General features: G+C 49.6%; 50 protein-coding genes (1 of these 50 cut by a window edge). 28 read left to right on the forward strand and 22 right to left on the reverse strand.

From position 1 onward, the window contains the following. Positions 1 to 63 precede the first annotated feature (63 nt). Entirely contained in the window at positions 64 to 1,017 is a 954-nt protein-coding gene (locus tag ACYVH9_RS01660) for an RraA family protein (RefSeq protein WP_460634547.1), read from the reverse strand. Between the two features lie 302 nt (positions 1,018 to 1,319). Here ACYVH9_RS01660 and ACYVH9_RS01665 point away from each other — a divergent pair, with 302 nt between their 5' ends. The 23 genes from ACYVH9_RS01665 to ACYVH9_RS01775 all read left to right on the forward strand — a co-directional run bounded on the left by ACYVH9_RS01665 (position 1,320) and on the right by ACYVH9_RS01775 (position 26,096). After that, positions 1,320 to 1,694, forward strand: a complete 375-nt coding sequence (locus ACYVH9_RS01665) for a hypothetical protein (RefSeq protein ID WP_460634548.1) — start codon at positions 1,320 to 1,322, stop codon at positions 1,692 to 1,694. A gap of 159 nt (positions 1,695 to 1,853) precedes the next feature. After that, positions 1,854 to 3,029, forward strand: a complete 1,176-nt coding sequence (locus ACYVH9_RS01670) for an MFS transporter (RefSeq protein ID WP_460634549.1) — start codon at positions 1,854 to 1,856, stop codon at positions 3,027 to 3,029. Positions 3,030 to 3,574: 545 nt separating this feature from the next. Then, the gene (locus ACYVH9_RS01675; RefSeq protein ID WP_460634550.1) at positions 3,575 to 4,408 is read left to right on the forward strand and encodes a MotA/TolQ/ExbB proton channel family protein; all 834 of its coding nucleotides are present in this window, start codon (positions 3,575 to 3,577) and stop codon (positions 4,406 to 4,408) included. Between the two features lie 43 nt (positions 4,409 to 4,451). Further along, positions 4,452 to 5,078: an ExbD/TolR family protein gene (locus tag ACYVH9_RS01680; RefSeq protein ID WP_460634551.1), complete on the forward strand. Its 627-nt coding sequence runs from the start codon at positions 4,452 to 4,454 to the stop codon at positions 5,076 to 5,078. A 52-nt stretch (positions 5,079 to 5,130) separates the two neighbouring features. After that, entirely contained in the window at positions 5,131 to 5,658 is a 528-nt protein-coding gene (locus ACYVH9_RS01685; RefSeq protein WP_460634552.1) for an ExbD/TolR family protein, read from the forward strand. A gap of 36 nt (positions 5,659 to 5,694) precedes the next feature. Beyond that, the gene (locus ACYVH9_RS01690) at positions 5,695 to 6,522 is read left to right on the forward strand and encodes an energy transducer TonB (RefSeq protein WP_460634553.1); all 828 of its coding nucleotides are present in this window, start codon (positions 5,695 to 5,697) and stop codon (positions 6,520 to 6,522) included. Positions 6,523 to 6,742: 220 nt separating this feature from the next. Then, positions 6,743 to 7,675, forward strand: coding sequence for a PstS family phosphate ABC transporter substrate-binding protein (locus ACYVH9_RS01695; RefSeq protein WP_460634554.1), 933 nt, complete (start codon positions 6,743 to 6,745; stop codon positions 7,673 to 7,675). Positions 7,676 to 7,774: 99 nt separating this feature from the next. Next, complete coding sequence (locus ACYVH9_RS01700) at positions 7,775 to 9,535, forward strand: tetratricopeptide repeat protein (RefSeq protein ID WP_460634555.1); 1,761 nt, start codon at positions 7,775 to 7,777, stop codon at positions 9,533 to 9,535. A 159-nt stretch (positions 9,536 to 9,694) separates the two neighbouring features. Further along, the gene (locus tag ACYVH9_RS01705) at positions 9,695 to 10,270 is read left to right on the forward strand and encodes an adenylate kinase (RefSeq protein WP_460634556.1); all 576 of its coding nucleotides are present in this window, start codon (positions 9,695 to 9,697) and stop codon (positions 10,268 to 10,270) included. Between the two features lie 45 nt (positions 10,271 to 10,315). Beyond that, positions 10,316 to 11,323: a GTPase ObgE gene (obgE, locus tag ACYVH9_RS01710; RefSeq protein WP_460634557.1), complete on the forward strand. Its 1,008-nt coding sequence runs from the start codon at positions 10,316 to 10,318 to the stop codon at positions 11,321 to 11,323. Positions 11,324 to 11,370: 47 nt separating this feature from the next. Beyond that, positions 11,371 to 14,094 (forward strand): T9SS type A sorting domain-containing protein, encoded by a 2,724-nt coding sequence (locus ACYVH9_RS01715; RefSeq protein ID WP_460634558.1) that lies wholly within the window; start codon positions 11,371 to 11,373, stop codon positions 14,092 to 14,094. A 199-nt stretch (positions 14,095 to 14,293) separates the two neighbouring features. Then, positions 14,294 to 16,432, forward strand: a complete 2,139-nt coding sequence (locus ACYVH9_RS01720; protein ID WP_460634559.1) for a T9SS type A sorting domain-containing protein — start codon at positions 14,294 to 14,296, stop codon at positions 16,430 to 16,432. A gap of 140 nt (positions 16,433 to 16,572) precedes the next feature. Then, positions 16,573 to 16,944 (forward strand): NADH-quinone oxidoreductase subunit A, encoded by a 372-nt coding sequence (locus ACYVH9_RS01725; protein ID WP_460634560.1) that lies wholly within the window; start codon positions 16,573 to 16,575, stop codon positions 16,942 to 16,944. A gap of 54 nt (positions 16,945 to 16,998) precedes the next feature. Next, on the forward strand, positions 16,999 to 17,544 hold the full coding sequence (locus ACYVH9_RS01730; protein ID WP_460634561.1) for an NADH-quinone oxidoreductase subunit B: 546 nt from the start codon (positions 16,999 to 17,001) through the stop codon (positions 17,542 to 17,544). A 64-nt stretch (positions 17,545 to 17,608) separates the two neighbouring features. Next, a complete protein-coding gene (locus ACYVH9_RS01735; protein WP_460634562.1) occupies positions 17,609 to 18,112 on the forward strand; it encodes an NADH-quinone oxidoreductase subunit C in 504 nt (167 codons plus the stop codon). Between the two features lie 47 nt (positions 18,113 to 18,159). Continuing rightward, positions 18,160 to 19,407, forward strand: a complete 1,248-nt coding sequence (gene nuoD / locus ACYVH9_RS01740) for an NADH dehydrogenase (quinone) subunit D (protein ID WP_460634563.1) — start codon at positions 18,160 to 18,162, stop codon at positions 19,405 to 19,407. Positions 19,408 to 19,553: 146 nt separating this feature from the next. Continuing rightward, positions 19,554 to 20,051: an NADH-quinone oxidoreductase subunit NuoE gene (gene nuoE / locus ACYVH9_RS01745; protein WP_460634564.1), complete on the forward strand. Its 498-nt coding sequence runs from the start codon at positions 19,554 to 19,556 to the stop codon at positions 20,049 to 20,051. 45 nt (positions 20,052 to 20,096) lie between these two features. Further along, positions 20,097 to 21,128, forward strand: a complete 1,032-nt coding sequence (locus ACYVH9_RS01750) for a phytanoyl-CoA dioxygenase family protein (RefSeq protein WP_460634565.1) — start codon at positions 20,097 to 20,099, stop codon at positions 21,126 to 21,128. A 48-nt stretch (positions 21,129 to 21,176) separates the two neighbouring features. After that, the gene (nuoF, locus tag ACYVH9_RS01755; RefSeq protein WP_460634566.1) at positions 21,177 to 22,517 is read left to right on the forward strand and encodes an NADH-quinone oxidoreductase subunit NuoF; all 1,341 of its coding nucleotides are present in this window, start codon (positions 21,177 to 21,179) and stop codon (positions 22,515 to 22,517) included. Positions 22,518 to 22,581: 64 nt separating this feature from the next. Then, entirely contained in the window at positions 22,582 to 23,667 is a 1,086-nt protein-coding gene (locus ACYVH9_RS01760) for an NADH-quinone oxidoreductase subunit G (RefSeq protein ID WP_460634567.1), read from the forward strand. An 86-nt stretch (positions 23,668 to 23,753) separates the two neighbouring features. After that, positions 23,754 to 24,905, forward strand: a complete 1,152-nt coding sequence (nuoH, locus tag ACYVH9_RS01765; RefSeq protein WP_460634568.1) for an NADH-quinone oxidoreductase subunit NuoH — start codon at positions 23,754 to 23,756, stop codon at positions 24,903 to 24,905. A gap of 18 nt (positions 24,906 to 24,923) precedes the next feature. Beyond that, positions 24,924 to 25,487, forward strand: coding sequence for a NuoI/complex I 23 kDa subunit family protein (locus ACYVH9_RS01770; RefSeq protein WP_460634569.1), 564 nt, complete (start codon positions 24,924 to 24,926; stop codon positions 25,485 to 25,487). Between the two features lie 90 nt (positions 25,488 to 25,577). Then, a complete protein-coding gene (locus ACYVH9_RS01775) occupies positions 25,578 to 26,096 on the forward strand; it encodes an NADH-quinone oxidoreductase subunit J family protein (protein ID WP_460634570.1) in 519 nt (172 codons plus the stop codon). Positions 26,097 to 26,305: 209 nt separating this feature from the next. On the opposite strand, the gene ACYVH9_RS01780 is transcribed toward ACYVH9_RS01775, so the two are convergent. The 15 genes from ACYVH9_RS01780 to ACYVH9_RS01850 form a co-directional block, all read right to left on the reverse strand. Next, positions 26,306 to 27,793, reverse strand: a complete 1,488-nt coding sequence (locus tag ACYVH9_RS01780) for a capsule assembly Wzi family protein (RefSeq protein ID WP_460634571.1) — start codon at positions 27,791 to 27,793, stop codon at positions 26,306 to 26,308. Between the two features lie 29 nt (positions 27,794 to 27,822). Continuing rightward, entirely contained in the window at positions 27,823 to 29,205 is a 1,383-nt protein-coding gene (locus ACYVH9_RS01785; protein ID WP_460634572.1) for an exopolysaccharide biosynthesis polyprenyl glycosylphosphotransferase, read from the reverse strand. A gap of 241 nt (positions 29,206 to 29,446) precedes the next feature. Next, positions 29,447 to 30,574 (reverse strand): glycosyltransferase family 4 protein, encoded by a 1,128-nt coding sequence (locus ACYVH9_RS01790; RefSeq protein ID WP_460634573.1) that lies wholly within the window; start codon positions 30,572 to 30,574, stop codon positions 29,447 to 29,449. 74 nt (positions 30,575 to 30,648) lie between these two features. Next, positions 30,649 to 31,731 carry a glycosyltransferase family 4 protein gene (locus ACYVH9_RS01795; RefSeq protein ID WP_460634574.1) on the reverse strand — a complete coding sequence of 361 codons (1,083 nt, stop codon included), beginning with the start codon at positions 31,729 to 31,731 and terminating at the stop codon, positions 30,649 to 30,651. A gap of 27 nt (positions 31,732 to 31,758) precedes the next feature. After that, positions 31,759 to 33,042, reverse strand: coding sequence for an O-antigen ligase family protein (locus ACYVH9_RS01800; protein WP_460634575.1), 1,284 nt, complete (start codon positions 33,040 to 33,042; stop codon positions 31,759 to 31,761). Positions 33,043 to 33,053: 11 nt separating this feature from the next. Continuing rightward, entirely contained in the window at positions 33,054 to 33,791 is a 738-nt protein-coding gene (locus ACYVH9_RS01805; protein WP_460634576.1) for a glycosyltransferase family 2 protein, read from the reverse strand. 121 nt (positions 33,792 to 33,912) lie between these two features. Continuing rightward, entirely contained in the window at positions 33,913 to 35,013 is a 1,101-nt protein-coding gene (locus ACYVH9_RS01810; RefSeq protein ID WP_460634577.1) for a glycosyltransferase family 4 protein, read from the reverse strand. A gap of 11 nt (positions 35,014 to 35,024) precedes the next feature. Further along, the gene (locus ACYVH9_RS01815; RefSeq protein ID WP_460634578.1) at positions 35,025 to 36,011 is read right to left on the reverse strand and encodes a nucleotide-diphospho-sugar transferase; all 987 of its coding nucleotides are present in this window, start codon (positions 36,009 to 36,011) and stop codon (positions 35,025 to 35,027) included. Positions 36,012 to 36,157: 146 nt separating this feature from the next. Beyond that, positions 36,158 to 36,976 (reverse strand): class I SAM-dependent methyltransferase, encoded by an 819-nt coding sequence (locus ACYVH9_RS01820; protein ID WP_460634579.1) that lies wholly within the window; start codon positions 36,974 to 36,976, stop codon positions 36,158 to 36,160. Between the two features lie 36 nt (positions 36,977 to 37,012). Then, positions 37,013 to 37,942 (reverse strand): nucleotide-diphospho-sugar transferase, encoded by a 930-nt coding sequence (locus tag ACYVH9_RS01825; RefSeq protein WP_460634580.1) that lies wholly within the window; start codon positions 37,940 to 37,942, stop codon positions 37,013 to 37,015. 221 nt (positions 37,943 to 38,163) lie between these two features. Continuing rightward, positions 38,164 to 38,853 (reverse strand): O-methyltransferase, encoded by a 690-nt coding sequence (locus ACYVH9_RS01830; RefSeq protein WP_460634581.1) that lies wholly within the window; start codon positions 38,851 to 38,853, stop codon positions 38,164 to 38,166. 113 nt (positions 38,854 to 38,966) lie between these two features. Next, positions 38,967 to 40,313, reverse strand: a complete 1,347-nt coding sequence (locus tag ACYVH9_RS01835; RefSeq protein WP_460634582.1) for a flippase — start codon at positions 40,311 to 40,313, stop codon at positions 38,967 to 38,969. 10 nt (positions 40,314 to 40,323) lie between these two features. After that, positions 40,324 to 41,301, reverse strand: coding sequence for a GDP-mannose 4,6-dehydratase (locus tag ACYVH9_RS01840; protein WP_460634583.1), 978 nt, complete (start codon positions 41,299 to 41,301; stop codon positions 40,324 to 40,326). A gap of 16 nt (positions 41,302 to 41,317) precedes the next feature. Next, complete coding sequence (locus tag ACYVH9_RS01845) at positions 41,318 to 42,418, reverse strand: GNVR domain-containing protein (protein ID WP_460634584.1); 1,101 nt, start codon at positions 42,416 to 42,418, stop codon at positions 41,318 to 41,320. 31 nt (positions 42,419 to 42,449) lie between these two features. Beyond that, complete coding sequence (locus ACYVH9_RS01850; RefSeq protein WP_460634585.1) at positions 42,450 to 44,816, reverse strand: SLBB domain-containing protein; 2,367 nt, start codon at positions 44,814 to 44,816, stop codon at positions 42,450 to 42,452. 212 nt (positions 44,817 to 45,028) lie between these two features. Here ACYVH9_RS01850 and ACYVH9_RS01855 point away from each other — a divergent pair, with 212 nt between their 5' ends. Both ACYVH9_RS01855 and ACYVH9_RS01860 read left to right on the forward strand, forming a co-directional pair. Next, on the forward strand, positions 45,029 to 45,538 hold the full coding sequence (locus ACYVH9_RS01855) for a gamma carbonic anhydrase family protein (RefSeq protein WP_460634586.1): 510 nt from the start codon (positions 45,029 to 45,031) through the stop codon (positions 45,536 to 45,538). Positions 45,539 to 45,684: 146 nt separating this feature from the next. Next, a complete protein-coding gene (locus ACYVH9_RS01860) occupies positions 45,685 to 46,230 on the forward strand; it encodes a Fur family transcriptional regulator (protein WP_460634587.1) in 546 nt (181 codons plus the stop codon). A gap of 36 nt (positions 46,231 to 46,266) precedes the next feature. Here the strand turns inward: ACYVH9_RS01860 and ACYVH9_RS01865 are convergent, their stop codons facing one another. Together ACYVH9_RS01865 and ACYVH9_RS01870 are read right to left on the reverse strand one after the other, a co-directional pair. Next, positions 46,267 to 46,920 (reverse strand): DedA family protein, encoded by a 654-nt coding sequence (locus tag ACYVH9_RS01865; RefSeq protein WP_460634588.1) that lies wholly within the window; start codon positions 46,918 to 46,920, stop codon positions 46,267 to 46,269. 122 nt (positions 46,921 to 47,042) lie between these two features. Continuing rightward, complete coding sequence (locus tag ACYVH9_RS01870; RefSeq protein WP_460634589.1) at positions 47,043 to 48,923, reverse strand: ABC-F family ATP-binding cassette domain-containing protein; 1,881 nt, start codon at positions 48,921 to 48,923, stop codon at positions 47,043 to 47,045. A gap of 171 nt (positions 48,924 to 49,094) precedes the next feature. Between ACYVH9_RS01870 and ACYVH9_RS01875 the strand changes: the two genes are divergently transcribed. The 3 genes from ACYVH9_RS01875 to ACYVH9_RS01885 all read left to right on the forward strand — a co-directional run bounded on the left by ACYVH9_RS01875 (position 49,095) and on the right by ACYVH9_RS01885 (position 52,536). Continuing rightward, positions 49,095 to 50,090 carry a formylglycine-generating enzyme family protein gene (locus ACYVH9_RS01875; RefSeq protein ID WP_460634590.1) on the forward strand — a complete coding sequence of 332 codons (996 nt, stop codon included), beginning with the start codon at positions 49,095 to 49,097 and terminating at the stop codon, positions 50,088 to 50,090. 66 nt (positions 50,091 to 50,156) lie between these two features. Next, positions 50,157 to 51,482 carry a Gfo/Idh/MocA family protein gene (locus ACYVH9_RS01880; RefSeq protein WP_460634591.1) on the forward strand — a complete coding sequence of 442 codons (1,326 nt, stop codon included), beginning with the start codon at positions 50,157 to 50,159 and terminating at the stop codon, positions 51,480 to 51,482. A 64-nt stretch (positions 51,483 to 51,546) separates the two neighbouring features. Then, the gene (locus ACYVH9_RS01885) at positions 51,547 to 52,536 is read left to right on the forward strand and encodes an FAD:protein FMN transferase (RefSeq protein ID WP_460634592.1); all 990 of its coding nucleotides are present in this window, start codon (positions 51,547 to 51,549) and stop codon (positions 52,534 to 52,536) included. Here ACYVH9_RS01885 and ACYVH9_RS01890 read toward each other — a convergent pair. The 4 genes from ACYVH9_RS01890 to ACYVH9_RS01905 form a co-directional block, all read right to left on the reverse strand. Then, a complete protein-coding gene (locus ACYVH9_RS01890) occupies positions 52,533 to 54,725 on the reverse strand; it encodes a PepSY domain-containing protein (protein ID WP_460634593.1) in 2,193 nt (730 codons plus the stop codon). The two genes, ACYVH9_RS01885 and ACYVH9_RS01890, sit on opposite strands and share 4 nt — an antisense overlap. Positions 54,726 to 54,737: 12 nt before the next feature. Then, complete coding sequence (locus ACYVH9_RS01895; RefSeq protein ID WP_460634594.1) at positions 54,738 to 55,232, reverse strand: DUF2271 domain-containing protein; 495 nt, start codon at positions 55,230 to 55,232, stop codon at positions 54,738 to 54,740. A 3-nt stretch (positions 55,233 to 55,235) separates the two neighbouring features. After that, positions 55,236 to 56,735, reverse strand: a complete 1,500-nt coding sequence (locus tag ACYVH9_RS01900) for an ankyrin repeat domain-containing protein (protein WP_460634595.1) — start codon at positions 56,733 to 56,735, stop codon at positions 55,236 to 55,238. Between the two features lie 169 nt (positions 56,736 to 56,904). Beyond that, positions 56,905 to 57,671, reverse strand: partial view of a SusD/RagB family nutrient-binding outer membrane lipoprotein gene (locus ACYVH9_RS01905; RefSeq protein WP_460634596.1) — the 3' portion only. 745 nt of this gene lie beyond the right edge of the window; the window shows 767 of its 1,512 coding nt (coding positions 746–1,512); the start codon falls outside the window, past its right edge — the gene reads right to left on this strand; it ends in the stop codon at positions 56,905 to 56,907.

Below are 57,671 nucleotides of genomic sequence, written 5' to 3' on the forward strand. Positions count from 1 at the left end.
GGAGTTAATGATTCATTCTGCTAAACTCTTTTCACTTTAATTGACCCGGCGAACACCTTCGTATTACCAGGTACGGTTTTTTAAGTAATCTTGGATTTGCTCTTTGGGAACTGGAAGCTCATTCACGTGTGCGTTGAGCCACTGGGAAAAATCCTTCTCGATCTCGGCCGACCAGCGGTTGTCGATCTGGCCGGGGGTGTATTTCTGTTCACGCAGGCGTTGATGGCCAAACATATCCCGGAGCCGCACGATTTCCGACGTTTTTACCACCTTTTCTACCAGATGCGGAGGAACGAAAGTAACCGCTCCGTCACGGCCCAGCACGATATCACCGGGCATTACCATTACTTTGCCAATTCGGGTGGGCCGGTTGATACCGACCAGCGTGGTGTTCAGTTCGCCATCAGGATTGTTGAGGTGGTGGGAGGGGTGATAGCTGCGGAAGTAGGACGTAAAACCGCCAATTTCTTTCAGGCCTGCAATGTCACGAATAGCACCTTCGTACACAATACCGTTCCCGGTTTTGGCGTAAATGGAGTTGCCGAGGTTGTCGCCGATGGTGGGACCGTCTTCGTGCATTCCAAACTGATCGACGACGTACACATCTCCTCTGACGAGCATGTCGATGGGCCAAGCATTTTGTGATTTTACACGCCCATCTTTTTCGTGGCCTTTCTTGTCTGTCACCCGGTGAACATCAGGACGGCCAGGCATAAACGTCGCCGTGAGCGCCCGGCCCACCAAGACGCTGTCGGGGTTGATGGTTTGCCAACCTTCGGCATACTGGTACTTGTAGTTGGAGCCTTTCATGGTGGCCCAGGCTTCTTCGTGGGTCACCAGTTTCATGCGTTTCAGAAGGGCATCCGGCACCTTGGGTCGCCCGTCAGGAAAGCGTTCGCCTTTCCACTCCGGGGTCAAAAAGATTAGTTCTTCGCGGGAAATTTGCTGCCCACGCGACACCGTCGCCAGGCCGAACAGGAAAACCGCAACGGCTGGTAAAATGACCGATTTCATCATAGTTTTCAGGAACCAAGAATAGGTTTTGAATATGAACAAAAGAAGGAAAAAGTTAGAAATTTCTACCCGTTTTCATACGTGCTAAATAGATGATATGAGTAGCAGCTTCAAGATCTCCGAAAATGGTGTCCAGGTTGTTCGCATACGGACAAGATTTGTCCGACTTCGTACACTTCTCGTCGTCAATAAAAAAGCCGTTGCTGATTATCAGTGTGTTATCGTATTGGCACAGCAATTGGCATATAGTAAGCAGAACAGTAACAACAACAATCATAATCAACTAACAACAAATACGAACAACCATGAAAGCATTATTTGGTACTCTGATCATCGCTGCGCTGTTGAGCGCGAACACGGTAACGGCCACTCCGAACAACCCTAAAACGCGCTCGTTTGAAACCAGCACGTTTGTGACAAACCAAAACAAAATCTGGGTGGCCGTTGAAAAGTCAGCGGCAACGCCGGTAACGGTAATATTGCGTAAAAACAACGAAGTGTTCTTTAAGCGATTTATCGGCAAAAATGAAAGCAAATTTGCTGCGAAGCTGGATGTGAGCGAGTTGGCGGATGGAGAATATGAACTGGAATTTGTATCATCAGGCGGTAGCGTTAAAAAAACGGTCAACATCGGCAAACCCGTGGTGCAGGAACCGACCCGTATGATTTCCATGAATTAATAGATTCTGTAGGATTAGTTTAGGTTAAGAAAGCGCAGGAAAGCTACTTCCGAATCGGAGGTAGCTTTTTTTTGTTTACAGTTTGTAAGTTTCAGTTTAACCGTTGGCTATCGCCAGCGCCTGCGCTAACTGAAAACCGAAAACTGTTTACTTTTGCAGATGGAACAACCCCGCACGATTTACACAACGGCCTTTTTTCTTCTTTGCCTGAGTTCGTTTCTTTTCTTCGCCAGCTTCAATATGTTAATTCCTGAACTGCCCGGTTACCTGACCAGCATGGGTGGCGCAGAATATAAAGGATACATTATCAGCCTGTTTACGCTAACGGCCGGGTTGTCCAGGCCGTTCAGCGGGCGATTGACAGACACGGTTGGCCGGGTGCCGGTCATGGCTTTTGGTTCATTGGTCTGCTTTGTTTGCGGTTTTTTGTATCCGGTTGTGGCCTCTGCCTGGTTCAACGGAATCGCTGGGTTGCTGCTGTTACGCCTGATTCACGGTTTTTCAACTGGCTTCAAGCCAACCGGCACGTCGGCCTATGTGGCCGATATTGTTCCCGACGAACGCCGGGGCGAAGCTATGGGCGTTTTGGGATTAAGCGGTAGTATTGGTATGGCGTTCGGGCCCGCCATCGGCAGCTGGATAACCGCTTCATTTGGCCTGAATCTGTTGTTTTACACATCCTCAACGCTGGCGCTGTTGTCCATCATCATTCTACTGAATATGAAAGAAACCCTGAAAGAGCGCGTGCCCTTTCGCTGGAGTTTATTACGAATTTCTCGTCGGGATGTGTTCGAACCCGCCGTATTCGCTCCCTCGCTGGTTACATTTCTCAATTCGTTTAGCTTCGGAGCCATCATTACATTAGCTCCGGATTTCAGCGAAGCCTTGCACGTGGGTAATAAAGGGCTGTTTTTTACGGTTTTTACCATTTCGTCGCTGGCTATCCGGTTTCTGGCCGGCAAAGTTTCGGATCAGTATGGTCGGCGGCCGATTTTGCGCATTGCCTCGCTGATCATCACAGTTGCTATGCTTTTGCTGGCATTCAGTACATCCATTCTGTCTTTTTTACTAGCCGGGGTTGTATTCGGAATCGCGTCGGGGATGTATTCTCCGACGGCTCAGGCCTGGACGGTCGATTTGAGCAGTTCTGCAAACCGTGGCCGGGCGCTGGCTACGATGTATATTGCGCTGGAAGCCGGTATCGGTTTGGGAGCCTTTTTATCAGCCTGGTTATACGATAACAAAACCGACCAATTTTCGCTGGCTTTCATGCTGATTGCGGTGTTTTCACTGGTTTCGTTTGTGTACCTCTACCCCTATCCGAAAAAGGCCTAGTAGAGGTAATGTAGGGTGAAAATGAATGAATATCTTTACGAAAAACGAACGTAGCTACTAATCTCCTGTCAGCTCATTAGAACAACCCAAAACGGCTAGCTTAACGGTTTTTGTAGTTAAACGGTCAGCTGCGGCTTTTCAGTACGTAGCAGAAATAATTACCTATATCCCTAAATAGGGATAGCACCGGCAAACACAAAGTAATTATTTATATAAAAGTTTATTAAATATCTGTGCAAATTTACTAATGTTGAAAAGCAAAGGTTCTTCGGTATAATAGAGTGTTTAAGAAATAGTTATCAAAATTTTTGAAAATATAATATAAGCCTTCAAACTTGGAAAAATATAAAAAACGTAGCATAATTTCTCGAATTAACAAAAAAATGACCTAACCGCTTGTATAATTTCAGATAGAAAATTGATACTTTTGTAATAGGCTTCTGTAAAAGCCTTTCGAAATTTTATTCTACCAAAACGTTTCAATTTGAAATTTTCGTTTTCTTTACACAAAAAACCAGTTTCAATTTAACCCTACAGTTAGTCTAATGAAAACACAATCTCCAACTCCAGCACCAGCTAAAGCAGCAGCTCCCAAGAAAAAGTCGGGCGGTCTGAATCCGGTGTTTGTCATTCCCATTTTGTTTGTTATCGCCATCTGTACGTACATGTTTGTATTTGGCGATCCGAGTCACTTTCAAGGTGGAAATAACGAAAACCTTCCGATCGACGGTGATTATTTCGGGATCGTTTACAAAGGTGGTCCAATTGTACCGCTTCTGTTTACCTGTTTCTTGATTGTGCTGGTTTTCTCAATTGAGCGTTTTATTACGATCGGCCGTGCCAATGGCTCAGGTTCGATTGACGAGTTTGTTCGCAAAGTAAAAGGAATGCTCGACCGTAACGAAGTAGAAGCTGCTATCAAAGAGTGTGACCGTCAGAAAGGGTCAGTAGGTAACGTTGTAAAAACGGCCCTGGTGAAGTATCAGCAATTGAGAAATGACACAGAACTGACCAAAGAGCAGAAACTGGTAGCGCTGCAGAAAGAAGTAGAAGAAGCAACAACGCTCGAATTGCCGATGTTGGAGAAAAACCTGACCATCATTGCTACGCTGGCCTCTGTATCAACGCTGGTTGCTCTGTTGGGTACGGTATTGGGTATGATCCGCGCATTTAGCGAATTGGGATCGACGGGTCAGCCGGATACCGCTGCGCTTTCAACGGGTATCTCTGAGGCCCTTGTAAACACAGCATTAGGTATCGGTACGGCCGCTATTGCGACGATCATGTACAGCTATTTCACCAGCCGCATCGATGAGTTGACTTACAACATTGATGAAATCGGTTTGAGCATTCAGCAAAACTTTGCCGCACACAATTAATTTCTGTGTGGTAGCGTTTTTACATCACAAAAATCATTAAACTATGCCTATCGTTAAGCCTAAGCGGTCGAGGCCTCACATGGATATGACGGCGATGTGTGATGTGGCATTCCTTCTTCTGACCTTCTTTATTTTGACGGCTCAGATTCGCGTACAGGAGGCTGCTGAAATCAACCCGCCAACGTCTATATCTGGTATAAAAGTGCCTGATACCGATATTATGACCATCAGTTTGGATAAGGACGGAAAAGTGTTCTTTGGTATCGATGGCCAGCCTAACCGGATTGCTATGCTCGAGAATATCGGCGAAACTTACGGTATTTCGTTTTCCGATCGGGAAAAGAAAGCCTTCTCGCTGCTGCCAAACTTCGGTCTGCCAATCGGTCAGCTGAAATCGTTTCTCTCGCTGAAATCCGATCAGCAGGCACAAATTAAGCAACCAGGTGTTCCCGTTGACTCAACGGCCAACCTGCAAACGAATCAGTTGTCGCAATGGGTATTTAACGCCCGGAAAGCGAATAACAAGCTGCGGATTGCGGTGAAAGGAGATAACCTGGCGAAGTTTCCGAACTTTAAGAACGTGTTGAGTTCCTTGCAATCGCAGAACATCAACAAGTTCAACCTGATCACAGGTACTGAAGCTCCACCCGCCGGTTGGACAAATGATTAATTAAGTTTAAACCACAAACTCACGCGATTCATCGCCTTAGATTCGTAAAAAGATGGCAGATATCGACACCGGTGGGGGTGGTGGTAAGCATAAAGGTGGGAAAGTCCGGAGTAAAAAATCTTCTACCCGCGTCGATATGACGCCGATGGTGGACTTGGGCTTTCTTCTGATCACATTTTTTATTCTTGCCTCCACCTTAAGCAAACCGTCTTCGATGACACTGAACGTGCCTGACAAGACTGAAAAAGTAGAAACGGAACCTATCAAGGCTTCCAAAGTAATGACGATTTTCCTGGGCAAAGAAAACCAGATTCACTACATCTTTGGAAAAGCTGCCAACGAAAATCCGGAGTTAAAAACGGTTCAGTTTGGTCAGGATATCCGGACTGCGCTACAGGAAAATAAAGCCAAGATCGGAGAGAAAGATTTTGTGGTGGTCATCAAGCCAACTCAAGAATCTACCTACAAAAACCTGGTAGATATGCTGGACGAAATGGCTATTACAAAAACAAAACGCTACGCGTTGGTGGATCAGTTGACTCCTGATGAGGAGAAGCTTATTGCTGACAAAATGAAGTAATGAACGGCTAACGCCAATTCAATTGTATTAATCGCCATGGCAGAAGTAACGACTAACACGGGGACACTGGACGATATTGTGTTCGCCGATCGTAACAAGGCGTATGGTGCGTATGCATTACGGAAAGACTATTCCAAGACGATCTACCGTTCGCTGATTATCGGCTCGGTATTGTTCCTCCTGGCAATGGCCACCCCAACAATCATTTCGGTGCTGAAACCTGAAGAACAGGAGCAGGCAATGGTTGAAGTGGACCTAATGAAATTACCGCCACCGCCAATTGACCCCAATGAGCCACCGCCACCGCCACCACCGCCGGTTGAATTGCCGAAAGTGAACACGGTGAAATTCCTTCCACCGGAAGTAAAGCCGGATGAAGAAGTGCCTGAGGAAACTCCTCCGCCAACCGTTGAAGAATTGAAAGAAGCGGTTGCTGCTGAAAAAACGCAGGAGGGTGACCCAAACGCTGAGGAGGTAATTGTAGCACCCGAAGAAACCGCTGGCCCAACCAAAGTGGAAGCTGCGGTAGAAGCTGCTCCGAAAGAAGAGCAGGTTTTCACGGTGGTTGAACAAAATCCGGAATTTCCGGGCGGAATGGCAGCGCTTGGCCAATTCCTTAACAAGAACATGCGTTACCCACCCGCGGCCTCACGGGCTAACATTTCAGGCCGGGTATTCGTAAGTTTCGTTGTTAATACCGATGGTAGTATTCAGGACGTTACCGTTCTGAAAGGATTAGGTTTCGGTACGGATGAAGAAGCCATGCGTGTAGTAAAAGCCATGCCAAAATGGCGGCCTGGCAAACAATCGGGTCGTCCGGTACGGGTTAAATACAACCTGCCGATCAACTTCCAATTGGAGTAAGCTTGCGAATGAAGCAAAGACCATCCGGAGATCTTCTTGGCATGTATCTTAATGTGCTAATGGGATTATTATACTTGGGAGGGGGCATCTACCTGATTGCCTCCTCTCAGTCTTTTGGCCTGTTACCCACCGGTACTTTCCGGTATCTGTTAGCCGGTTTGCTACTCGTTTACGGAGTGTTCAGAGCTTATCGGGGTATACAACGTTTGTTTTAGTAAGTATGAATGCGTTGATTAAAATTGGGGTCGGGCTTGGAATGCTAAGTATGCTTGCCTGCTCAACGCCCCCGGCGGATAACCCAAGCCATGGCACCATCAGTATGACCGCCGATGAGTCGCTGGAGCCTATGGTGGAGTCTATCTACAAAGCTTACGAAGGGGTGTATCCGAATGCAAAATTTAGCGTGACTTATAAGCCGGAGCAGGAAGCTATTGCGACGATGTTGCGGGACAGTGCTCGGCTTGTTTTTTCAACGCGTGAATTAAGTGAGCAGGAGAAATCAGTTTTTGTTAAAGAAAAAATCAAGTACAAATCTGAATTTATTGCCATTGACGGTATTGCATTGATTGTTGGCCGGGAGAATCGGGATAGTCTGATTACGATGGCCGAATTGAATGACATATTTCATGGTCGGATTACCCGTTGGGAACAGCTGAAGAAAGGTACCCAGACAGGCCCCATCGTTCTGGTATTTGACAACAATAATTCCAGTAATCTTACCTTTGCGCTGAAACAATTTAAAGTCAATGACTTGAGCCGGATCAAAATTTTTACGGTAAATTCAAACAAACAGGTGATTGAATATGTTCGTAAGAATCCGACAGCATTGGGTTTCATAGGAGTTAATTGGATTAGCGATGGAGATTCTCCCTTGACGGCAGAACTGTCGGAGAACTTAAAGGTCATGGGAGTGTCTGAAAAAGCTAATCCTACGTCAATCGACGATTTTTTTCAACCCTTTCAGAAAAATTTGGGTTTAAAAACCTATCCTTTGCGCCGTAACGTTTATATCATTAGCCGGGAAGCGCACTCGGGATTAGGAAGCGGATTGATCAATTATATTATGCGGGATGTTGGCAGCCTTTTAATCGAAAAAAGCGGTCTTTGGCCTGCGAAACCGTATATTCGGGAAGTGTTTTTGGAAAAGAAATGAAAAAATTTCTGTTTCCAAGGCAACTTTGTAATTTTGCATTTTGTTTTTTTAATAATAGATAGTAAAAACTTTTCATCCATTCTCAACCTGAAACTTGGCATGAATTTTCAAAAGAAAGCTCTGTTGACAGTGGTGGCCGCCGGTATGTTCGGTTCATTACAAGCGGTTGCCCAAGATGCACAATCGGGAGTTAAGGATCTGGAAGCAGGCCGTTACAACAAGGCTATCCAAACCTTTCAAGGTTTGGCAACCAGTGCCCCTTCAGCCGAAAACTTTTTTTATCTGGGTTATGCCCAGCTGAAAGCCGGTAATCCGGATGCTGCCAAGCAAGCCTTCGAAAAAGGCGCGGCTGCGGATGCTAAAAACCAGCTTAACAATGTTGGATTGGGAGCTGTTGCATTGGCTAAAAAAGACCGTGCTACGGCAAAAACCCTGATCGACGAGGCATTAAAAGCAACCAAAAATAAGAATATCGATGTGTTACTGCGCGCAGGCGAAGCCTACACGATGTTCAGGAAGCCTGAAGAAGGTGTAAACGATCCGGCAGAGGCAATTCGGATTTTGACAATTGCCGATGAGCGTGATAAGAAAAACGAGAACGCTGAAATCGAAATGGCACTGGGTGACGCGTACACCCTGAAAAACGACGGTGGAAATGCCGTAACAAAGTACGAAAACGCGCTGGCAATTCGTCCTAATAACGCCGAGGCTAAATACAAAATCGGTAACACGTTCCTGCGGGCCAAAAACTATCCGCAGGCGCAAAAGTTCTACGAAGAAGCTATTGCTGCTGACCCGGAATTTGCACCAACGTACGAGGATTTGGCGGAAGCATTCTTTGGTTCAAGAGCCTATAAGAATGCGGCCAAGAACATGGATTTGTACATCCAGAAAAGCCAAACTACCAACGTTGACAAATTGTTACGTTCTGCTCAGTTCGACTTCCTGGCTGGTGACAATGCCCGGGCTATTCAGAAGTTAGATCAACTGAAAGGAAAAGTTAACAACCCGGTTATCCAACGGATTTACGGATGGGCTTATTCGGGTTCTGGTAAGTACAACGAATCTATCGAAGCATTGAATACGTTTATCCAAACGGCACCGGATAAAGTGATCTATGACGATTACAAATACCTGGGTCGTGCGTATGCTCAATTGGGAACGCCCGAAGGTGATTCATTGGCCTTGGTTAACCTGGAGAAAGCAGCTCCGCTGGATTCAACGGAAAACCTGTACCGTGAAATCGGTAAAACGTTGTATAGCGCGAAAAAATACGATCAAGCTATTGGTGCCTGGAAAAAGGCTATTGCGTTGGATACTGGAAAAGCAACAACGAATGATTACTTCCAATTGGGTATGTCAAACTACCTGCAAGGAAGCCGGGTTGGCCGGGATAGCTCCTTGATGATGGGTGGCGACACCAGTGCTATCCGTCTGGCAAAAGAAAAATACTATGCCGGTGCCGATTCTGCTTTCCTGAAAGTTAACCAGATCACACCTGATTGGTCGCCAGGTTACTATTTCCGGGCTTCAGCCAACTACTTCAGCGATCCGAAAGGCGCGATGGCGTCGGGCGAAGCCGTTCCGATGTACGAGAAATACCTTGAAGTAGCTGATAAAGAAATCGCGGCTGATGCAGCCAAGAAAGAGGCCAATAAGCGGTATATGATGACGGCTTATAAGTTCTTGTCTTCTTATTATGCAAATAAGAATGATGCCGTCAAATCACGCGAATACCTGACAAAAGCTGCGGAATTGGATCCGAACGACAAGGATGTGCAAAATGCATTGAACCCGCCGGCACAGCAACCTGCTGCTAAACCCGCTGCTAAAAAACCAGCTGGTAAGGCAACGAAATAACCTTATTTGGGGTCATTATTCAGAAAGAGGAACCATCAACATGGTTCCTCTTTCTGCGTTATAAAACACCTATTGATAAATAGTTAGTGATCAAATGGGGTTTTCCTCTTAACAATTGTATTTTTGTGCGCTAACGTGCGTGAATCTTGTAAATATTCTATGCTCAATATTGTACTATTTGGCCCGCCGGGTGCCGGGAAAGGCACACAAAGTGAAAAACTAATTGCCCAATATCAGTTGGTGCATTTGTCAACCGGAGACCTGCTCCGTTCCGAAATTCGGGAAGGAACTGAACTTGGCTTGCGGGCCAAGATGCTGATGGACCAGGGAATTCTGGTTCCGGATGAGGTCGTCATCGGGATGATTGAAAACAAGTTGAAAGAGAATCAGTCTGCTGCTGGCTTTATTTTTGACGGTTTTCCAAGAACGGTTCCTCAGGCCGAAGCCCTGGATCGATTATTGACGCAATACCATACGCAGATTACGGTCATGGTAGCATTGGTAGTTGATGACGAAGAGCTGACGAAGCGGCTTTTGATACGGGGACAATCATCGGGGCGTCCTGATGATCAGAATGAAGAATTGATCCGGCGCCGGATTAAAGAATACAACGACAAAACGATGCCCGTCGCGAGTTACTACGAATCACAGGGAAAATACAAGGCCATTAATGGCATTGGACAGATTGAAGAAATATTTCAGTCCATTTGTGAGAAGATTGACAAGCCTCAGTAAGGTTTGAAGTAACAGAGAAGCGATTGTTGGGGCTCAAACAGTAGCATGGCTTCATCCAATTTCATTGATTACGTTAAAATAAATATTCGGTCAGGCGCTGGCGGAGCTGGGTCCATGCATTTTCGGCGGGAGAAACACGTCGATAAAGGAGGACCTGACGGGGGCGATGGTGGCCGGGGAGGGCACATCATTTTAAAAGGCAGTTCGCAGTTGTGGACCTTGCTGCATTTGAAATATCAAAAGCACATCAAGGCCAAACCTGGTAAAGCAGGTGAGGGAGGACGTCGAACGGGTGCTGAAGGTGAGGATGTCATAATCGAAGTTCCGCTGGGAACCGTTGCCCGCCATGCGGAGAGTGGCGAAATAATGGCCGAAGTTACGGAAGACGGTCAGAAGATAATTTTGTTACACGGCGGTCGGGGTGGTTTAGGAAATGATCATTATAAATCATCGACCCGACAGACTCCGGATTATGCCCAGCCCGGCGAACCGGGCCTGGAAGAATGGGTAATTCTGGAACTGAAATTGCTGGCGGATGTAGGACTGGTCGGCTTCCCGAATGCCGGTAAATCGACGCTGCTATCGGTGCTATCGGCCGCTAAACCCGAAATTGCAGATTACCCTTTTACAACTCTTGTTCCCCAACTCGGAGTTGTTGCCTATCGGGATTACAAATCGTTCGTGATGGCCGATATTCCCGGAATTATTGAAGGAGCATCGCAGGGGAAAGGCCTGGGTCTTCGCTTTTTACGGCATATCGAGCGGAATTCCATTTTATTATTTCTCGTGCCTGCCACCAGCGAAGACTGCGAAGCGGAGTATGAAACGCTTTTGAACGAATTACGGCAGTATAATCCCGAACTACTCGATAAGCAACGCCTACTAGCCATTTCTAAGGTAGATTTAATGGAGGAGGAAGACTATGAGAAGGTTCGGAAACGTTTACCGGCTACTATACCCACGGTATTTATTTCAGCAGTTCGTCAGCAAGGTATCACGGAGTTGAAAGATCTGATCTGGCAAGCGTTGATCCAACCCGAAAACGAAGTATAACCAATCCACCAGCGACCATCGCGATTGTCCCAATGGGACGCTCAGCTATGAATAAATTACGATTTTCCACAACGTTATGGAGCTTATGTTTACTGTTTCTACCTGTGCTGTCACTGGCGCAGATTCAGATTACGTTTCCTAAATCCCGGATGGTTTTTCAGCGAAATAACGCCAACGAAGCACGGCTTTGGATTGGCGGTTATTACTCGCAGCCTTTCACTCGGGTTCAGGTACGGGCAGAACCCATGGACGGCGGAACATTACTCGACTGGACAACCATTCAGGAAAATCCGAAAGGAGGAGCTTTTTCTGGTTCAGTAACTTTGAAAGGAGGGTGGTATCGCTTGAAAATCCGCGGTTTACAGGGCGAGCAGTATATAGAAGGCGGAGGAATAGAACGAATTGGCGTTGGTGAAGTATTTGTCATTGCCGGGCAGTCGAATGCCCAAGGATTTAATAATTACGGAGGCCCGGGCGCCAGCAGCGACCGGGTTAGTTGTGTTAACTTCGGGTCAGGAACCGAAGACTCGCCGTTTGATCCGAACTTTCCCGAATTTTCGCACCTGGACGCTACCACCCGGGTTTTTCCGCGCGGTTATTCATCCTGGTGTTGGGGGCGGCTGGGCGATCAGCTCGTAGCCCGACTGGGGGTTCCGGTTTTATTCTTCAACGCAGGTTGGCAGGGGTCTTCTTCTAAAAACTGGCGTGAAAGTGCCGACGGTATTCAAACCACCGAAGAATACACGGGCACTCAAAAATACCCGGTTGGCCAACCGTACGGAAACCTTCGTACGGCCTTGAACTATTATGCGCAGGCGCTGGGGATTAGAGCTGTTCTCTGGCATCAGGGGGAAGCCGATAATATATTCAATCGGTCAGCCGACGATTACGCCAATAACCTTCGTCAGGTTATTGCCAGAAGCCGGGAGCACAGTGGCAAAGATATATCGTGGGTAGTCAGCCGGGCTTCTCACTCCGATAATTCTGGGAGCAGTGGCAACATCTTAGCGGGGCAGGATAGAGCCGTTCAACTAGCGGGAAATGCTTTTCCGGGACCTAACACAGATGGAATTCAGGTTCCACGTCGTGGTGCTGGGCAGCGCGACAATGAGGGCGTTCACTTTTATGATCAAGGCTTAATTCAATTGGCCGATGCCTGGAACGCAAGCCTGAATGATAATTTTTTCCAGAACTCCCGTCCGCAGGGACCTGCAACCGGGGCCACCATCACCGTAACCTGCGGAAGCACCAATACGCTGGCCCTGCGAGTTGATGGAAACTACAGCTCAATCAACTGGAGTTCCGGAGCGGGAAATGGGCAGACTGTCACTGTAGGTAGTGGGCAGTATATGGCTACGGTAAAAGACGCACTGGGCAATACGGTTTTTACGGCTCCTTTCCAGGTGCCAAATCGCCCCGCTATCACAACCAACGGCCCAACTACGTTCTGTGAAGGCGGGAATGTGACACTAACCTCAACGTACGATAACACTTTCTGGAGCAACAACGGAACCGGACGAAACATCACGGTTTCGGCAGCGGGTAACTACCGGGCCGTTTACCGGGATGTGGGAAACTGCGAATTCACCTCCGATGAAGTTGGGATTAAAGTCAATCCGTTACCAACCCCGCCCACGGTCAGAAATCTGGGACAGGCGCGTTTCTGTGATCGGCTGGCCACCACACTTGAGTCGACGGACGCCTTGACTTATAATTGGAACACCGGCGAAAAGTCGAAGCAGATCGAAGTTCGTAAAGGCGGAAATTACTCCCTGACGGTGACAGATCAGAACGGCTGTACCTCGAAGGAGTCGAATCAGATCAATATCATTGTCGATCCGCTGCCCACCCGTCCGGTGGTTACGGCAGGTGGACCAACCACATTTTGCGCTGATCAAAACGTTACGCTGACCTCAACGGCTGAAGCCGCCTATACCTGGGAAAGCGGGCAGACCTCTCGCAGTGTAACCATCAATCGGGCCGGGAATTATTTGGTCAGAACACGGAATATTTACGGCTGTTTATCGGACCCATCGAATACGGTTACGATCAACGTCAATCCGCTCCCTGCTCCCCCGACGCTGACTGCCAGCGGCTCTACCACATTCTGCGATGGAGAACGGGTAACGCTGACTGCCAGCGGTTCGCTAAAAGCGTTCTGGAGTGTAGGCGATTCCACCCAAAGTATCGTAGCTACCCGATCCAATACGTATACAGCCCGTGTTCGCGATGCCAACGGTTGTTTTTCACCATCTTCAGCGGGTATTATTGTGGATGTAAAACCGGTGCCGACGGTGCCCATTGTACAACAAATTGGTACGTATACGCTCGAAGCAACCGGAACCCGACAGGGCGATTATTACCGATGGGAGCGGGACAATGCGCTTGTTGACCTTCGAACGGCAATTATCAAAGCGAATCAGACCGGATCGTACCGCGCCCGGGCATTTCTGGCTTACGACAATGGATTGGTTTGTAGCTCCGACTTTTCTGCGGCCATTGCCTTTACCTTAATCATTGATAATGATGGGTTAAGCGTTTACCCTAATCCCAGCCCGAACAAGATTGTGATTCTCGAGACGCTGGAAGATATAACCAATGCAACACTGACCTTAACTACGCTGAGTGGGCAGGTACTATGGCGGTCTACGGTAACCTCCTTTAATGAACGGAAGCAGTGGGATTTCTCGACGGTTCCGCCTGGCCATTATGTGCTGAATGTCAAGTCCGCCACCTTCAACGTATCCAAGCGCATATTAATTGGATTATAAGACATTAAAAAATGCGTTACGCCCCGCGAAATCCCATTCGCGGGGCGTTTTGTTTTCCCGGAAAAAAGCGGAATCTTTGTTAGTTAAACTGTCGAAAATCCGATTGAATGGCCCGGCGTTTGACTATCCAATAGCGGCACAAGAATCAGATAACCGAAAAAGTAGAGAGATTGTATTGAGAACGATTACTTGTTAAGGAATGAAGTTTACCGTAATTACCCGAATGTTAGGCATTGCGGGATTGCTTTTTTTAGGACATTCAGCGACCGCCCAGTTAAAAATAACGTACCCTGTTAATCGGGCGGTTTTTCAGCGCGATCAGCGCGACAATGGTACGATTTACATTGCGGGGACCTATACCCAGCCAATCACGAAAGTTGAAGCCCGTTTGGTCAAAATGGCTGATGGACAGGGTATTGATACCGACTGGCAAACCGTTCAGACGGAACCTAAGGGGGGCGTGTTTCAGGGGCCCATCACGGGAAGAGGAGGCTGGTACCGATTGGAAACCCGGGCCTGGCAGAACGATTCGCTGGTAGGACAGGACAATGTAACCCGGATCGGAATCGGAGAAGTATTCATCATTACAGGTCAGTCCAACGCGCAGGGGTTTCAGCAACAGGGCGCTGAAGGTGCCACCGACGACCGGGTCAATTGCATTACGTACGACAATACCGCGACCAATTCACTCGAAAATCCACCTTCCCTTAGTTTCCGCCAGCTTGGAGCCGATGCACTTGTGGGGCCCCGGGGGCAAAGCGCCTGGTGCTGGGGATTGCTGGGCGACATGATTGCTCGCCGGTATAACGTGCCGGTATTGTTTATCAACACCGCCTGGGCCGGAACGGCCATTCACAACTGGATCGAAAGCTTCGACGGCAAGACAACGAAAAATGTATTTATTGAGCAGAACCTGCCCGCCGGGATGCCTTACGGAAATCTGTTGGTTTCTCTACGGTATTTCAGTTCGCTCCAGGGGCTACGGGCGGTTTTGTGGCAGCAAGGAGAAACCGATAACCATTTGCGGTTACAACAGGAGCAGTACCGGTTGTCGATGCAACTGCTAATTAATAAGACCCGGGCCGACACAAAACGGTACCCCTCCTGGATGCTGGCCCGCTCCTCTTACAACCTGGGGCGGTTTGATAACGGTATTATTGCGGCCCAAAATCAGGTGATCAACACCTTTAATAACAACGTTTTTGCCGGTCCGGAAACTGACCGGATTCAGATTCCGCGCTACGACCAGGTGAACGGCGATGGAGGAACGCATTTCGGGGGCACCGGCTTGCGCCAATATGCCGAAGCGTGGTTTGCCAGTATGGACGAACGCTTTTTTACCGGTTCTAAACCGTTGATGCCGCTGCCAACACCAGTATTGACCGTTGCCTGTGCCGCCACCAACCAGAGCATCAATCTGAGTTTACAAACGGAAATACGCGATCAGGACAATACCTTGTTCGATCTTAGTAACATCACCTGGAGCAACGGGCAGAAAGGCAAGACATTGAACGTATCCGCCCCCGGGACTTATTACGCAATTGCCAAGGACGAAACCGGGACAACGTTTATATCGCCATCCGTAACGGTTACGGCCCCGCTTGTACCAGCAACGCCAACTATTGTGCAGGCCGGTCAGCAGCAGGCTTGTGCTGATTCAATGTTTACCTTTACAACCGATAGCCCGGCTACCAACAGCATTGTGTGGAACACCAACGCCACGACCCGGCGTCTGTCCGTCGGAACGGCAGGAAGTTATACCGCCCGGGCTGTCAATCCCTACGGTTGTACATCGGGCGTATCGGCCCCGGCCAGCCTGATCATCCGGCCTCGGCAAGTGTCACCTGCTATTGAGCAGCGCGGACCCTTCTCCCTCCAGGCCATTCCGCCCGCTGGGGCTCCGGTGGCCCAGCAGCAGTATGATTGGCGCACGGGCACTACATTAATCGCGGGTAATAAAAACGTTATAAAAGTAACCCAGACTGGGCAATATGCTGTTCGGTCAAAGACCACGTTTACGTTGGGTAGTAGTTCCATTGTTTGCTACTCACCCTATTCCGCTGAGGTTGGTTACATCAGTAACCCCAATGCTGATAACGGTATCATTGCTTTTCCTAACCCCTCCGCTGACGGAATTGTCCGGCTTGAGATCAAGGAAAATCTGAAAAATGCTAACATAACTGTCTCAACCTTAAGTGGTCAGGTAGTGTACACCACCCTGGTGCCGGTGTTTGATAATCAGGTGGCTGTCAATTTGTCGAATCTTTCAACGGGGAATTATATCATCCGGGTCAAGGCCGATGGCTACAAGGCCACCCGGCGGGTTTGGATAAAATAACGGTCGAATAAGACACAAAGCGGGCCTTTCAATCAGTTGGAAGGCCCGCTTTGTGTTGATAAATCCGTGGTTATGTGGTAAATTTGAGATAATTTCGTGTTTGAAATATCATTAACTTGCCGTGCTTTCGGCAACCTTGTATGAACTCAATCTATTTGCCTTCTGATTATTTGCCAATCCTGATTCAATTAGGGTTAGCACTGGGATTTATCGTTGTTACGATGATCGTTACCCACAACATCGGCCCGAAACGAAATAGCCAGAAAAAAGATGCTGCATTTGAGTGCGGTATTCCTTCCGAAGGCGATGCCCGGACGCCGATTTCCATCAAGTATTTTCTCATCGCCATTCTTTTTGTGCTGTTCGACGTAGAGGTTATTTTTATGTACCCCTGGGCCGTTAATTTCAAAAAATTGGGCATGGAAGGCTTTATTGAAATGATTCTGTTTATGGGATTACTGCTGTCCGGATTCTATTATATCCTGAAAAAGGGTGTATTGAAGTGGGAGTAAACCTAAGTTCAGGAATAAATGTTTATTTGTTGGTATCAATAAATAACAAACACTATGGCAAGCGATATTAAGATAGTCGAAGCCCCCGACAATTATAGTGGAGCGGGGTTTCAGGCGACTTCATTTGATAAAATAATTGGACTGGCCCGGGCTAATTCGCTCTGGCCATTGCCGTTTGCAACGTCTTGCTGCGGTATCGAATTTATGGCAACGATGGCCTCGCGGTATGACATTGCCCGTTTTGGTGCCGAACGACCCAGCTTCTCGCCCCGTCAGGCCGACGTATTGCTGGTGGCCGGCACCATTGCAAAAAAGATGGCTCCTGTACTCAAACAGGTGTACCTGCAAATGGCCGAACCGCGCTGGGTGATTGCCATTGGAGCGTGTGCGTCGAGCGGAGGTATTTTCGACACGTACAGCGTATTGCAGGGTATTGACCGCATTATTCCGGTAGACGTTTACGTACCTGGCTGTCCACCGCGTCCGGAACAGATTCTGGACGGGTTGATGCAGGTACAGGAACTGGCCAAGAACGAATCACTCCGTCGTCGGAATTCACCCGAATACCAGCACCTGCTGGAATCGTACAACATTCAATAAACGAAATACGTGAAGGGCGAAGGAGAGGAGCGAATAAGCTCCTTCCTCGCTCCCTCTTTCAACCATGACGAACGAAGAAGTAGCTAAAGATCTGATCCGGAAGTTTGGGGAAAACGTCTATGATTTTGATGAGCCGTACGGAATGCTGACCCTGTCGACAACGCGGGAGCAGATAGTTCCAATGGTTGAATACCTGCGGGAACATCCCGTGTATCAAATCGGTTTTCTGACGACACTTTGTGGCATTCATTATCCCGACGACCCCGAACCGGCGCGGGAGTTTTGCGTTGTCTACCAGCTTCACAGTCTGACGAACAATTTCCGGATTCGCATTAAAGTCTTTCTGGCGGAAAACGATCTGCATATTCCAACCCTGACGACGGTTTACAACAGTGCTAACTGGATGGAGCGGGAAACGTACGACTTCTTTGGTATCATTTTCGACGGCCATCCGAAGCTGACCCGGATTCTGAACATGGAAGATATGGACTATTTTCCGATGCGGAAGCAATATCCCCTCGAAGATCCAACGCGGGAAGATAAGATCGATGCACTCTTTGGACGCTAAGGAACGAATCGCACTCGTTCCTGTCATTCTTTACTCACTATAGCTACATGAGCACTGTACTTGATATATCGAATAAAAACGCACCGGGCAACGATTTACCCGTCAAACCGGAAGAATCAGTCCAGTACGTCAATGAATTAACAACCCTTAATCTCGGACCTACCCACCCGGCAACACACGGTATTTTTCAGAATGTCCTGCAAATGGACGGGGAAAAAATCGTGTCGGGCGAGCAGACGATCGGATATATTCACCGGGCATTTGAGAAAATTGCCGAACGACGGCCTTTCTACCAGATTACCACCCTGACGGACCGGATGAACTATTGTTCGTCGCCCATCAACAATTTCGGCTGGCACATGACGGTGGAGAAGTTGCTGGGCATCACGGTTCCCAAACGGGCAGAGTACATTCGCGTCATCATGATGGAACTGGCCCGGATTGCCGATCACCTTATCTGCAACGGGATTCTGGGTGTGGATACGGGCGCTTTTACCGGATTCCTGTATCTAATGGAAGAACGGGAAAATATCTATGAAATCTACGAGGAGGTTTGCGGGGCTCGTCTAACAACCAATATGGGACGCATCGGTGGGATGGAGCGCGATCTTTCCACGGAAGCCATCCGTAAAATTAGGGCGTTCCTGAAGCGATTTCCGCCCATCATGCGGGAATTTGAGAAACTTTTCAACCGCAACCGGATTTTCATGGATCGCGTCATTGGCGTCGGTGGAATTACGGCCGAACGGGCGTTGAACTACGGTTTTACTGGCCCCAACCTGCGGGCCGCAGGTGTCGATTACGATGTTCGCGTCATGAATCCCTACTCGTCGTATCAGGATTTCGAATTCGACATTCCGGTGGGACAAAGCGGGGATACGTACGACCGCTACATGGTTCGGAACGAAGAAATCTGGCAGAGCGTACGGATCATCGAGCAGGCCATTGAAAACCTGCCGGAGGGGTCGCACTTTGCCGATGCGCCGGAATATTACCTGCCACCGAAGAAAGAAGTCTACCGCAGCATGGAAGCGCTGATCTATCACTTCAAAATCGTAATGGGTGAAATCGATGCGCCGGTGGGCGAAGTGTACCATTCGGTTGAAGGCGGTAACGGAGAGTTGGGCTTCTACCTGCTTAGCGATGGCGGCCGGGCTCCATACCGCTTGCATTTCCGGCGGCCCAGTTTCATTTACTACCAGGCTTACCCCGAAATGTGTAAAGGCCTGACGCTATCGGATGCGATTGTAATCATGAGTAGCCTGAACGTAATTGCCGGCGAACTGGATTCGTAACTCTCCTACAATTCCGGTTCGATTGTGCTCACCAGCGAAAGATGGCACTAGCTCAAAAGATGGGGTTGTTTCTGAAAGATAAGTTTGAGCCTGCCCCACTGATGGGGCAGGAAGTTTTTGAAGACGAATACCTGCTGTAAACCGATATGACGGAAACGCAAAATACTGTAGAATTCACCCCTGAGCGATTAAACAAAGCGCAGGAGATCATTGCTCGTTATCCCGAAGGTCGCCAGAAATCGGCGTTGTTGCCGCTCTTGCACCTGGCCCAGGAACAATGGGGCTGGCTGAGTCCGGAAGTAATGGATTATGTGGCCCGAATGCTGGATATTCAGGCCATCGAAGTATACGAAGTGGCTACTTTTTATACCATGTTCCACCTCGATCCGGTCGGCAAACACGTCATTGAATATTGCCGGACAGGTCCGTGTTGCCTCATGGGTGGTGAAGAAGTGTATGATTATCTGAAACAAAAGCTTGGTATTCAGGCAGGCGAAACAACAGCCGATCAGAAATTTACCCTGAAGGAAGTGGAGTGCTTGGCCGCATGCGGTATGGGGCCGGTCTTTCAGATTCGGGAGAAGTATTATATGCACCTGACCAAAGAAAAGGTCGACGAAATCATAGAAGAGCTGAGTCGGTAAAAAATCCGGGTAATGTATAAACCTTAATCTAAAAGTTAGACAAGCATGGAAAGCAAGTTGAAAGACAGACTTCGGCGTTTTTATCGGATGGTTAAATTCCGGATGAAAAACTCACCGCTTGACTTTGAGGAAGATACATTACCGTGGATTGATCGGTCGGATGCCGACATTGATGCTTTCGTCAAGAAGTTTAAAACGCCGAAAGACTTTCCGTATGACCTGGGGAAACTGCTCCGCGACTGGCGCGACAAAGGATACGTCATTCTGGAACAGGCGATTCCGGTTGAGTGGATTGACGGGTTGTGGCAGGAAATAGAACAGATGGTTGATAACAACGAAAAATATTCGCTGAAATCGCTGGTCTATCAATTTAACAATGGAAAAGAAACGCCGATCAAAGATGTGCCGAAAGAAAAACTGAAGGGGATTGGATCGCGCCTGCTCGAATACCATAGCAGCTCCATTGCAGCTAAAAAAGTGATGACACACCCGCACATTGCGACGTTTTTGCAAGCGGTTTTCAACGAAAAGACAACGGTTTTTCAGAGCTTGATTTTTAAATACGGCAGCCAGCAAGCAACCCACCAGGACTATCCCTGGGTACGCTCGAAAATTGCCAGCCATCTGGCAGCCGCCTGGATTCCGCTGGAAGATGTGAGCCCTGATTCCGGCCCGTTGGTGTATTATCCGGGTTCGCACCGATTGCCCAAATTTAATTTCGGTACCGGAATCCTGTTCAGCGAGCAAGATTCTCTTTATACGCCCGACGATTTTTCGAAATACCTTGATAAAATTTGTGCCAAAAACGGCATCGAAAAGACGGTTTTGCTTTTGAAAAAGGGTGATGTGCTGTTTTGGCACGGGGCGCTGGCGCACGCGGGAAGCCGGATCAATAAGCCAGAATTAACGCGTAAATCATTTGTTTGCCATTATTCAACGGTACGGTCTTACCCCAAACACCGGTTTGAAGAAGGGGATAAATCAATTGCCCAACTGCATAACGGTGTTACTGTTTATGCCAACCCGACGAACTTGGCCGAAGAGGATATCATGACGACGGGAAAAGATTGGAAGTAAGTATTTTGTAATTCTTGATTAGGGGCAACCCGTTTTTGAACTATAGCTATGGGCAAAAAAATTCTGCTCGAACATATTAACGTTCCCGGCATCGAAACCTACGATGTGTATCGGAAACAGGGCGGTTATACGGCAGTTGAGAAAGCCATCAAAACCATGACGCCCGAAGCCGTGGTGGAAGAAGTCAAGAAATCGGGGGTTCGTGGTCGCGGGGGCGCTGGTTTCCCGATGGGCATGAAGTGGAGCTTTCTGGCCAAACCGGAAGGCGTTCCTCGCTACCTGGTGTGTAATGCCGACGAATCGGAGCCGGGAACCTTCAAGGACCATTACCTGATGAAGCACATTCCTCACCTGTTGATCGAAGGAATGATTATTTCAAGCTTCGCGCTGGGAGCCAACAAGTCGTTTATCTACGTTCGGGGTGAATTGATGTACGTCATCCATATCCTCGAAAAAGCGATTGCGGAAGCCAAGGCGGCCGGTTTTTTAGGGAAGAATATTTTGGGTTCGGGCTACGACCTGGAGCTGATTGTGCAGCCGGGTGGTGGTGCTTATATCTGCGGAGAAGAAACCGCTTTGCTGGAATCACTGGAAGGCAAACGCGGCAATCCGCGTAACAAACCGCCATTTCCGGCCGTCAAAGGGCTGTACCAGTGCCCGACGGTGGTCAACAATGTTGAGTCGATTGCCACGACATCCTGGATTGTTAATAACGGCGGTGAGGCTTATGCCGCCATCGGAATTGGCCGTAGTACCGGAACGAAGTTGATTTCAGCGTCGGGACACATCAAAAAACCGGGCGTCTACGAAATCGAACTGGGCGTGCCGGTTGAAGAATTTATATACTCTGACGAATGGTGTGGAGGAATTCGCGATGGCCACCACCTGAAAGCCGTTGTAGCGGGGGGATCGTCCGTTCCCATTCTGCCGGCCAACCTGATTTTGAAACTGGCCAACGGCGACCCGCGCCTGATGAGTTACGAATCGTTGGCAGAGGGTGGTTTTCAGACCGGAACCATGCTCGGATCGGGCGGTTTTATTGTGTTTGACGAAACCTCGTGTATCGTTCGGAATACCTGGAATTATGCCCGATTTTACCACCATGAATCCTGCGGACAGTGTAGCCCCTGCCGGGAAGGAACCGGCTGGATGGAGCGGGTGCTGCACCGGATAGAGTACGGCCACGGAAATCAGCGCGATATCGATCTGCTGGTCGATGTTGCTAAGAAAATAGAAGGAAATACCATTTGTCCGCTTGGCGATGCCGCGGCCTGGCCCGTTGCCAGCGCCATTCGCCATTTCCGCGACGAATTTGAATGGCACATCACCAACCCCAGCGAAGCCACCCAGCCGGGTGCAGTTTTCAAAGGAGAAATGGCGCTGGTGTAAATTGATAAGAAGCAGAGCAAAAGAACGCCTTTCGGTCTGCTTGTAACCTACGAGCTATTGCTAAATGGAAAATACACAACCCCAATTATTTAAAGTCACCATCGACGGTATTGAAGTCGACGTGGAACCCGGAACGACCATTTTGCAGGCCGCCCGGAAAATTGGTGGTGATGTCGCCCCACCGGCGATGTGCTACTACCAACCCCTGAAAGGAAGCGGAGGAAAATGTCGGGCCTGTCTGGTTCGGGTAGCCGCCGGATCGGCCAAAGATCCGCGTCCGATGCCTAAACTGGTAGCCTCCTGCATCACACCGGTGCAGGATGGGATGATTGTCGAAAACACGACTAACGAGCAGGTATTGTCAACCCGCAAGTCGATCGTTGAGTTTTTGCTGATCAACCACCCACTTGACTGCCCCGTTTGCGATCAGGCCGGAGAATGCGATTTGCAGAATTTTGCCTTTAACCACGGTTTGGCAACAACGCGTTACGAAGAAGAACGCCGGACATTCGATAAGCAGGATATTGGTCCGTACATCCAGTTACACATGACGCGTTGCATCCTGTGTTATCGCTGCGTGTATACGGCTGATCAAATCACGCAGAAACGGGTTCATGGCGTTCTGGGTCGGGGCGATGCTGCCGAGATAGGAACGTATATTGAGAAAGCCATTGACAACGATTTTTCCGGTAATGTCATTGATGTGTGCCCGGTAGGTGCGCTGACGGATAAAACGTTCCGGTTCAAAAACCGGGTCTGGTTTACCAAACCCGTTGATGCGCACCGGGATTGCCCAACCTGCTCGGGAAAAGTAACGCTTTGGTACCGCGGTGAGGAAGTAATTCGTGTCACGGCCCGGAAGAATGAGTGGAACGAGGTAACCGAGTTTATCTGTAATACCTGTCGGTTTGATCACAAGAAAACCAGCGACTGGGTCATCGAAGGCCCAACGAAAGTATCGCGCAGTTCGGTGATCTCAGCCAACAAATACCGCCGGGATGCAATCAAACCGGATTTCCAGAAAAAGCTGGCGGCTGCTACCTATACCGAGGTTCATGAGGAACGTGATACGGCACAGCTCGGCATTCAGCAGTTAGCACCCGAACGGTTTGCGCCGGTATTGCCACACGCCAATGACCCCGAACCTTGAATAGATCAGAGAAATTAGACAAGAACGAACAGAAGCAATTGCCGACATTCCTTGTCTTTGATCTCATTTCTTATCTCTGAAAAAAAATGAATCTGACAGAACTCATCATAAAGGCCATCATCATTCTCGTCGTCTTTGGCGTAACCTTGTTGATTGCCATGTACTCAACCTGGGCAGAACGGAAAGTAGCCGGTTTTATCCAGGATCGTTTTGGTCCGAACCGGGCCGGACCCGGCGGAATGTTTCAACCCCTGGCCGATGCCGGTAAAATGTTCTTCAAAGAAGACTTCATTCCGTCGCAGGCCAACAAGTGGCTATTTATTCTGGGCCCCTGTCTGGCCATCCTGACGGCCTTGATGTCGAGCGCCGTAATTCCGTTTGGCGATAGCGTTCGGTACGAAGACCTGCTGGTGCCGGTACAGGGCATCGAAATCAACATCGGTATTCTGTATATCTTCGGAGTGGTTTCACTCGGGGTATACGGGCTGATGGTTGGTGGCTGGGCTTCCAACAATAAGTTCTCGCTATTGGGGGCTATCCGGGCCGCTTCGCAAAATATCAGCTACGAAATTGCGTTTGGACTATCAATCATCGCCATTCTGATGATGACGGGTTCGCTGTCAGTTCGAGCTATCGTGGAAGAACAACACGGCATCGCCTGGAATGTATTTAACCAGCCGCTGGGTTTTATTATCTTTCTGACCTGCGCCTTTGCCGAGTGTAACCGGACGCCGTTTGATTTGCCGGAGTGCGAAACCGAACTGGTGGGCGGTTACCATACCGAATACAGCTCCATGAAGCTGGGCTTTTTCCTGTTTGCGGAATACATTAACATGTTTGTGTCGTCGGCGGTTATTGCATCGCTGTATTTCGGCGGCTATAATTACCCCGGAATGGACTGGGTGCGTGAAACGTTGACGGGTTCGCTGGGCGCTGTAACTGGTCATAACCTGGCGACGCTGATCGGAACACTGGTGCTGTTTGGCAAAATATTCTTCTTTATTTTCTTTTTCATGTGGGTTCGCTGGACTCTGCCACGCTTCCGCTACGATCAATTGATGAATCTGGGCTGGAAAAGCTTCATCCCCTTGTCAATTCTAAATATAGTCGTAACGGGTTTTGGTCTTTTATTTGACATAAAATACGCGAGCTGGGCAATTGTTGTGGTCATGGTTGTGCTGGCGGTGGCTTCATCGGCCCGTGCACCGAAACAAGTGCCCCAACCTCAGCGATCCTGATAATGCCTACTACTCACTATGCAACTAACGAATCGATCCAAAGAAGTCAGCAATAAGGAAATGACCTTGGCCGAGAGGATGTATCTTCCGGCCATTGCTCAGGGACTGGCGATCACGATAAAGCACTTTTTCGGTAAAAAAGTAACCATTGCTTACCCGGAAGTCAAACGGTATTTAGGACCGGTATTTCGGGGCCACCACATTCTGAAGCGCGACGAAGAAGGGCGTGAGCGTTGTACGGCCTGCGGGTTGTGCGCCGTTGCCTGCCCAGCCGAAGCAATATCGATGGTGGCTGCCGAACGGAAAAAAGGGGAGGAAAACCTATACCGGGAAGAGAAATACGCTGCGGTTTACGAGATTAACATGCTGCGTTGCATCTTCTGCGGTTTGTGCGAAGAAGCCTGCCCGAAACAGGCCGTGTACTTGCGTCACGATCAGATGGTTCCCATTTTTACCGAACGCGACGAGGTTATTTACGGGAAAGACAAACTGGTTGAAAAAATGGACGACCGCTACATTCGTACCAATCCGGATGTGCAGGCTACGCCCACAGAACCGTCGTATTCGCGTTCAGCTACGTAATTTTCGTTTGAGGTTTGAGGTTTAAGGTTTAACGTTTAACGTTTGTCTGAGCCTTAAACGTTAAACCTCAGACCTTAAACGAATTCAAAAATGAAGTCTACTGAGATATTATTTTACGCACTTACGGCCATCACGCTATTAAGCGCTTCGTTTGTGGTGACGGCCCGCAATCCCATTCACAGTGTTCTGGCGCTGATCCTGACATTTTTTACGCTGTCAGGGCATTATATTCTATTGAATGCCCAGTTTCTGGCCGCCGTTAACATCATTGTTTATGCGGGTGCCATCATGGTTTTGTTTCTGTTCGTCATCATGTTTCTAAACCTTAAAAAGGAAGATGAGGAATCGAAGACAACGGTTACAAAGCTTGCAGCGGTGGTGGTTGGCGGAGTTATGCTGGTTATCCTGGTCGCGGTATTTCGGGTGGCTACAATGGCTACTTATGATCCCGCTACCTACAACACGAATGTTGGGCTGGTTGAAGGGTTAGGAGCCGTTCTGTACAAAGATTACCTGTTGCCGTTTGAATTAGCGTCGGTGCTGTTGCTGGTGGCCATGGTTGGCGCAGTCATGCTGGGAAAACGCGAACCCGGCGATCGACATTATTAGTAGATTGACATTCCTGACCTGATGGGTTGTACTGTCGACGGTACAACCCTTTTTTATGCATTAGGGTGAGTTGTCGGTTTATCGCATAATCACGCGGACGACGCCAATTTTGTTTACCCAAAGCATTTGCAAAAGAGTGCCCATTTAGTATAACCAGCCGGGATGAAATTGTAGCGAACAGAAGTGGGTCAGCTCCGAAAAAACCGTCTTTACCGGGAATTGATGACTTTCCGAATTCCTAAATACCCGCCGACGGAATCGTAAAGCAGCATCCCGTAGTCGTTGGCAAAAGCAGCATTAATCTGGAATTCGCCCAAACCACCTAAATTCACCGGTGCCGTCAGACTAAAGAGGGTTGACCATTGGTTTGGGCTATTGTAATACGGCTCGTTATATGTGCCAATATTGTCGCTATACGATAACTTGCCCATCCATTGCACACGCCCAAGAACGCCTGACATCCCAAAATGCCATAAACTAACCCGGTTGTTGCCAATAGCGCCACTCGGTAATCCGGCGCGGACGTCCTTACCGGGAGTCATGAAGGGCGAACCGATGGTGCGGTCTCTGTAAGTCCAGCCGTCGACGTATTGCGAGTGGTTGAAGTAGTTGTCCCGCCCCCGTTTGGCCGGATTATCGATAAGGAAAAGATCGCCCCCCTGGTTTTTGGTGTACAGAAACTCAACTAAAAATTCGTTGATGGAAAAGAAGGAACGCTCCGAACGCGTATTCTTAAGGCGAACCCCGTTTAAACCGTCGCGGATGTTGGTCAGATAAAACAGGGATCCATCGTCGTAAATATTTTGCCGATATAGTAAGACATTTACAGAACCGAGTGTTGCCTCCAGCGCCAGGTCAACGGTTCCGAGGTGATTACCAACCCGGTTTTCTTCAAAGCTGGCCAGGGTCGTATCGTACCGGGTCGGATTCCGGTGTGATGTAATGACAAACCAGTAACTCCGTAAACTGGAGGGCAAATAACCATCTTGCGTAAAACCGGGATAAATCTTATCAGAATACCCCGCCCACTGTACCTGGTGATTGATACCCGCATACGCTTTCACTTTGGCATCGGGTTTACCGATTCGCCCGTACAACGCCTTCTGATGTAAATAGGTATTTCGGACAATGCGGTTATTATCAAACCAGCCGTGGTTGAAAAAAGCGAATACGGCCAGCGAATTATTGGTCAGCGGAACCGGAACAAACCCCTGGGTACCAATCTGGATGACCGGAATCGGGAGGGCATTGCCAGACCACGCGAACGAACCCGAGGTCAGGGTTGTATCCATCAAACCGTACACGTTCCGACGGCGTCCTGCGTAAAACTCAATTTTGCCGTAGCGGGCCTTGATGTAAGCTTCGGGTAGGAGTAGTTTGGAATTACTGGCCGCATTTCCAACGACTTCAACACCGTACCCCCAGTCAAACTTTTTCTGTTCCCCACTAAGGCTATCTCCTAACGGTTTTCCGTAATCCGACGAAATTCCGACGCGGAAAGTTGCGGCCGGGGTGGTGGTAGGAACAATTCCGAATTGGTTGGCACGCAGCCAGAATGGGGTTCGATCTCCTGATGAAAGATAAACTCCTGCCTGTAGGTCGTACCGGGTTGTTTTGGGGAAATAAGCGCGTTGAGCAACAACTGGATTAAATAAGCACGAGGATAATAAAAAGACTAATCCGGCTTTAATTTTCATACGTTATGGTAAAACTTCAGTCGCTAGGGTTATTTGCCTCTTCCCTGCATCATCACCCGAACGGTTTGCATAATAAGCCAAACGTCGGTCGAGAAGGAGACACTTTGCAGATATTCAAGATCGTACCACAACCGCTGCACCATCTGCTCTACGTTTTCGGCATACCCAAATTTAACCTGCCCGATGGAGGTGATGCCGGGTTTAACCATCAATAAATACTTGTATTCCGGCGACTTTTCGATGATTTGATTAATAAAGTACTGGCGTTCCGGACGCGGGCCAACCACCGACATATCTCCCCGTAGCACATTATAAAATTGCGGGAATTCGTCAAGACGGGTTTTGCGCATGACCTTACCCCAGGGTGTGATGCGTTGGTCGTTGTCGCCGAGCGACAGAGCCGGGCCACCCCGTTCGGAATCAGGATACATGCTACGAAATTTGTAGATGTGGAACGGTTTTCCCCATTTACCAATGCGCTCCTGGGAATAAAATACGGGGCCTCTTGAACTGAATTTGGTGATGAGCGCAACGAGAACAAAAAATGGCGCACCAACACCCAGAACCGTCGCCGAAAAGGCAATGTCGAAAACCCGCTTGAAGATATTGATTTGCAAATTATCCAGGTAATTGGTCGACATACTGATGACGGGCTGTACGTCGTGGTATTCAACCGATACGCCTTTGGTAAGGAAGCCTTTAAAGTCGACAATTAGTTTTACCTGAAAGTTGGCTTCTTCGGAGAAGTCCATGATATCACGGAGCTGCTGCGTATCGATATAAGGCAGACAGCAGTACACACAGTCAATTTCGTTGCGAACGATGTATTCTTTCAAATAGCTATAATCACCCCGCAGCGCCGACGTATTTTCGGGTGTCAGTTTATCAAAGTATCCGTAAAACTTAAATCCAATCTCCGGGTACATTTGATAAAAGGTTTGAATGCTTCGGGAGAGCGGCCCGTAGCCCACCACAACAAACCGTCGGGTGTTATAGCCCATTGCCCGATACGCCTTCAACAGAATCAATACGATTACCCGCCAGAGCGACCCCACGCAGAGAAACAGCACGTACGTTAGCAAGATGTGCTCCCGGGAGTACGAAAAACCGCCTTTCGTAAATACCCAGAAAACCGAAACCAGTGCAACGTGCAAACCGATGAGTTTAGCAAGTCCCACCAGCAAATTCTGAATGGTAAAGGATAGGCGGGAAAAATTATACGGTTTGTTCAGGAGAAGGATCAGTACCCAGGCAATGTTAATAAACCAGAAAAGCGTTACGTACGGTACCTCAAACAACGATTCGGTAGTACCAAATTTAAGGTGATAAGCGAGCACAAAACAGATATCCAGAAAGATAATATCCATCGTTGCACTGAAAGGACGCAGTAAAAAAGAGAATCGGTGTTTCATAAGCAATTCGTTTGGAACGATCACTGCAACAATAGCCTAAACCGCTCCCCGCCAGATCCGTAACAAATGAAAAACACTTATTATAAAGAGCGCACACTACTCTCTTAATAACTCTAAGTTCACTTTATTTGTACGATTTTCGGTAAAAAAATATTGGAAAATACCTCAATATTTATCCTAAGGACACCTAGAAAGTATTTTCATTGGTATATTTCTAGTTAATAATCAGATAGTTACATTACTAACCAAAAGGATACCACTCAATAATTTTGCGATTTAGGTACTGATCAAATTGTTGACGAAAATTTTCATTGCTGAATCCCTGCGCGTGCTGGTGAATCACAACGGGGTCAAACTGGTCAGCGCTGCGTTCAAACCGTTGCACACAATCGATCAGCGCGCTGACTTGTTGCTGGCCAAAAAACAAGCCGGTTTTTTGATCAATCACTGACTCCAGGACTCCTCCCCGGCCAAAAGCCAGTACGGGCGTTCCGCAGGCCTGGGCTTCGACCGGTGTAATGCCAAAATCTTCTTCAGCTGCAAAAATAAAAGCTTTTGCTTTTTGCATATACAAGATAAGCGAAGAATTTGGTTGAAAACCGACTAATTCAACATTGGGCGTTGCCAGCCGTTTGATTTTCTCGAAGTCGGGACCGTCGCCAACCACCACCAGCCGTTTGTCGGGCATGGCGGCAAAAGCTTCCACAATCAGGTTGATCTTCTTATAAGGCACCATCCGCGACGCCGTCAGGTAATAATTGTCCTTTTGCTGGCATAAGGTGAAAAGGTCCGTATTGACAGGCGGGTAAATCACATCGGCTTCGCGACCGTACACCTTCCGAATGCGCCGGGCAATGTAGCGGGAGTTGGCCACAAAATGATCAACCCGCTGCGCGGATTGGTAATCCCAGAGCCGGATGTAGTGCAGAATCAACTTGGCTACTGTACCACTCACCCCTTTTTTAAGGCCGCTTTCGTTCAGGTATTGATGGTATAAATCCCAGGCGTAGCGCATGGGCGAGTGGCAATAGCAGATGTGGAGTTGGTTTGGCCCCGTCAGAACCCCTTTCGCAACCGCATGGCTACTCGACAGAATGACATCGTAGCCGCTCAGGTCAAACTGTTCGACGGCCAGCGGCATTAGGGGCAAATAGGATCGGTATTTCTTTTTCGCCCAGGGCAATCGCTGAATAAAGCTCGTGGTTGCCCTTTTATTTTGAACCAGCGGGCGTTGCGATTCGGGCAAAAAATCAACCAGGGTAAAAAGGTCGCTTTGCGGATACAACGTTAGCATCTGCTCCACCACACTCTCCGAACCGGCAAACGTAACCAGCCATTCGTGAACCAGAGCGATCTTTTTATCAAGCATTGGAACAATAAGGAAAGGAGAAGGAACACCCCGCGTAAATTGCGTGCAGGGTGCTTGGTCTCTCCGGTTGGTAACTAAGAGCGTTGAGGGTGAGTAAGATCGGTAATGATACCGGCCAGTTTTTCGGCGGATTGCTGCCAGTCGAAGTGTTCGACCCGTCCGCGTCCTTTCTCAATGAGGGATTTTCGTAGTGCTTCGTCGCTGTAGAGCTTCACCAGGCCGTTGCGGATGCTGTCAATATTGTAAGGATCAACGTAAACGCTGGCATCTCCGCAAACTTCGGGCAAACTGGTCGTGTTGGACACCAGCGTAGGGCAACCGCACGACATGGCTTCGAGTGGCGGAATACCAAAGCCTTCGAAATAAGATGGATACGCAAAAAACAGGGCGTGCTGGTACAGATTAACCAGCTGCTCGTCGCTGATATACCCGGTAAAAATGATCGAAGGATCGTTTTCAATAAGCTCTTTCAAACCCGAATCGGCAAATACTTTGTGTGCAGCTCCCACAATCACCAGCTTGGTATCCGGAAACTGGGCTTGCTGAAAAGCCTGGATCAAGCTTTTGAAATTCTTACGGGGATCAAGCGACGAAACCGCGAGAATGTATTTGCCGTACGGATTGTCGCCCTTGGCGGGCGGATAACGGAAAATGTCGGAAATGCTGGGATAAATAATGTCCAGCGAAGACCGGGGAACATCGTAAAACCGATGCAGGTCATTTAGTGAGTATTCGCTGATTGTCAGTACTTTCCGGGCTTTCTTGACGATGCGGGGAACCGTAAAGTTGTAGAGCAGGGAAAACTTTTTATCGAACCATTCCGGGTGCCGGTGAAACGACAAATCCAATACCGTCACAATCTTGTTGTCGTAAACGACGGGCGCCGTATTGCAAAGGTTTACTAATAGCGGACTGCCCTGGCTTTGCAGGTAGTACGGCATTTCAATCTGCTCCCAGATATAGCCTTTGGTCCGGCCATAAACCGTAGCACCTAAATCCCTTGCAATGTCCTGCTGGAGAATATTATGGGGCGTTAAAAGCGTAATATCCGGTAACAGATTCTTTAGCCGCATCCCAAGTTCGATGCCTACGCGCTGCGTTCCGGTTACGGGTTGCGTCAGAAATCGGGCGTTGACAACAACTGATTTATGATTCATAGTGAGGTGTAAATTGGACCAGTAAAATTAAAGGTTGCTTTCCAGACTCCCGACAGGAACCATCGCGTTCTTCTTTTTGGTATCAAAATTCCGTTTCAACATGTATAAGCACAGCGCAATCACAAGCGGCAAGGCATTGGAGGGCGAGGTGATCCGGTGTTCTGTAAAACTCATGACCGACAGATTGAAAAACGAAACCAGCAAGAACTTTTGCACGAAGCTCTCGGAGCCTTTTTTAAGATACCGATACAGCGCATGCCAGAACAGCAGAAAGACGCCGAGCCCAAGCAGCCCTTGCTCCCCCAGAATATGAAGGTAAGAATGGTGAGCGTGGGCATCGTTGAATACTTTTTTCGGCTGGTCGTTCAGACTCAGCAGATACGGAATGCCTTTGTAACGCAACGGGGTGTCGTTGACCGAGCCAAAGCCGGTTCCGACCAGGGGCGAATTCAGAAAGCAATCGACGGCGCGTGGCCAGGTTTCCAGCACCCGGATGGCCACATTAGCCGATTTGGTGCTTACTTCGCCAAAAATCGGTGAAATATAGGTGTTGGCGCCTGCTTCGCTGAGATCGGCATCGCGGACATACCGGTCGTAAAGTGGATACGCAAACCACAACACTACGCCTTGTACGGCGACGATGCCCAAAAGCGCGAGACGAATCAGATAAGCCCGGTTGGTGCGGTCAAAAAAGTAAAACGCGAAACCCGCGGCCAGCCCCAGCATGGAACCCCGCGAGGTGGTGGCAACCAGGAAAACAAAATTAAGCAGGATCAGCAGCAGCCATTTTTTCTTTCGCTCCTGCAAAAACAGCACGATATTGAGCGACAACACGATGCTGATAAACCCTCCCGCGCCGTTGGTACTTTTAAAAAAACCGTGAAAGTACGTTTCCGGATTGCCCCAGTCGGTGATGGCGGCAAATCGGGTCAGCACCAGATTCAGGGCGAAGGCAAGCGCGTTGACGGCGGTGGCAAAAATCAGAAACCGTTTGAAAAGCCGGTCGACTGGAATGTTGTACGAGAAAAAGAAAATCAGCAGCAGTGGCAGGTACGAAATAATGAAATTCCCGTCGTACCGATAAAAACCGAAATTGAGCAACGACGCCGGATAGTAAATGAGTACGCCCGCCAGTGAAATCAGGAAATAGATATAGAGGTAGTAAATAAACCGTGGTATAACGAAAACCGTGTGGCGGAGCAGCAGATACGGCAGAACGGCAAGGGCCAGCAGCGACGGTAGCGGGCTGATAAAAATCAGGTTCGTTACGGTTCCGAACAAACCAATCAGCAGGGCGATATAAAGCAGCATGCTTATCCTCATTACGCGCGGCCTGTCAGCCGTTTGGTGTATATTTTCAGTTTGTCTTTATAAAGCCAGGTTAGGTATTGCTGCCGGGTCAGCATTCCTTTTTCGTTCCAAAGTCGTAGCGTTTCCCAGACGGCTTCGGCCTTGTGAGAAGCGCCCCCCTGTCGGAAGTTACTAAGAACGGCATTCAGGGGAATAAAAGGAACCTCATTCTTTAGCAAACGTAACATGAGCTCATAATCGCTGACGTACCGGTACTGTTCGCTGAATAACCCGTGGGTTTGGTAAATGGCAGCCGGGATAAAACAGGTTGGGTGTTCAATGTTGCCTTTGGGCAGCTGGCTGGCGTGCGTCTGAATCAGAAACGCTTCCTGTTCATCCCGAAACGTCCGCTGAATGCCGTGGTAAACCGCCTGTCCAAACTTTTGGTAGACTTCGACAACCCGTTCCACCGCATCGGATTCGTACCAGTCGTCGCTGTTGATAATACCGATCAGCTCGCCGGTTGCCATCCGGATGCCTTTGTTCATGGCGTTGTAAATGCCGGTATCGGGTTCGGAGATATACCGGATTTGATTCGGAAACTGCCGGGCATAGTGTTCAATGATTGCCACGGTTTGGTCATTCGATTTTCCATCGACCAGAATGTACTCAATAGGGGTATAGGATTGATTGACAACCGATTGAATGGTTTGTTCAATGTGTTTCTGGCTATTGTAACAGACGGTGATAATAGAAACCAATGGCAGCATAGGCAAAACACGAATAGCCTTGAGCCGAAATAGTTCAAGGCTCTACAAGCCACAAAGATAGAAATTGCAACCCGGCTATTGAGCAGATTTAGAACACTCTTTCTGAGCGGGAAACGGACAATTACAAACTTTGGTAAAGATCGAGCGTTTCCCGAACGGTTTTTTCCCAGGAAAAAAGCTGTAACTGGTGCCGTCCCTGTTCCCTGAGTTGCTGACGCAGCATGGGTTGGGTGAGGAGTTGTTCAACGGCATTATGTATCGAATCCGCATTCTCCGGGTCGAAATAGACCGCTGCGGTTCCCGCGATTTCGGGCAAAGAACTTCGGTTGCTGAGCAGACACGGACACCCACAGGCGAAAGCTTCCAGTACCGGAATGCCGAAGCCCTCGTAGAGAGAAGGAAAGACAAAGGCCAGCGCCTGGCTGTAAAGCGTTCGAAGGGTTAAATCGTTGATCGGTTGCTGATCAACCAGGTTGCTGATGTTTAACTGCTGCAAAAACGCGATTTCACTGGCTGAGAAAGCTCCTCCACCCGCACAAATAACCCGAACTTGCTGCGCTCGCAGCAAGGGAGCCACCGCCTGAATAAAAAGGCTAAAGTTTTTGTACATGCCCCGGTTGCCTACAAACAGCAGGTAAGGGGCTTTGGCGGACGGCTCGGCTGGTTGGGATTCAACCGAAACCGATGATCCCAGGTAGATGACCCGAACCCGCTCCGGCGGAATGTTGTAGTAATCAACCAGATCCCGTTTGGTGTTCTCTGAAATGGCGATGATGGCCGTTGCCCGGTTGACCACCTCTTTTTTCCAGGCCATTACCTGATGATCGGCGGCCAGTTCGGGAAAAACCGTATGGTATTTTTCGTGAATCATGTCCAGAAACGTGACTACGGAAGGACGTTTCCCAATAGGATCAAGAAAATACGGTTCGTAATACGTAGCGTGAAAAACGTCGTATGGCCGGGTTTGCATTTCCAGCCGGTTAAACATTTTATTGAGCCGGTAGACATACGGCTGTGTTCTCGAAAAGGGCTGCCCCGGGAAGAAAGGCAGGGCCCGGAGGCCCTTTTCCTTCAAATGCGCGTTGTTGGAAACCAGGAGTGATAAATGAGCCTGATGAGCGTTGGTAGATTGGTTGATACCGGCAATTAATTCACAGAAGTACCGGGAAATACCGCCGTAGTTTTGTTGGGAGAAAGTTTGGTGATCAAAGAATATCTTCATGCAGTAATCTTTCAGGGAAGCAGATGCTTCTTGAACGTGATTTTCATATTTCCAAAGCCGGTTTTCTTTTTAATGGCTTCTACCCGCCTTTTGAGCCGGGTTAGTTTCCGAAAATAGTTTTGCAGCGAATAATCAGTTGCCTGCTGATTTTCGATCATAAACCGGGGGTGAATGACTTCGTGCAGCGGTTGCACGGGTTTGTTTGCAAAAATCTCGTTGTTCTCTTTGGTATGGGTGGCTTCTCCGCCGAAACCGATGTTGGAAATAAGGTTTTGATTCGGATAAATACACAGACCATTGTTGATCCAGATCGAATAACACCATTGAAAGTCCCAGGTATCGATGACGCCGTTGAAGGTACCGTCGAACGATTCGGTCCAGAATTCCTGCACCTGCGGGTCCGTGAAGATGTCCTTGATTAAGCCCTCCGTTTTAAATTCCGGGTAGGTGGTCATATTCACATCGTATTTCTCCCAGGCCCGACGCCAGCTGGCCCAGCCCCAGACGTGGCAGATTTTGGTGTAAAAATACGACCCCTTGCCATACCAACGCCCATTTTGCAAATTGATACCGCCAATGTGCATGATGGCCGTGTCATGGAGGTGATGCCAAAGGTTTTCCCGGCAAAACGTAAAAAACGTGGGATCGGGCAGGCAATCATCTTCCAAAATAATGCCCATTTCCACCTGCTGAAAAAACCAGGTGATGGCGGTACTGACGGCTCGCTTGCAGCCCAGGTTTTGATCCTGCGTTAGTAACTGAACCTGGCAGGGCCAGTCCACTTCATTCAGGAGAGCCATGCATTGGGCCACATTCTCGGCATCAGTGGGATGATTGGGCCGGGGGCCGTCGATGGATACGAATAATTGTCGGGGTTGCACGTGACGAATGCGTTCAAATACCCGGCGAGCGTGGTTAGGGCGGTTAAATAAAATGAAAAGGACAGGTACATCGAATGGCGGAGGCACATCGAACAGAGGAGCCGGAAGCGGTGTCACGTTTGCGCGTTTATTTTTAGGTAGATGGTATTAACTACAAAATAAACGATAAAGTGATCAAAAAAGATTAACGACTCGTATTTATGAGCTACTTTTCATCGTTTAGGACGCTCTGAGACAGCAATTTCGGCTAAATCGACGATTTCTTATTGCGTCAGCGAATCGGCTTTTGGCTGATTTTTCAATTCATCATAAACTTGCTGGAAATCGCGGTCCAATAGCGACAAAGCCGAGTAAGAATGAAACCGATTGTATAAACGGGCTTTTCGCGGATCGGTAAACCAGCGAAGCCAGGTTGGGCTGACGGTTTTTGCGGTCATCAGGTGTAAATCGTGCCCATCGCTATAGAGTTGTAAACCAAAGCGCTGAGCAAGCCGGTGGAGTGATTTTAAACTATAAAGCGAAACATGCTGACCGGTTTCGGGAATAAAATACCACCAGGTTTCGGGCGTGACGTTGGGATTGGGCTGTAGTTTGGTGGTAAATAAAATACTTTTGCCCGTCTGAAGCATCTGCTCCACGGTTGCAACGGGATCGACAAGGTGTTCGAATACTTCAAAAGCCGTAATCAATTCATAGGTTTGATCCGGCGGTTGGTCGGTGATGTCAAAATGCTTGGCAAACAGGTTGTCGCAGTATTGATCCTGCCGGATAAACGGAAACCCGCGGTCACGCATCATCCGCACGAAAAGTCCATACCCTCCGCCATAGTCCAGAAACGGGCCTTGGGGCCGAAACCACTTTCGAATAATCGCTTCGACGGTAGGTGCCCAGAACTGGTTCCGTGAAACCAGCCCCAAATCCAGCGACGTAATCACCGATTCATACGCTTCCGGGAGCCAGTAGGGCGTTTCAGTTTGAATGAATCCGCATTCGTGGCAACGGTAATACGTGACATCATATTTGAACAATACTTTCACCTGGAAAGAGTCGTTCGAAGGGGTATTGCAAATATGGCAGGTCATACAGGCGATCGCTGGCGTTATGCGTGGTGAACAGGCTTAAAAATAAGGCAAATTTTTCAGCCCAAGACGTCTTTTCAGACTTTCTGTTTTAATGGTTACCCAGCCCGGCTTTTTAAAATACTTGTTGGTCGAGTAATCGGTTGCCACCATGTTTTCAATCAGAAAGGTCGGATGCTTGACTTCCGTCATCACTTCCAGTGGCTGATTGGCGAGCGAATCGTCGTCTTCCCGGGTGTGGGTGGCTTCTCCGCCAAAACCAATGTTGGTGATCAGATTCTGGTTCGGATAAATACAAAGACCGTTGTTGATCCAGATGGTGTAAACCCACGGGTACGCCCAACTGTTCACCCGTCCGGCCAGAACGCTGTCGAACGATTCGATCCAGTATTGTTGCACTTTAGGATCACTGAACAGATCGGCAATGCGGTTTTGCTTCCGAAACTTCGGGTACGTGCTCAGGTTGGCATCGTACTTGGCCCAGGCCCGGCGCCAGCTGGCCCAACCCCAGACGTGACATATCTTGGTGTAAAAATACGAACCGTCGCCGTGCCACTGCCCCTTTTGAAAATTGACGCCGGAAATGTGCATGATCGTTGCGTTATCACGGTGATAGTGCAGGTTTTCGCGGCAAAATGTAAAAAACGTGGGATCTGGCAGGCAGTCATCCTCCAGAATGATCCCCATTTCCACCTGCTGGAAAAACCAGGTGATGGCCGTGCTAACAGCCCGTCTACAGCCCAGATTCTGGTTCTGAATTAGGCGGTGAACACTACAGGGCCAGTCGATTTCATCCAGCAAGGCAATGCTTTCGGCCACTTGCTGGGCATCGGTCGGATGGTTGGGCCGGGGGCCATCGATGGATACAAAGAGTTCCCGGGGCTGAATCTGCCGGATACGATCGAGCACCTGACGACCGAGATCGGGACGATTGAACAATAAAAACAGAATGGGTACGTCAAACTGCATCAGTACGTTGAGGTTAGTAGGTTAAAAAAAGCCTCTTCGCTTGATTACATACAATAAAGTAACGTCGGTTTGTCCGGAAGCAATATGCGGTTCGGGCATTTTCGACGAACAATAGAAAACCGTAGAGCTACTTTTTAAGACAGCATCCAGCCCAAAAAAGTTGCCAGCTCGGTTTGAAAAATAGGATTAGGCCCGACAGATCAGGTAGTTAATAGAAATAATTATTCGTCGGCCGAATTGGGCATGCTACCAATACCGTGTACGGGTTGGCGATCATTGGCGGGTTTGAAATCAACTTGCCGCGACAGATAAAACGACGTGGTGGTGGTATATCCGTTGATCGGATTGAAGCCCGCCATGTCGATTTCGATCAGGCCGGACTCCCGCAGTAGTTTGGAGGACTTAGGGTGCCAGTCGGAATTATCAAGAATGAAAAAACCAGTTGGGGTTAGCTGATTGAGGGCGCTGGCGGTACAGCGAAACCGGGCGTCGCCGTCGACAATGATGATATCGAACGGTTCTGGGTATTGGTGAATGGCGTTGATATAAGCGTCCTGGTCTTCGATCAGGTGGTAAGTGACGTTCTGAGGAAGCCGGGACCGGATGGTGTTATACCATTCTTTATTGCTTTCGATAGCTACTACTTTGCGGCAGCGGCTGGCCCAGAACAGGGTTGAGTTGCCGGAACCGTACTCAAAAACGGTTTTATCCGATAAGTCCAGTTGGTTGATAAATTCAATGGCCGGGTACGTGTACCAGGGGATTGGTTTTTCATTCTTGTCAATGGATTGCCATTTTTTGGCGCTTTTGAAATGGCCAAATTCGCGGCTCAATGTCTTGTAGTTGTTGTAGCTTACCCCATATTCATACGGTAGAATTTGCAGCAGCTTACCAAGAAGAAATCCGATCATCAGAGAATAGTTTGGCAGAGACTTTTATACGGCGCAAAAAAACAACATATTATCAACAATAAGAAGTTGATTTTTAGCCAATGGCGAAATAAGGCCGCACGACTCTGGTGCAGCTATGAGTTTTTACCGTCAAACCGGCCCTGTATAAACGTAAGTTTCAGAACGTCCCGGATGGCGGCTATCTGAGCGAAAAAAACCGGTCGAGCCTGGGGAATAAGGTAGTTCATGAGAAAAGCCGTCGTCATTTGCGCTACTAAGGTGGCAATGGAAGTACCGACGGCTCCGTATCGGGGAATTAGAACGAAATTCAGGAGAATGTTGACCACTGCCCCACTGATGGTTTTTACCAGCAACAGGCGCTGTTTGTTGTGCAAAAGGAACCAGTAGCTACTTCCTGAACCCATAAAAACAAATACCGCTGACCAGATGTGAATGACCAGAATATCATCGACGCCGGTGTATTGCTGACCATACAGAAAGGCGGTGAGATAAGGTGCTGCGAGGGTAATGAAAAGTGCGATCAGGATGCTGATAAAAATCAATAGGCTCAGTAGCCTGCGATAAGCCCGCTGAAAAGCTTCCTCACTCTGGGTTTTTAAATTAACAATTGTGGGGTAGAAGGAGGACGTGATGGCCGTTGCGATGAAATACCAAACCTCCGAAAGCCGCAGGGCCGCACTGAATTTCCCCAATTCTACATCTGTCGCCAGCTCCTTCAGCATAAACTGGTCGCAGCGCATGTAGATAAAGATGAAAAAATCCGTGATCATCAGGGGCCACGACAACGACAGCAGATGGCGCGCCAGCCGACTGTTGAAACGCCACTTCAAAATATGCTGGTCTTCCTGCCGGTTGTAAATAACGACCAAAATCAGGGCAGACAAACTGACTTCAACAAAAACGACCGAAGAAAAAGCAACCAGGCTGAACTGATTGGCCAGAAAATAAACCCGCAAAACCGTTGACAGGGCGAAGGCAACGGATTTGGCGACAACCGACAACCGGGCTTTAACCCGCGACTGGAAATGAAGATCGATAACGTCCAGACTCTGGCAAATCAGAACCGAACTGGTGAACAGAATCATGGCCTGCAAAACCGGCTGATCGTTGTACAGCGTGTGGACAACCAGCGTAATGCCCAGAAAGGAAACGGTCCCGGCCAGAAGACGGAGAAAAAAGCCCGTTCCCAGGAGCTGGTTTTCGGGATACTCCTTATTGCGGACAATCTCGGTGATGAGCACATTGGCCAGCCCCAGACCGGCCAGCGAGGTCAGAGCCGTGGGGAAAACAGACGCAAAATTGAGCAAACCAAACTGCGACGGCCCCAGGTAGCGGGCCGACCAGACGCCCACCAGCAAGGCCGTAGCCATGCGGAAGATGCGGTCGAAGAAAACCCAGCCAGCGTTGGCAAAGCCCTTTCGGACGGTGGTACTCAGGTTCTGGACTTTTATGCCTAGCATGAAAAAAGAATCAGGAGACAGTCGGAAGAGCCACCCCGTTGAGTTGAGCTTCAACCATTAACCGGGCTACGTCTTCCATTTTGTGCTTGGCAACCCAACCGAAATGCCAGAGTGCTTTAGCTGGGTTGGCGTTGCCTTCGGCTAGGTCGGTGGGCCGGAAAAACGAAGGATCAATCTGGATGTGTTCTTCCCAATCTAAATTGACCTGTTCGAAGACGATGCGGATAAAATCCTTCAGTTTGCGGGTATGCCCCGTGGCAATGACGTAGTCGTCGGGTTGCGCTTGCTGGAGCATCAGCCACATGGCTTCTACATAGTCGGGAGCCCAGCCCCAGTCGCGGGCAATGTCAATGTTTCCCAGGGTTAGTTTTTCCGTGCTACCCTGGGCAATCCGGCAGGCTGTCGCTACAATTTTGCGGGTGACAAACCGTTCGGGACGCAACGGAGACTCGTGGTTGAACAGAATACCCGTGCTGGCAAACAGCTGATAGGCTTCGCGGTAATTGGCCACTTGCCAGAAAGCCGCAGCTTTGGCAACTCCGTACGGGCTGCGGGGGCGGAAGGGCGTTTCTTCATTGGCCGCCAAACGGCCCGTATCCCCAAACGACTCGCTCGATCCGGCGTTGTAGAGCCGAATAGGTAGTTCGCTAAACCGGATGGCTTCCAGTAAGTTCAGTGTGCCCACGCTAATGCTTTCGAGGGTTTCGACGGGTTGTTCAAACGACAGTCCAACCGAACTTTGGCCGGCCAGGTTATAAACTTCGTCGGGCCGAACCTTCAACAGGGTTTGTAACACGCTGCGAAAATCGTTGATATTGACCGAAACCAGCTTTACCTGATCACGGATGTTTAATTTGGTCAGATTTTGAAACGACGACATTTGTGCGTCGCGCGAACCACCATACACCTGGTATCCTTTCTGGAGTAAAAAATGTGCCAGATAGGCTCCGTCCTGGCCTGAAACCCCACAAATCAAGGCTGTTTTCATATCGCTATTTGGTTCGTCAGTTTACGGTTTTCTTTCCTAAAACGGTTTTTACCAATGTCCATGCTAAACCGGCAAAAGCACCCGCCACCAGCGCCCCAAAAATAATCAGCGTCCGTTTGGGGGCGCTCGGGCGGAGTGGAATGCGGGGCGGTTCCAGCATTTTAAAAACCGGCGTTTCTTCCTCTACCCGGATTTTGGTTTGCTCCAGTTGCCGGGATAAATCGTTGTATACATTCTGCGCGAGCAGAAAGTCGGCCTGAAGGCGTTGTTCGGCAATGCGGGCCAAGCCGCTGTACAGGCTCCGGTTGCGGTCGCGGTAGCTTTCCAGCTCGTACTCTGCAGCCTGGTACCGACGACGGGCGTGCTCCACCTGTTCCTTTAGAAAACGCTCTTGATTCCGGACTTTCTGCGTCCGGTAGCTGGTGATGTAATTGGTCAGGTACTCAAGCGATAACCGGGCGACGGTAGCCGCCACCACGGGGTCGGGCATACTAACTTCAATATCGACAATGCCGGTTTGTCGCTCGTAGGTTGTTGTAATGCGGTTGATCAGTGTAGCCGCCAGTCCTTCTTCTTCGGGCGAAACCTGCAGGGCTTTGCTGTAATTTTTGGGATCAGGCAGGTTAACCGGCGACGGTTTTGCGGGCGGAGGATTGTCGGCATCACCGGTTAGCCGCTGCAAAGCCGTTTCCTGGCGTTGGCGTCTCAGGTACGTTTCCAGGGGCATGGTGGTTCCGTAGGTCTTGGAATAAACCGGTTTTTTCAATAAATCCAGGGCGAAGGGAATACTTTGGAGAACCTTGGGATACAGATCGGGGCGGATCACATCACTGCCCGCTTTATCCAGGCTAATCCCGGCCAGCCCCGCCAGAGAACCCAGGTTACTTGCTCCGCCCGAACTGCCGGCGGCCGCTTCCGGCATAACAATCACTTCCGATTTGAATTCATCCGGTTTGGAAAATGCGTAATAGACGCCGATCAAAGCGCCTATGGCTGCAAATACCAGCACGGCTTTTTGGCTGCGTTGTAAGAACTTCCAGATGTCACCCGGTCGGATCTGAATCAGATCGTCGTCTGTTTCCGGGACTGTTGATGTTTTTTGCGTTGTTGCAGACATGAAGCGACCTGATAAATGTGGCGCTGAAAGTTTACTCTCCAAATAATCGAACCAGGTTGATCACAACGGTCGTTAATGTGACGGTCATGGTTCCGATCACCGAAATCAGACCAATCCGTTCTCCCGCAGACAGGCGTCGTTCTTCGGTCAGTGGCCCGAACGGCACAATCACGCGTGAACCGGGTTCGACTTTCGGGTATTTTCTGAAAAACAGAAACCGTTTGGTGCGGTCTTTTAGCCCATTGGCATACACCACGTACGTCTTCTTTTGGCGCGCATTGTCGGTGTAGCCCCCGGCCTGTGTAACGTAATCTCTAAAGCTAAATCCTTCGGTATAACCAACCGTCGACGGATTCAGAACGGCGCCCTGAATGGTGACGGTTTCGGGGCGTTTGGGAATAATAATGGAATCACCGGCTTCCAGCAGCAAGTTACCGGCCACGCCCGGGTCCTCCAGAATAGCACCTAGGTTGGTTGCAATCACGACTCCGCGCCGGGAGAAACGCGCCCCTGGCAAATAGGCTTCAGGTTTGAGCCCACCTACACGCCGGACTACGTCCGAAATCCGTTCTGCCCGCGATTCAATGGCGTAATTGCCGGGATGCATCACTTCGCCATACACCGCTACATTCTGCTGGAGTTCGTACCGGGGAGAAGTTCGGACGTAGACGATATCGAAGGGTTTGAGCAGAAACCGGGCTTCCGCTGGTTGCAGGTTTAGATCCCGATCAATGGCAAATTGAAAGATCTGAACGGTTTCGCGTCCAGTCATCTTTGTCGTATCCTCGCGAATGCGCCGGGCCACTTCGATTCGGGTAGGTGTAGCGCCCTCCTGAAAACCGCCCGCCAGCGCGATTAAATCCGTAACGGTTAGGTTGGCGATGAACGGAATGGTGTCGGGTCGGTTGACAGCGCCCTCAATGCTGACGTAGTAAGGTTCGCGCAGGTCCCGGACGGAGTAGATATGAACACTATCCTGCCGCAGCAACGAAATATCGTCGGTTTCGTTGCGCATCAGTCGTCCAACGTCGAATGGAATTGCTTCCAGGTCCGTATTCTCGCGTTCCCGGTATAAAATACCGCGATTCAGGAAAGCGTCGTTCCGTAATCCTTCTGCCCGTTTAATTAACGAGCGGACGGAGGTGATTTCGTCGCCCAGCGCATAGTCGCCCGGGCGCATTACCGCCCCCGTTACCTGCACCCGGTTTTCATACCGGTTAAGGATTTCGCCAATTGTATAGCGATCTCCCGACTGCGGCACGAAGCTAGCCAGTTGTTCCTGCGTAATGGTCGAAATGCGTAGTTCGCGGGGCGTGTTCCGGCGCAGGGTCACCGAAAAAGTATACGCCCGATCCGTAAAACCGCCCGCAAAAGCCAGTACATTTTTGAGGGTTTCGCCGGATTTGATTTCGTAAATCGCCGGGCGTTTCACCTGCCCGACCATTTCCACTCGAACGCCGTAGTCGTTTACCCGAATTACGTCCTGATCCAGCAGACGAATGTCATCTTTCTTATCCGCCCGAAGCAGGTAATCGTACAGGTCAATGGTGCGGATGACCCGGTTGTTGCGAATCACCTGAATATCCCGGAATGAACCGGTTTCGGGATTGGGCCCACCCGCCAGGTAGAGGGCGTTAAAAGCCGTTGCGAGCGACGAAATGGTGTAGGTTCCGGGCCTGACTACTTCCCCCACCATCGTAACCCGGATGCTGCGAATATTTCCCAGCGTTACCGAAGCGAATGTGCCGCTGCCGGGTCGGTTTAAGCCCTGATACGCCTGCCGAAGCCGGCCAATGATTCGTTGCTCGGCCTGCTCAATGGTTAAACCGCTGACGAAAATGGGGGCCAAATTCAGCATCCGAACCGACCCTTCGGGACTAACGGGCAACCGGAAGCTTTCGGACGAGTTGCCGTAAATTTCCACCACCAGTTCGTCGTCGGGGCCGACCACGTAATTACGGGGCGTAGCAATGCGAAGATTGGGCTCGAAGGTTAAGGCCGTGCCTTTAAAGAGGGATGCACCGAAAATGTACGGACGCCGGGTTGTATCACGTCGGAGCAAACTCAGGCTATCAAGTTCATACGGTCGCTGCGAAAGCTGGCCCTGCTGGGTTCGGTTGAAGAGGCTATCGGTACCCGCCTGGCTGCTACGGTTCGACTGTTGCTTCATTTTGGCCATGCGCTGCCGCATTTTGGCAATATCGCTCACTGTATAGCCCTGCGACATGGCGGCCTGTTCGATTTGCATTTCTGTTAACCCGCTGGCCTGGGCGCGCTGGTAAAATTCGATGATCTGCTCGTCATTCATCTGATCAGCCCGCGACGGCTGCTGGGCCCAACCCGTGGAAGCGGCTATGAATAGCAGAAAAACAGGGACTTTATACCATTGTCGAAACAACAGAAAAGAAAGGTAACGGTGTGCTAATAGACAGGATTTTATTCTGCTACGGTTCATGCAGTGAAAATATGCTGACTTACAAAGGTACGAATTGATTGTTTTTCTGGCGCTTTTTATAGTCAACGGTCTGAAAGTGGCTTTTTATCTGAAAAAACCGCTATTTAGTTGAAAGGTTTGTTCGTAATTAACTGATAAAATAGAATTTAACCAAGATGGCATTAATAAAATCTGTTCGTGGTATTCATCCGCAGACCGGCGAAGAATGCTGGTTTGCAGATAACGCCACCATTGTGGGTGAAGTTGTGATGGGCCGAAACTGTACCGTCTGGTTCAATGCGGTAGTGCGGGGTGATGTTAATTCGATCACGCTGGGGGATTATTGCAATGTGCAGGATGGCGCTGTGATTCATTGTACCTACCAGAAATTCAAAACAACTATTGGAAGCTACGTCTCGATTGCCCATAACGCCATTGTGCACGGGTGTACGATAGAAGATCAGGTGCTGATTGGCATGGGGGCTATTGTTATGGACGGTGCTGTGATCGGATCCGGGTCTATTATTGCCGCTGGTGCCATTGTAACCCAGCATACCGTCGTGCCGCCCGGAACGATCTACGCCGGAAATCCCGCCCGTTTTCTGAAAAACGTGACCCCCGAGCTAGGCGAAGTCTTTATGCGCACGGCCAATAATTATGTAATGTACGCCAAATGGTACCAGTAGCCGGTCAACGATAAATCTCGTCGTGCCGTAATCGTTGGCAAATCAGTTGCGCGGGATTTGTTTAGATTGTATTTTTGTTTGAAATTAGTCTAAATAGATTTCTGGCTCAAGAACGGTTCTCTGGGCTGTAACGGTTTTTCAAGTGCATGACTTCAGCATTGTGGAGCCATCACATCACAACTGATATGCTGGATTCGACGAGTTCTTTGATTACGACGGCGCGCACAAAACTGGAAGAGTATCTCCTGCGAAAAGGACTGCGACGGTCGTCGGAACGGTTTGCCATCCTGGAGGAGGTCTACTCTCGGGATGATCATTTCGATGCGGAAGATTTATACCAAGCCATGCATCAGCGGGCGTTTGCCGTTAGCCGGGCTACGGTTTACAACACACTGGATGTACTGGTTGACTGCGGGCTGGTGCGTAAAAACCAGTTTGGTGATGAAGACAATACGAAAAGCCGGTTTGAAAAGGCGCTGGGTCGGCAGCAGCACGCGCATTTAATTTGCGTCAACTGCCACCGGGTGATTGAATTCTGCGATCCGCGTTTGCAACTGATTAAAACCACCGTAGGTGATACCCTGCAATTTCAGGTGGAATCCCACTCGTTGGTGTTTTACGGCGAATGCGGTGATGCAGAATGTGTGGCCCGGACAAAAGCGGCAGCCCTTGCCGACAGCAGTGGCCGGTGAATACCGTTTGGTCGGTACGAGAGGCCATGATGGTTTTTATTCGCTAACGGTTTCTTTTTCCTGCTTCATTTCTTTCCGGGCGTTGAGATAGCCCCGGATCACCGTAAACGTGGTGATAGCCAGGAAGAAGATGATGATGTAATGAACGTAATCGACGATCCAGGGGAATTTCTCGCCAAAATAATACCCGCCCCCCACCAGGGATACCACCCAGACTGCCCCGCCGACGATATTGTACAGCATAAAATACCGGAAATTCATCCGAATCAGGCCGGATAGAATCGGCGCGAACGTGCGGACAACGGGCAGAAACCGGGCGACAATAAGGGTTCGGCTGCCGTACTTCAGGAAATATTCGCGGGTTGTTTCAATGTATTTTTTCTTAAAAAACAACGAATCCGGGCGGTTTTGCAACCGATCCCCGAAATACCGCCCTGTCAGATACCCCACCAGCGACCCCACAATGGCTGCCCCCAGAATACAGGCCAGCAGCAGCATGAGCGGCACGTCCAGAATTCGGGTTCCGGCAAAAACGCCCGACAGAAACAGCAGATAATCGCCCGGCAGAAAGAAGCCGAAGAAGATGCCGTTTTCGACGAAAATAATCAGTGTGATCAGCACCAGACCACCGGTTCGAATGATTTCCTCAGAGTTGAGTAAGTATTGAAAGAATTCGGCGATCTGGGTCATGGCTGTTAATGATAGAATGACTGAATGATAGAATAAGTGAATAGCTCCGTGCGGAAGCAAAACGTGGCGCACTTAGTCACTTATTCTATCGTCAACCGCATCGGCGGCCCGGTCATTCGAAATTAAATATATTCCGCCAGCTCAAGCCAGCGGTCGGATTTTTCGGAAATTTGTTGGTCGGTTTGCTCAATTTCCCGGGCCCACGCGGTTAACTCTTCGTGGTTGGCGGTTCCACTGTTCAACTGATCGAGTAAACGGCTTTTTCGTTGTTCAAGTTCCTCAATTTCTTTTTCTAATGATTCATATTCTCGCTGTTCCTTAAACGAGAGCTTTCGCTTGGTTTCGGCGGTGGCAGCGGGCTTGTTTTCCGGTGCCGGAGCCGCCGGAACGACCTTCGGTTTTTCGACCGGTTTGCGTTCGGCGGGTTCGCTCGCTTTGCGCTCGCGGTAGTCGGTGTAATTGCCCGGAAAGTCGCGGACTTTGCCGTTGCCCTCAAAAACAAAGGTGTGATCAACCAGCCGATCCATGAAATAACGGTCGTGCGACACCAGCAGTATGCAACCAGGGAAATTCAGCAGAAATTCTTCCAGAACATTCAGCGTGGTAATGTCCAGATCGTTCGTTGGCTCATCCAGAATCAGGAAGTTCGGGTTCTGCACCAGGACAAGCAGCAATTGCAGACGCCGTTTTTCGCCCCCCGACAGCTTGTGCACGTAATCGTACTGCTTGGCGCGGTCGAAGAGGAAATGCTGCAAAAACTGGGAAATCGTTACGGTTTCGCCCGTTCCCAGCTTGATCACTTCGGCCACTTCCTGGACCACATCGATCACCCGCTGGTTTTCCGGAATGACCAGGTCCGACTGGGTATAATACCCAATTTTAACGGTTCCGCCCGTAACAATTTTGCCGGAATCGGGCCGCAGCTCACCCGTAATCATATTGAGCAGGGTGGTTTTACCCATCCCGTTCTTGCCAATGATACCGATACGGTCGTTGCGCCGGAAGGTGTACGTAAAATGGTCGAGCAGGGTTTTGTCGCCAAACCGTTTGCTGACGTTTTCGAGTTCGATGATTTTACTGCCTAGCCGCTGCGTCCGGATATTGAGCTCTAGCTGGTCGTTGTTCAGTCGTTGGTGCGCTTTTTCCTTTACATCCTCAAACGCATCGATTCGGTACTGCGCTTTGGTACCGCGGGCTTTGGGCTGCCGGCGCATCCAGTCCAGCTCGCGCCGGAAGAGGTTTTTGGCTTTATCCACTTCGGCGGCAAAAGTCGCCTGCCGTTCGGCCTTCTTTTCCAGAAAATAGGCGTAATTGCCTTTATAACTGAAAAGCGTCTGCTGGTCGAGCTCAACAATCTGGTTGCAAACCCGGTCCAGAAAATACCGGTCGTGCGATACGAGCAGCAGGGTGGAATTGTTGGTCGATAAATAATTTTCCAGCCACTCGATGGTTTCCAGATCAAGGTGGTTGGTCGGTTCATCCATGATCAGCAGATCCGGGTTTTCAATCAGTACCTGAGCCATCGCCACCCGTTTGCGCTGCCCACCCGAAAGCGTCGAAACCTGCTGTGTCACGTCGTGGATGCCCAACTGCCCCAGAATTTGCTTCATCTGGGTTTCGTAATCCCAGGCTTGCAGCGTATCCATCTGTTGCATGGCGCGGTCAAGCACGGACGGGTTGTCGGAAAGCAGCGCCTGTTCGTACTGCCGGATGGCCGTGAGCGCCGGATTGTCGCCCGTTAAGACGATCTCCATCACCGTCAGGGCATCGTCCAGCTGCGGTTGCTGATCCAGAAAGCCGACCGAGATATCTTTGCGAATGCTGACCAGCCCCTCGTCGGGAGGAATCTGGCCGGACAGGATTGACAATAATGTGGACTTGCCGGTACCGTTGGCACCAACGATAGCAACCTTATCCCCCCGGCTCAGTCCCAACGTTACGTTGCGGAATAACCATTTGTCGCCGAAGGATTTGGAGAGATTTTCTGCGGATAAATAATTCATCGTACGCAAAGATACACAACCTGAGTTGGATCGCCGAAGGTATTCGGGTGGGTTCGGGGTGGAAACCACGGCCTATTCGGGTGGAGCATGATAGAATTTTCGGACGAATGTGGTAAATTTCCGCTCAGTTTTTCTTTATCTGGTTTAGAGCTTAATCCATTAACCCGATTCATGCGAAAGTTTATTGCAGTGGTTAGCCTTGCGTGTGTGATTTCAGCGAGCAGTCAGGCACAGGTGACCGATGATGTAACGAAGTCTTATACGCAGCCCATTCCTGGTAGTACGCAGGTATACGATATGGTTGCTATTCCGGGCGGAACGTTTATGATGGGGAGCCCCGCCAACGAAAAAGGCCGCAAAGCTGATGAAGGTCCACAGCATAAGGTAACCATCGAGCCGTTCTGGATGGGAAAAATGGAAGTGACCTGGGATTTATTCGACCTGTTTTCTTTCTACAATATGGAAAAGGAAATGGCCGCGAAGAATCCCGGTTTTGATATGGCAAAAACCGATGCGGCCACGCGCCCGAGTCCGCCGTACGTGGATATGTCGTTTGGCATGGGCCGGGCGGGTCATCCGGCCATCAACATGACGCAGTATTCGGCCATTCATTTTTGTGCCTGGCTGTATGCCAAGACCGGCATTTTCTACCGGCTGCCGACCGAAGCGGAATGGGAATATGCGTGCCGGGCCGGTACCACAACTCCATACTCGTTCGGGGCAGATGCCAAAAAATTGGGCGAATTCGCCTGGTTCAACGGCAATAGTGACGGTTCGTACAAGCAGGTTGGAAAAAAGAAACCGAATCCCTGGGGATTGCACGATATGCACGGCAATGTGATGGAGTGGACCCTCGACCAGTATTATCCGGACTATTACGCCAAGAAAGCCAAAGGTGAAGTGAAGGAGCCGTTTGCCAAAGTAACGCAACTGTATCCGAACGCGGTGCGGGGCGGGTCCTGGGATGATGATCCGGCAGTTTTGCGCTCGGCCGCCCGGACGCCCTCGGCTCCGGCCTGGAAAATGCTTGATCCGCAGGCTCCCAAAAGCGAGTGGTGGCTGACCAGCGCGTCGTTTGTCGGTTTTCGGGTGGTACGGCCCGCCAAAAAGCCGTCGGAAGAAGAAATTAAGGCGTATTATAATCCGCCTTTGATAGAAGAGTATTGATTGTCAGTTGCTTATTGAGTTTCTGTTCATAGACGCTATTTGTCGTATTTCTAAACCTTGTTCTTTATGTCAAACGAGTCAAACCGTCGGAATTTTCTGAAACAATCCGGCTTGCTCACGGGTGGAGCCCTATTGACGACCCTGCCTTCTTTTGCATCTTCCTATGGTTTTCATACCTCCGCCGATGATGCCATCAAAGTGGCGCTCATTGGGTGTGGTGGTCGCGGAAAAGGTGCTGCTCTTCAGGCACTGAAAAGCAAGCAGAATGTTAAAATCGTGGCGATTGCCGATGCATTCCGTGACCGGCTGGACGACGCGTATAAAACCTTAAATCAAAATCCAGAGCTGGCCAAGCGCGTTGATGTGCCGGAAGAACGCAAGTTTGTGGGTTTTGATGCGTATCAAAAAGCCATTCCGTTGGCGGATGTGGTCATCTTGGCAACTCCTCCGGGTTTCCGGCCAATGATGTTTGAAGAAGCCGTGAAGCAGGGCAAACACATCTTTATGGAAAAACCGGTTGCTACCGATGCGCCGGGTGTTCGCCGGGTGCTGGCAGCTGCGGAAGAGGCCAAGAAGAAAAAACTGAACGTGGTGGTGGGGTTGCAACGGCATTATCAGCCGAACTACCGCGAAATGATCAAACGCATCCACGACGGCGCCCTGGGCGATATCGTGGGCGGATCGGTATACTGGGTGAGCGGGGGCGTCTGGGTAAAACCACGTCAGGCCAACCAGACCGAGATGGAGCACCAGATGCGGAACTGGTATTATTTCAACTGGCTCTGCGGGGATCACATCAATGAACAGCATATTCACAACATTGATGTGGCCAACTGGGTGAAAAAAGGCTACCCGGTTTCGGCACAGGGAACGGGTGGACGGCAGGTCCGCACCGGCAAGGAATACGGCGAAATTTTTGACCACCATATTGTGGATTATGTCTACGAAGATGGAACGCTGATCAACAGCCAGTGCCGCCACTACGAAGGAACCTTCAGCAAAGTGGACGAGCAGTTCGTCGGTACGAAGGGCCGGGTCGATTCCTTCGGGCGACAAAGCATCCTGAAAGACTACAAAGGCAATTCGATTTACACGCACAACGGCAAAGGCGACGGCGATCCATACCAGATCGAGCATGACGAATTGTTTGCGGCAATTGCCAAAAATGAATACAAATTCTGGGATGCTGAAAACGGCGCGAAAAGTACGCTTACGGCTATTATGGGCCGGATGGCAACGTATTCGGGCAAAATGGTGAAATGGGATGAGGCTCTGAACTCGAACATCGATCTGTTCCCGGAAAAACTATCCTGGGATGCGAAGCCGAAAATTCTGCCGCAGGCCGACGGTTTTTATCCAATCGCCGTGCCGGGCAAAACCGTCGCGGTTTAATAGCTCATCAATGGAAGCAATGGAAAAAGGGCGCCGACGGCGCCCTTTTTTGTAATTTTACGGGATGAAACAAGCCTTAGTTTTAATGCTGATTTTATTGCAGTTCAGTGCCGCAGCCCAAGTGTTGCGAAAGAGAACCGTCAGGTTAATGGGCAGCCGGTTTGATATTACCATTGTTGCCAGCGATACCTTATCGGCTGAACAAAATATCGATGCGGTGATTGGCGAAGTAACGCGGATTGAGAAGTTAATTTCTGACTGGAAAGATGATTCCCAAATTTCGGAGGTCAATAGAAGCGCCGGTATTAGGCCCGTCCGGGTTGATCCCGAAGTGTTCTCCTTAACCGAACGGGCACTCCGGTTCTCTCAAATTACAAATGGGGCTTTTGACATCAGCTTTGCCGCGATGGATCGAATCTGGCAGTTTGATGGCTCGATGACGGAAATGCCCAGTCCACAGGCGGTGAAAAAATCCGTTGAGAAGGTGGGGTTTCGGGATATCATACTGGATCGGGCGCAGTCTACTATTTTCCTGAAGCGGAAAGGGATGAAGATTGGGTTTGGCGCGCTGGGCGAAGGGTATGCTGCCGACCGCTGCCGCGAAATGATGCTGGCCAGAGGAATTAAAGCCGGAATCGTCAACGGGTCTGGTGATATGAGCACCTGGGGAAAACAGCCGGACGGGAGTGACTGGACCATCGGCGTTACCAATCCCATGCAGAAAGATACTGTATTCGCTATTGTGCCATTGAAACAGAGCGCCGTAGTGACTTCCGGAAGTTACCAAAAGTTCGTGGAATTCAACGGCAAGCGCTATTCACATATTATTAATCCCGTCACCGGTTATCCGGCAACGGGCGTTTGTAGCGTAACGGTATTTGGCCCCAGTGCCGAAACGGCCAATGGATTCAGCACGTCGCTGATGGTGATGGGGAAAGAAGCCGGACTGAAATTACTCAATCAGCATCCGGATTATAGCTGCATTCTGATCACGGACGAAGGCCGGATTTTTTCGTCCCAAAACCTGGATGTTACTCAATACCGCCTTCCCTAATAGCAGTCCATCAAGACCTGGTTGCGTGATTGGTAGAAGCTTACCCCGTTGTTCAGTTGGGTTTGGCAAATCGTTTCCAGTAATTCGAGGACATCTTTTTGCATCGAAAGAGAGCCGCAAATCATCAGGACGCCTTGACTGGCCAGTACGTTTCCAATAAAATCGGCATCCCGGGCGATCAGGTTACTGACGTACTGTTTTTCCCCTTCCCGCGAAAAGGCGATGTGCAACTGCTTCAGCTTCTGGGCCGATTTCGATTCCTCTAAAAACCGCTGATAGATCTCAAACGACTGCTGATCCCGGAAACCGCCGTACAAATGGCAGGGTGTTTTTTTGCCATTTTGATTGATCATGCCCAAAAAGGGCGCAACGCCGGTACCATTGGAAATCATGACGACGACCGGTGCCTTTTTGGGAAAATGAAAGTGGGTATTCTCAACGATTCGGGCGCGAATGGTTTCGCCGGGTTTCAGTCGGTGTAAAAAACCGGAACCCAGCCCGCCCGGGTGCAGCCTGACGCTCAACTGGAGTTCTTTTTCGACCACACCGATGGAATACAACCGTTCGCGGTGATCGTTTTCCGGGTAAATGGCCAGCAAATCGCCCGATGTCACCCGCAGTTTTCGCTTGCCCTGCAAACGGATTAAAAACGTATCGGTATGAACGAGTGGCGTCGTGTCGGCTACTGATAACGATTCAAAGCGGGTTGTTTGAGCCTGCCGCAGTTCGGGCAAAACCGTAAGGGGGAGATTTGCCTGCTGCGACCAGGCTTCGGCCCATAAGCTGAATTCATCGGGCGATTTATCATTGACCGTATGAATGTCAACCAGCGGAACCGCCCATTTTTGGTGGGAAAGCATCTGGTTCAACTCGAAGGCGAATTTGCAGAAATCGGGGTACGCATGAGATCCAAAACCGAGTACAGAATAACGAACGGGGTTTGGTTGCGGGTGTTTTTCCAACTGGGCCGCAAAGCGGGCGGCATTGGTCGGCGCATCGCCAAGTCCGTAGGTCGCGGTCAGGGCAATCAGGTGCTCCGCTTTAGGAAACACCGTATAATTATTTAATTCGGTCAGATAAGACTTTTCGCCTTGCTTAATCAATTGCTGGTGAATTGCCTGGCCAAAGCGAAAGGTGCTCCCGTTTTCGGAGCCGACAAGGATAATAAACCGGCTTTCGTCGGCAGTATACTTATTTTTTACCCGATTTGCCCGCCGTTTCCAGGTAATGGCAAAACCGGAATAAATGAAGAAAAGAATATTTCCGGATGCTACCGCCAGGATAATGGCCCATAAACTGCTTGTCCGGCCTGTATGCAAATCCAGGCTCAGGTTGGTGAGCAATACCGCAATCGGGTAGCGGTTTTCGCTCAGGATGTCGCCCGTAACCTGATTAACCGTCAGTTCGCGGTCCTTGAGTTTCAGCGTGTAGTAATCTTCAACGTCTTCCGAAAACGGAAATTCGATGCTCCGAACATCCGCCAGCTGCGTGTGCTGAAACACCACGAAGTCCGCCGGTTTGCGCAGGGGCTGCGACTGGATCGCGTCGAAATCAATTTGGGGAGAAACTTTCTCCGTTCCGACCAGACCGAAGCGGGCCATGGAGAGGTAGGTTCCCGAAAGAGCAACGATAAAAATCGGAATCAGCGATAACCGCCCCAGTACCACGTGGTAATACTGCGCAAAATTGTCGCGGACAATCCGGGTAAAAAAACGCCGGAGACCCCGTTGGCGCTGGATAATCAGCATGGTGCCGGAAACCGTAATCAGCAGGAGCAGAAAGGCCGTCAGGCCAATAAAAAACCGTCCGGCTTCGTGCAGAAACAGGGAGCGGTGCAGGGCCGTGACCCACTGAAAAAACTCGTTTTGTTCGGTCGGGAAACCCAGAATTTGGCCTGTTTGTGGATCAATGTAAGCCGTTAGGTTTTTGCCGTTGGCATCACTGCCTTTGATCTGCACAAACTGATTGGCGTCGACACTGAGTTCCGTTATTTCGGAATAGGTTTTGTGCAGAACGGGCAATGTCTGCGCCAGCGTGAGCCGACCAACAGCATCGGCCCGGTAAGGCTGACTTTTCTGCGATACGGGTTCGAACGCCAGAATAACCCCCGTTACCGATGCTAAGGTCAATAAAAGAAAAGAAGATACAGCCAACGCCAGGTGGCTGTATCTCCAAACAGAAATGGTCATAAATTACCGCTGTTAATTGGGGCTGAAGCGGACGTAGCGAATGTAACCCGTACCTTCACTCTTGGCGGAAAGCCCTTCTGTCGTCAGCGGAATCTCAAGATCTTTTGGGTAATCTTCCTTATCCTCAACGGAGCTTTCAAACCGCAGTTTGTAGTCCTTGTTGAGTTTCGAATTGTCGATTTCCAGCACAATAACGCTACGATCTCCGCCGGCCACCGATGCGCCGGTGATGGCGCTGATGTTGGGCGTTTTTTTGCCCAGTGCCTTGTACCATTCCTTAACGTCCGGATACCATTTTTTGTCGGAACCGAGTACATACAGGGTTTTCTCGTAGGTGCCTTTCCCGTTTATGAGCGAAACGGCAATGTACGCTTCTTCCCCCATGTAGTTGGTCATCTGGATCATGCATTTATAGTTGGTCGTACCGGGTTTTTGAGCCATTATAGCCGAAGAGCAGGCTAATGCCAAAGCCAGGATCAGAGCGCCAATTTTGGGCAAATAAGTCATAGACTATTTCAAAAAGTTAACGGATACGTTGTTTTTTGTCAGGGATTCATTTTCGCTGGCCAGATCAAAAGCGGTTTCTTTAAAGCTGGTCGGGATGTCTTTCTTGGCACCAATCGACAGCAGGTATTTCATCATCGCGTCGTCTTTCGAGACCATAGCTGCTTTGTGCAGCGGAGTGATACCCTCTTTGTTGCGGGCATTCACGTCGACTTTTAGCGGTTCCAGCCGTTTCACCAGCGCAAGATCATTTTTCGCCACCGCCAGATGGTACAGTGTATTGCCGTTTTTCTGCGGAGCTTTTACATCAAGGCCTTTATCTTGAAGCAGTTTTAGCTTGGCATCAAAAGCCTCGGCCTGCGATTCTCCGCCTGGACGTGGGCCGCTGTTCGAATTGTACGATTGAATCAGGTAAGCCGTCAGGTTGTCACCGCTTTTGTCGGTTACTTTCACATCGGCTCCTTTGTTCAGCAAATAGCTCACCACCTCGGGCGAATTACTCCGTACAGCCATAGAAAGCGCCGTTGCGCCTTTCTGGTTGCTCTGGTTAATGTTTTTTACCTTCGGTTGAAGCATTTCCAGCACGGCCAGATCCCGGTTAAACGCAGCCGCGTTCATAAAAACCGTATTGCCTTCCTCATCAGCCTGATTCACATCAACGCCTTTGGCCAGAAAATACTGAATGATTTCGTTCTGCTTGGGTCGGCGAACAATAGCGTGCAGCGCGTTTTCTCCGGTCTTGCTGATTGCCGTTGGTTTCAGCTTCAGGCTTTCCAGGTACTGAAACACCTCAATGGAGTTGGCTCCCCGGCGGCCTCCCTGACTCGCCATGATCATGGCATGGTCGGTGGCAGGAACTCCTTTTTGCAGCAACGCCTTGAGGATGTCAAGATTACCACCCCGGGCCGCGTAACTAAACGCGTTGTTGCCAGCCGCATCCGTGCTTTTCAGATCAAGGCCTTTCGAGACGAAATAATCTGTCAGCTTCAGGTCTTTGTCGTTGGCCACCGCAATCAGGAGCGCATTGGCACCGTCGTGATTCAGATTTTTCTTTAAATCAGCGCCGTTTCGAAGACACAGCTCATACACCTGCGTATTGGGTTGCCCACCCGCTGCGGCAAAATTCAATACGGTCATTCCGTGGCTGTCCTCCACGTTGGTTTTGGAGCCTTTCGCCAGCAGGTATTCCATCAGTTCAACATTGCCCCGGCTAGCTGCCCAATGCAGGTAAATCCGGCTATCATGGGTAAGCTTATTGACATCATTGCCCGGTTGCGCCAGCAGGTACTTGATGGTTTCGTTGGGAGCCTGAGCATTGATCGCCATGACGACGGGATCAAAACTATTTGGATTCAGCTGCGCCGGGTTATTCCCTTTCTCGATTTCGGCCTTAACCCGATTTACATCCGGTTTTTCTTGCCAGAACGACTGTTCCAGCAGGGTGTTCTTCTGGGCTTGAGCGGAGAAGCTCAGGCCGATCAGAATAGCTATGACTAGTTTTTTCATACGGTTACGCTTAAGATTGAAAGGCCGACACAACGTGCTTGAGCGTTATGCATAGTCCGAATTGTTTGCAAAATAATAAGATTCAGTCTAAATAAGCCTCTTCTTTGGTCGGTAAATTTGAGAGAACTGAAATCCAGATCGAAGAATCCGGCCAGAAACGGGGGGCGTTTTACGGATTCCACCAGACTTTGTCTTTGACCATGTCGTCGCTGCCTTGTTTCGACGTTTCGACATTGTTGGTTTGCCGCTCTGACTCCGGATACATCAACCGCAGCGGGCGGGCGGTCGGAGCGGGGGCATCCAGCGAGTTCGGAATGGCCGGAAGTCCCAACCGGCGGTAATCGTTCCAGGCTTCAATACTACTGATGCTATTGAGTGCCAGCCATTTCTGCGTGATGATGCTCGCGATTTTGTTCGTTGCCTGATCGAAATTGACCGTGCTCTGGGCATTGTACGCGGTAAAGGCGCTGGCCGGTACCTCCATGTATTTAAACGATTCCTGCATTCCCTGCTCGTAGAACGTTTTGGCCGAACCGCTGATCCAGCCGCGTTGGGCTGCTTCGGCTTGCAGAAACAGGCTTTCAAAGGAACCCATCAGCACCGAAGGTTGCGTGGCGGTTTTGAAGAGACCGCCCGGCCGGTTGTTATTTTCCTGCGGGCCTTTGAAGGCCGAGGTGTTAGCCCGGTTGTACTGCGCTTCAGCGTTCGGGTTTCCAAAAAGAACACCTTTGTAATCGGTTCCGACGGCCGAATAAAGTGTTTCCAGGCGCGGATCGTTCCGGAGCTTGTACTGGTCCAGAACGAAAACCGTTGGGCGTAGATCCTGGTGGTTGCCCGTGCTGGCTCCCTGCACATTCCGGTAGTAATTTTCCCAGAACGGATTCAATTTGGAAGCCGTATTCAGATAACCGGGTTGGACGAATGCATTTTCACCTA

The sequence above is a fragment of the Larkinella harenae genome (assembly GCF_054780515.1).

Bases quoted from the DNA above. Each gene is read 5' to 3' on its own strand.
- ACYVH9_RS01660 (WP_460634547.1), bottom strand. From the start codon at position 1,017: ATGATGAAATCGGTCATTTTACCAGCCGTTGCGGTTTTCCTGTTCGGC.
- ACYVH9_RS01665 (WP_460634548.1), top strand. From the start codon at position 1,320: ATGAAAGCATTATTTGGTACTCTGATCATCGCTGCGCTGTTGAGCGCG.
- ACYVH9_RS01670 (WP_460634549.1), top strand. From the start codon at position 1,854: ATGGAACAACCCCGCACGATTTACACAACGGCCTTTTTTCTTCTTTGC.
- ACYVH9_RS01675 (WP_460634550.1), top strand. From the start codon at position 3,575: ATGAAAACACAATCTCCAACTCCAGCACCAGCTAAAGCAGCAGCTCCC.
- ACYVH9_RS01680 (WP_460634551.1), top strand. From the start codon at position 4,452: ATGCCTATCGTTAAGCCTAAGCGGTCGAGGCCTCACATGGATATGACG.
- ACYVH9_RS01685 (WP_460634552.1), top strand. From the start codon at position 5,131: ATGGCAGATATCGACACCGGTGGGGGTGGTGGTAAGCATAAAGGTGGG.
- ACYVH9_RS01690 (WP_460634553.1), top strand. From the start codon at position 5,695: ATGGCAGAAGTAACGACTAACACGGGGACACTGGACGATATTGTGTTC.
- ACYVH9_RS01695 (WP_460634554.1), top strand. From the start codon at position 6,743: ATGAATGCGTTGATTAAAATTGGGGTCGGGCTTGGAATGCTAAGTATG.
- ACYVH9_RS01700 (WP_460634555.1), top strand. From the start codon at position 7,775: ATGAATTTTCAAAAGAAAGCTCTGTTGACAGTGGTGGCCGCCGGTATG.
- ACYVH9_RS01705 (WP_460634556.1), top strand. From the start codon at position 9,695: ATGCTCAATATTGTACTATTTGGCCCGCCGGGTGCCGGGAAAGGCACA.
- obgE (WP_460634557.1), top strand. From the start codon at position 10,316: ATGGCTTCATCCAATTTCATTGATTACGTTAAAATAAATATTCGGTCA.
- ACYVH9_RS01715 (WP_460634558.1), top strand. From the start codon at position 11,371: ATGAATAAATTACGATTTTCCACAACGTTATGGAGCTTATGTTTACTG.
- ACYVH9_RS01720 (WP_460634559.1), top strand. From the start codon at position 14,294: ATGAAGTTTACCGTAATTACCCGAATGTTAGGCATTGCGGGATTGCTT.
- ACYVH9_RS01725 (WP_460634560.1), top strand. From the start codon at position 16,573: ATGAACTCAATCTATTTGCCTTCTGATTATTTGCCAATCCTGATTCAA.
- ACYVH9_RS01730 (WP_460634561.1), top strand. From the start codon at position 16,999: ATGGCAAGCGATATTAAGATAGTCGAAGCCCCCGACAATTATAGTGGA.
- ACYVH9_RS01735 (WP_460634562.1), top strand. From the start codon at position 17,609: ATGACGAACGAAGAAGTAGCTAAAGATCTGATCCGGAAGTTTGGGGAA.
- nuoD (WP_460634563.1), top strand. From the start codon at position 18,160: ATGAGCACTGTACTTGATATATCGAATAAAAACGCACCGGGCAACGAT.
- nuoE (WP_460634564.1), top strand. From the start codon at position 19,554: ATGACGGAAACGCAAAATACTGTAGAATTCACCCCTGAGCGATTAAAC.
- ACYVH9_RS01750 (WP_460634565.1), top strand. From the start codon at position 20,097: ATGGAAAGCAAGTTGAAAGACAGACTTCGGCGTTTTTATCGGATGGTT.
- nuoF (WP_460634566.1), top strand. From the start codon at position 21,177: ATGGGCAAAAAAATTCTGCTCGAACATATTAACGTTCCCGGCATCGAA.
- ACYVH9_RS01760 (WP_460634567.1), top strand. From the start codon at position 22,582: ATGGAAAATACACAACCCCAATTATTTAAAGTCACCATCGACGGTATT.
- nuoH (WP_460634568.1), top strand. From the start codon at position 23,754: ATGAATCTGACAGAACTCATCATAAAGGCCATCATCATTCTCGTCGTC.
- ACYVH9_RS01770 (WP_460634569.1), top strand. From the start codon at position 24,924: ATGCAACTAACGAATCGATCCAAAGAAGTCAGCAATAAGGAAATGACC.
- ACYVH9_RS01775 (WP_460634570.1), top strand. From the start codon at position 25,578: ATGAAGTCTACTGAGATATTATTTTACGCACTTACGGCCATCACGCTA.
- ACYVH9_RS01780 (WP_460634571.1), bottom strand. From the start codon at position 27,793: ATGAAAATTAAAGCCGGATTAGTCTTTTTATTATCCTCGTGCTTATTT.
- ACYVH9_RS01785 (WP_460634572.1), bottom strand. From the start codon at position 29,205: ATGAAACACCGATTCTCTTTTTTACTGCGTCCTTTCAGTGCAACGATG.
- ACYVH9_RS01790 (WP_460634573.1), bottom strand. From the start codon at position 30,574: ATGCTTGATAAAAAGATCGCTCTGGTTCACGAATGGCTGGTTACGTTT.
- ACYVH9_RS01795 (WP_460634574.1), bottom strand. From the start codon at position 31,731: ATGAATCATAAATCAGTTGTTGTCAACGCCCGATTTCTGACGCAACCC.
- ACYVH9_RS01800 (WP_460634575.1), bottom strand. From the start codon at position 33,042: ATGCTGCTTTATATCGCCCTGCTGATTGGTTTGTTCGGAACCGTAACG.
- ACYVH9_RS01805 (WP_460634576.1), bottom strand. From the start codon at position 33,791: ATGCTGCCATTGGTTTCTATTATCACCGTCTGTTACAATAGCCAGAAA.
- ACYVH9_RS01810 (WP_460634577.1), bottom strand. From the start codon at position 35,013: ATGAAGATATTCTTTGATCACCAAACTTTCTCCCAACAAAACTACGGC.
- ACYVH9_RS01820 (WP_460634579.1), bottom strand. From the start codon at position 36,976: ATGACCTGCCATATTTGCAATACCCCTTCGAACGACTCTTTCCAGGTG.
- ACYVH9_RS01825 (WP_460634580.1), bottom strand. From the start codon at position 37,942: ATGCAGTTTGACGTACCCATTCTGTTTTTATTGTTCAATCGTCCCGAT.
- ACYVH9_RS01830 (WP_460634581.1), bottom strand. From the start codon at position 38,853: ATGATCGGATTTCTTCTTGGTAAGCTGCTGCAAATTCTACCGTATGAA.
- ACYVH9_RS01835 (WP_460634582.1), bottom strand. From the start codon at position 40,313: ATGCTAGGCATAAAAGTCCAGAACCTGAGTACCACCGTCCGAAAGGGC.
- ACYVH9_RS01840 (WP_460634583.1), bottom strand. From the start codon at position 41,301: ATGAAAACAGCCTTGATTTGTGGGGTTTCAGGCCAGGACGGAGCCTAT.
- ACYVH9_RS01845 (WP_460634584.1), bottom strand. From the start codon at position 42,418: ATGTCTGCAACAACGCAAAAAACATCAACAGTCCCGGAAACAGACGAC.
- ACYVH9_RS01855 (WP_460634586.1), top strand. From the start codon at position 45,029: ATGGCATTAATAAAATCTGTTCGTGGTATTCATCCGCAGACCGGCGAA.
- ACYVH9_RS01860 (WP_460634587.1), top strand. From the start codon at position 45,685: ATGACTTCAGCATTGTGGAGCCATCACATCACAACTGATATGCTGGAT.
- ACYVH9_RS01865 (WP_460634588.1), bottom strand. From the start codon at position 46,920: ATGACCCAGATCGCCGAATTCTTTCAATACTTACTCAACTCTGAGGAA.
- ACYVH9_RS01870 (WP_460634589.1), bottom strand. From the start codon at position 48,923: ATGAATTATTTATCCGCAGAAAATCTCTCCAAATCCTTCGGCGACAAA.
- ACYVH9_RS01875 (WP_460634590.1), top strand. From the start codon at position 49,095: ATGCGAAAGTTTATTGCAGTGGTTAGCCTTGCGTGTGTGATTTCAGCG.
- ACYVH9_RS01880 (WP_460634591.1), top strand. From the start codon at position 50,157: ATGTCAAACGAGTCAAACCGTCGGAATTTTCTGAAACAATCCGGCTTG.
- ACYVH9_RS01885 (WP_460634592.1), top strand. From the start codon at position 51,547: ATGAAACAAGCCTTAGTTTTAATGCTGATTTTATTGCAGTTCAGTGCC.
- ACYVH9_RS01890 (WP_460634593.1), bottom strand. From the start codon at position 54,725: ATGACCATTTCTGTTTGGAGATACAGCCACCTGGCGTTGGCTGTATCT.
- ACYVH9_RS01895 (WP_460634594.1), bottom strand. From the start codon at position 55,232: ATGACTTATTTGCCCAAAATTGGCGCTCTGATCCTGGCTTTGGCATTA.
- ACYVH9_RS01900 (WP_460634595.1), bottom strand. From the start codon at position 56,735: ATGAAAAAACTAGTCATAGCTATTCTGATCGGCCTGAGCTTCTCCGCT.